Raw genomic sequence first — 56,289 nt, 5'->3', positions numbered from 1 at the left:
GTCACCATGGAGAACGGCCTGGTCAAGGTGATCTCGCCGATCGACGGCACGCCCGCCGACAAGGCCGGAGTCCAGGCCGGCGACTATATCACCGCACTCGATGGCGAGCAGGTCATGGGCCTGACCCTGTCCGAGGCCGTCGACAAGATGCGCGGCGCGCCCGGCGCGAAGATCGTCGTGTCCATTGCCCGGCGCGGCGAGCAGGCACAGTTCGACCTGGAGATCATCCGCGACATCATCAAGATCAAGTCGGTGAAGTCACGGGTCGAGGGTGACAGCGGCTATATCCGTATTTCGAGTTTCAACGAGCAGACCGAACCCGGCCTGAAGAAGGCGCTGGGCGAGATCAAGAAGGAACTGGGTCCCAAGCTCAACGGCCTGGTGCTCGACCTGCGCAACAATCCCGGCGGCTTGCTCGACCAGGCCGTCGCCGTCGGCGATGCCTTCCTCGACCACGGCGAGGTGGTGCAGACCCGCGGCCGCGATGCGCAGGACGTGCAGCGCTATCACGCCCATCGCGGCGACAGCCTGAATGGCCTGCCGATGATCGTTCTGATCAATGGCGGCTCGGCGTCCGCGTCGGAGATTGTCGCCGGCGCGCTGCAGGACTATCACCGCGCCATCATCGTCGGCACCAAGTCGTTCGGCAAAGGCTCGGTCCAGACCATCATCCCGCTGGGCCAGGGGAACGGCGCCATGCGGCTGACCACGGCGCGCTATTTCACCCCGTCGGGCCGGTCGATCCAGGCCGAGGGCATCGAACCTGACATCCTGATCGAGCAGGCCAGGATCGAGAAGGTCGCCACGTCGGCGCGGAGCGGCCCGACCCGCACCGAGGCCTCGCTGCGCGGTCACCTGGAAAACCCGAACGGCAAAAAGGACGACAAGAAGGACGGGGCCAAGAAGGACGAGAAGAAGGCCCCGCCCAAGCCTGTGGCGCCAGTGGTCGAGGAGGAAGAGGAGGCACCGCTGCCGCCCATGGACATCAAGGACAAGGACGGCAAGAAAAGCGACGCCGACGAGGCCGAGGACGACTATCAGCTGGCCTATGCGCTGGACCTGATCAAGGGCCTGGCGCTGACCCAGAAGAAGCCTGCAGCCGCTGCCGAGTAATCCCATGGCCGCGCCCACAGCCTATCGTCCCAATGTGGGCGTGATCCTGGTCAACCGGGACGGCCTGGTGTTCGTGGCCGCGCGCCTCGACAACCCGGCGGATGCCTGGCAGATGCCGCAAGGCGGCATCGACAAGGACGAGGACCCGCGCGTGGCCGCGCTGCGCGAGCTGGAAGAGGAGATCGGCACCGGCAAGGCCGAGATCGTCGCCGAAAGCGAGGGCTGGCACGAATACGACCTGCCGCCCGAACTGGTCGGCAGGATGTGGGGCGGCAAGTACCGGGGCCAGAAGCAGAAATGGTTCGTGATGCGGTTCCTTGGCAAGGACAAGGACATCGACATCCACACCAAGCATCCCGAGTTCCGCGACTGGAAATGGGTGCCGTTCGAGCAGGTTCCCGACCTGATCGTACCGTTCAAGCGCGACCTCTATCAGGAACTGCTGGCAACCTTCGGAGAGGTTGTGAAGGGGATAGGAACCGGGGCTTAAGCGGGCGCCAGCCGGCCCAGCTTCTTCTGCTTGCGGCGCATCAGGTGCCAGGCGACAGGAAGGCTGACCTTCACCACCGGGCTGGCGGTGTTGAAGCCGACGGCGCGCAGCATCATCCGGACGCCCTTCTCCACATGCGCGCGGCTGTAGAGGCCATATGCGCCGGTTTCATAGGCAGCGGCGCAACGGTCCCGGTCATAGGGCTCGCGGCTCACCGGGGCGATATTGGCCGCATAATAGGCATAGCCGAATTCGTCGTCGCCGACCTCGGCGATGCGCTCGCCCAGAATCTTCAGCCGCGCCATGCGGGTAATGCTGTCACCGCGTGCGTCATAGGCATCGAGATAGCTGCGGAACAGCTTGTAGTGGCGCACCTCGTCGGCGGCGATGTTGCGGGCGATCTGCTTCAGCACCGGCTCGCTGGCCGTGTCGTGCATGGCGGAATAGAACGATGTGGTCCCGCTTTCGACGATACAGCGCGCGAACAGCTCACCGGGCCTGGAGCCGCGGGTCGACTGGGCGCTGTCGAGCGGCACCTGCTGGTAGCCGGCGCGGAAGGTCGCCAGCGCCGCGTCGAGGTCATAGTCCGGATCGGCGAGCGATGCCCAACGGGCAAGCGCCCTGCCGTGCTGGACTTCCTCATCGCCCCACAGGCGCACCGCATCGCACAGCGCAGTGTCGCCGTGGAACACGTTACAGAGATAGGTGACGTAATCGGGCGCGTTGGCCTCGACCAGCGAGGCGGCCTTGATGGTCGCGACCAGCTGCCGGTCCACCAGATCCGGGCGAAACGCACGCCAGTCGATATCGTCGAGCGTCCAATACCGGCTCATGCCACCCCGTTTCGCTGATGCTGGCGGAATTGCAGGCTATTCTACGGCGCTGAGCAATTCGTTCAAGCTGTCATGCACCTGCTGGGCGTTGGCGCGCTCCAGATCGGTCTTGGCCAGGGTGATATCCTCGGCAGCGTCGCGCACCTGCTGGGCCAGATCGGCGCGATCCACCTCGGCGAGGTTGGTCGCATGCTCGGCCAGCAGGGTCACCCGCTCCGCCGTGACGTCGACGAAGCCGCCGCGCACGAAGATACGGGTAGTGGGCGCGGCGCCCCAGGTTTCATAGACATCGACGACGGCCGGACGCACGGTGGAGATCACCGGCATGTGGCCGGGCATCACCGTGAAGTCGCCTTCACCGCCGGGCACCATCACTGCCTCGACGTCCGCCGACATCAGCAGGCGGTCGGGTGAGACCAGTTCGAATGCAATTCTGTCTGCCATGGTGCTCTCCGGCGCCTGTTATCAGGCCGCTTCCGCCGCCATGCGTTCGGCCTTGGCAACCGCTTCCTCGATGGCGCCGACCATGTAGAAGGCGGCCTCGGGAAGATGATCGTACTCGCCGGAAACCAGCGCCTTGAAACCCTTGATGGTGTCTTCGATGGACACCAGCTTGCCCGGCGAACCGGTGAAGATCTCGGCCACGTGGAACGGCTGGCTAAGGAAACGCTGGATCTTGCGGGCGCGGGTAACGGTCAGCTTGTCGTCTTCCGACAGCTCGTCCATGCCCAGGATGGCGATGATGTCCTGCAGGTTCTTGTAGCGCTGCAGGGTTTCCTGGACGCGGCGGGCGACCTGGTAATGCTCGTCGCCGACGACGCGCGGATCGAGAATGCGCGAGGTGGAATCGAGCGGATCCACGGCCGGGTAGATGCCCAGCTCGGCGATCGAGCGCGACAGCACGGTGGTCGCGTCAAGATGGGCGAACGAAGCGGCCGGCGCCGGATCGGTCAGATCGTCGGCGGGAACGTAAATGGCCTGCACCGAGGTGATCGAGCCCTTGTCGGTGGTGGTGATGCGCTCCTGCATGGAGCCCATGTCCGTCGCCAGGGTCGGCTGATAACCCACGGCCGACGGGATGCGGCCCAGCAGGGCCGACACTTCCGAACCCGCCTGGGTAAAGCGGAAGATGTTGTCGACGAAGAACAGCACGTCCTGGCCTTCGACATCGCGGAAATATTCGGCGATGGTCAGGCCCGACAGGGCAACACGGGCACGGGCGCCCGGCGGCTCGTTCATCTGGCCGAACACCAGGGCCACCTTGGAGCCTTCCGGCGTCGCATTGCCGTCGGCATCCTTGGCGATGACGCCGGCTTCGAGGAATTCGTGATAGAGATCGTTGCCTTCGCGGGTGCGCTCGCCGACGCCGGCGAACACCGACGTGCCGCCATGCGCCTTGGCGATGTTGTTGATCAGCTCCTGGATGAGCACGGTCTTGCCCACGCCGGCGCCGCCGAACAGGCCGATCTTGCCGCCCTTGGCGTAGGGTGCCAGAAGATCGACGACCTTGATGCCGGTCACGAGGATTTCGGTTTCGGTCGACTGGTTGACGAAGGCCGGCGCCTGGGCGTGGATCGGCGACCGCGTGACCGCGTTGATCGGGCCGCGCTCGTCCACCGGCTCGCCGATGACGTTCATGATGCGCCCCAGGGTCTGCGGACCGACGGGCACCGAGATCGGCGCGCCGGTGCTGGCAACGGCCTGGCCGCGGACCAGACCGTCCGTGGTGTCCATGGCGATGGTGCGGACCGTCGATTCACCCAGATGCTGGGCGACCTCGAGAACCACGCGATTGCCATGGTTGTCCGTCTCCAGCGCGCTCAGGATGGCGGGCAGTTCGCCCTCGAACTGAACGTCGACGACGGCGCCGATAACCTGGGTAATCTTGCCGGTGGTATTGATAGTCATGGTCTAGCTCCCATAGACGGGGTCTAAAGCGCTTCGGCGCCCGAGATGATTTCGATCAGTTCCGTCGTAATGACGGCCTGCCTGGTCCGGTTGTAGGTCAACGTCAATCCGTTGATCAGGTCCCCGGCGTTGCGTGTGGCGTTGTCCATGGCCGACATGCGCGCGCCCTGTTCGGACGCGGCATTCTCAAGCAAGGCACGGAGCACCTGGACGGCGAGATTGCGCGGCAGCAATTCGCGCAGAATGGTCTCTTCGTCCGGCTCGAACTCGTAGACGGCAAGGCCAAGTCCCTCGTTCAGCGACGCCGCGCCATCGGCGAGAACCGGAATTTGCGCGGGAATGAGCTGAACCTCGGTAACGATCTGCTCGATCACCGACTGGAAGCGGTTGTAGAACAGCGAGCAAACGTCGAATTCACCGGCATCGAACATGGCCAGGATGCGCTCGGCAACCGGCAGCGCCTGGGCGAAACCGATCTGGCGCAGCCCCGGGAATTCAAAGCCTTCGACGAACAACTTGCCGTAGTTGCGGCGCAGCTGGACCGCACCCTTGCGGCCGACGGGGAGGATCTTCACCGTCTTGCCCTGCCGCTTCAGTGCCTCGATCTTCACGATCGCCGCCCGAACGATGGACGAGTTGAAGGCGCCGCACAGGCCGCGCTCGGCGGTGGCGACCACGATCAGGTGCACTTCGTCGCGGCCGTTGCCGACGAGAAGCTGCGGCGCACCCGGCTGGTTCATCAGCGAACCGGCCAGCGAGGCAAGCACCTTTTCCATGCGCTGGGCATAGGGGCGTCCCGCTTCCACCGCTTCCTGGGCGCGGCGCAGCTTGGATGCCGCCACCATCTGCATGGCGCGTGTGATCTTCTGCGTCGACTTGACGCTGTTGATCCTGTTCCTCAGGTCCTTGAGGCTAGCCATTCATTCAGTCCCGCTGTTTGCGTGCCAGGCCTAAACGAACGTCTTGGCGTAGCTGTCGAGCAACCCGCGCAGCTTGCTCCGGACGTCGTCCGTGATCTCACGCTTTTCGCGAATCAGCGCCAGAATGTCGGCGTGCTCGCCGCGCAGTTCGCCAAGGAAGCCCTTCTCGAACCGGCCGATATCGGAAACGGCGATGCCGTCCAGATAACCGTTCACACCGGCGAAGATGACCGCCACCTGCTCCTCGACCGGCATCGGCTGGAACTGGCCCTGCTTCAGCAGTTCGGTCAGACGGGCGCCGCGGTTCAGCAGGCGCTGGGTAGAGGCGTCGAGATCCGAGCCGAACTGGGCGAAGGCGGCCATTTCGCGGTACTGGGCGAGTTCCAGCTTGATGGAACCGGCAACCTGCTTCATGGCCTTGATCTGCGCCGCCGAACCCACGCGGGACACCGACAGACCCACATTGATGGCCGGGCGGATGCCGCGATAGAACAGTTCGGTTTCCAGGAAGATCTGGCCATCGGTGATCGAGATCACGTTGGTCGGAATGTAGGCGGACACGTCGCCGGCCTGGGTCTCGATGATCGGCAGCGCGGTCAATGAGCCGTTGCCATTGGCATCGTTCATCTTGGCGGCGCGCTCGAGCAGGCGGGAGTGAAGATAGAACACGTCGCCCGGATAGGCTTCGCGGCCCGGCGGGCGGCGCAACAGCAGCGACATCTGGCGGTAGGACACGGCCTGCTTGGACAGATCGTCATAGATCATCAGGGCGTGCATGCCGTTGTCGCGGAAATACTCGCCCATGGCGCAGCCGGCATAGGGCGCCAGGAACTGCAGCGGGGCCGGCTCGGACGCCGTGGCGGCGACAACGATTGTGTATTCCAGCGCGCCTGCATCCTGCAGCGTCTTCACGATCTGGGCCACCGTCGACCGCTTCTGGCCGATGGCGACATAGACGCAGTAGAGCTTCTTGGACTCGTCGCCGCTGTCGTTGATCGCCTTCTGGTTCAGAATGGTGTCGATGGCGACGGCGGTCTTGCCGGTCTGACGATCGCCGATGATCAGCTCGCGCTGGCCACGCCCGATCGGCACCAGGCTGTCGATGGCCTTCAGGCCGGTCTGCATGGGCTCGTTCACCGACTTGCGCGGGATGATGCCCGGCGCCTTAACGTCGGCAAGGCGGCGCTCGGTGGTCTCGATCGGGCCCTTGCCGTCGATCGGATTGCCAAGCGCGTCGACCACGCGGCCCAGCAGGGCCTTGCCGACGGGGACGTCGACGATGTCGCCGGTCCGCTTGACGGTATCGCCTTCCTTGATGTCCTGGTCGGTGCCGAAAATCACGACGCCGACATTGTCGACTTCCAGGTTCAGCGCCATGCCCTTGATGCCGCCGGGAAATTCCACCAGCTCGCCGGCCTGCACGTTGTCGAGACCGTAGACGCGGGCGATGCCGTCACCAACCGACAGCACGCGGCCGATCTCGGAAACCTCGGCACCGGCGCCGAAATTGTTGATCTGTTCCTTGAGGATATCGGAGATTTCTGCGGCACGGATGTCCATCAGCCAATCCCTTTCATGGCAAGCTGCATATTGGAGAGCTTCGTACGAAGCGAATTATCGATCATGCGCGACCCGACGCGGACCACGAGGCCACCAAGCAGACCGGCGTCGACGCTGGTCTCGAGCTGGATCTTACGGCTCAACTGGGCGGACAGGGTCTCGCGCAGCTCTTCGGTCTGGCCCGCGGTCAGCGGATGCGCCGAGACAACCTGGGCGGTCACTTCGCCGCGGAAGTCGGCAAGCAGCGCGGCGAAGGCATCGATCATGCCTCGCACGGCGAACAGGCGGCGGTTCTTTGCCACCACGCCCAGGAAACGCTTGGTCAGGTCACTGGCGCCGGCTTTCTCAAGCACGGCGGCGATGGAACGGGTCTGCTCGTCGCGGGAAAGCAGCGGGCTGCGAACCATCTCCGCCAGGTCGGCACTCTCGCCGAGCATGCGCTTCAGGTCGGTCAGATCCTGCTGGACCGCATCCAGCGTCCCGGCATCCTTTGCCAGGTCGAACAGCGCGGCGGCATAACGCCCCGCCACACCCGATGTCATGGAACTATTGGCTGCCAAGTGGCGACTCTTCTTTGAGACGTTCTTCGGGGTCGGAATATCCGCGAGAGTGGCGGAATTCCTCAAGGTCTGGCTTGTTCACAGGCATTCGCACCCGCGAGACGGCCGGAGTGTTAACACAGCGGTATGCTCCATGCAACCGAGTCAGGGCGGCATTTTCGTAGAGCTGACCAGCGTTCAGAGAAAGCTGTAGGGGTCGATGTCCACCGCCACGCGAACGCTACTTTTTTCAGGCACTTGCGCCAGCCAGCCGCGTATCAGGCCCTGCAGGTCGACGCTCCTTCTGGCCCGCACCAGAAAGCGGTGGCGGAAGCGCCCGCGCAACCGTGCATAGGGAGCCGGCGCCGGTCCCATGACGGTGAAATCGGCGCCTCTGGGCGCCCTCGACGCCAGGGCACGGGCATGGGCCGCCACATCTGCTTCGTTGACCCCCGAAAGAATCAGCGCCGCCAGCCGGCCATAGGGCGGCCAGCCCGCCATCTCCCGCTCGGCCGCCTCGTTGCGGTAGAACGCCGGACCGTCGCCGCCGATCAGCGCCTGCATCACCGGATGTTCCGGCATATAGGTCTGCACCAGCACCCGGCCCGGCCGTTCGGCGCGGCCGGCGCGGCCGGCCACCTGCCAGAGCTGCTGGTAGGTGCGCTCGCCCGCCCGCAGGTCGCCGCCCGACAGGCCGAGATCCGCATCAATGATGCCGACCAGGGTCAGCATGGGAAAATGATGGCCCTTGGTGACGAGCTGGGTGCCGATGACGATGTCGATCTGGTGCTTCTCGATCCGCTCGACAAAGGCCTGCGCCTCGCTGGCGGTGCGCACCGTGTCGCTGGCCATGATGGCGATCCTCGCCTCGGGGAACAGCGCCTCCACCTCCTCGGCGAGCCGTTCCACGCCGGGGCCGTAGGGAACGATCGTGCCTTCGGCGCCGCATTTCGGGCATTGCCGGGGCATGGGCATGGTGAAGTCGCAGTGGTGGCACTGCAGCCGGTTGCCGAAACGGTGGACGACCAGCGGCGCCGAGCAGTTCTCGCGCATCACCCGGTTGCCGCAGGCCCTGCAGATGGCGGCGGGCGCATAGCCGCGCCGGTTGAGGAACAACAGGGACTGCTCGCCCGCCTCGAGGTTGGCACGCAGGTCCGCTTCCAGCCGGGGCGATATCCAGCGGCCGCGCGGCGTGTCCTCGCGCCGCATGTCCACCGGTTCGATGATCGGCAGCGTGGCGCCGCCGTGGCGCGTCGGCAGAAGAACCCGCTGATACTTGCCGCTCCAGCAATTGACCATGGTCTCCAGCGACGGCGTCGCCGACACCAGCACGATCGGGCACTTCATCAGCGACGCGCGCACGACCGCCATGTCGCGGGCATGATAGATGACCTGCTCTTCCTGCTTGTAGGCAGGGTCGTGCTCCTCGTCGACGACGATGAGGGACAGCGCCTTGAAGGGCAGGAACAGGGCCGAGCGGGCGCCGACCACGACCCGGGCCTCGCCCGAGGCCGCGCCCAGCCAGGTGGCCCGCCTAGCGCGGCCGGTCAGGTGCGAATGCCAGACCATGGGCCGTGCGCCGAATCGGGTCTCGAACCGGTCGAGCAACTGGTTGGTCAGCGCGATCTCGGGCACCAGCACCAGCACCTGCCCGTCGGCACCCTGGCGCAGCGCCTCGGCGATGGCCTCGAAATAGACCTCGGTCTTGCCCGAGCCGGTGACGCCCTCCAGCGCCAGCGCCGCGAATCCACCGCCGATCCTGGCCATGAGTGCCCCGGCCGCAGCGTGCTGTTCCGCCGACAGGACGGGGCCGGGGGTTTCGGGATCGGGCGGCGGCTCCATATACCCGGCATCCGGATCGCTCTCGATGGCCTCCAGCACGCCTTGTCCGGCCAGCCCGCGCACCACGCCGTCGCTGACGGCGGCGGCCTCGGCAATATCGGATATGGTGCGCGGCGGCCCGTCACGCAGCAGGTCCATAACCCGCTGGCGCGCGGCGGTGAGACGTTCAGGCTCGGCATCGGTCAGCGCATAGGTAAGGACCGGCCGCGGCGCCTGAAACAGGCCCGGCGTGGCGATCGCCATGCGCAGCACCGAGCCCAGCGGCGCCATGGTGTAGCGCGAGACCCATTCGATGAACCGCCTGGTGGATTCGGGCAGGGGCGGCAGCGCGATCCGGTCATGCACCGTGCGCAGCTTGGCCGGATCGGCAGCCGGCGCGTCCGCGTCGTCGTCCCACACCACCCCGATTCGGCGTTTGGTGCCCAGCGGCACCTCGACGAAATCGCCCGGCCGCAGGTTCGTCTCTGGCGGAGGCCGGTAGTCATATGCTAGGTCGAGCCCAAGGGGCAGCAATACGCGCACGGTCGCGGTGGCGCCCGATCGTCCCGCCGCCGGCGAACTGCTTTTGATGGTATGCTGCCTTGGCAGTGTCCCGCGCCTCTCTTAGAATCGCCCCAACGGGCCCAACAACCGAACCGAGGAATACCCTTCATGAAGTTTTTCGTCGACACCGCCGACATCGCGGAAATTCGCGACCTGGCGGAAAGCGGTCTGCTTGACGGTGTGACGACCAACCCGTCGCTGGTCGCCAAGGCCGGCCGCGACTTCAACGACATCCTGCGCGACATCTGCGCCGTGGTCGACGGCCCGGTAAGCGCCGAGGTCACCGCCACCGATGCGAAAGGCATGATCAGCGAAGGCGAGAAGCTCGCCCTTGTCGCCGACAACATCACGGTAAAGGTGCCGCTGACCATCGACGGGCTGAAAGCCTGCCGCCACCTGACGTCGAACGGCACCATGGTGAATGTCACGCTGTGCTTCTCGGCGGTCCAGGCGCTGATGGCCGCCAAGGCGGGCGCCACCTTCATCTCGCCCTTCGTCGGCCGGCTCGATGACATCTCGCAGGACGGCATGGCGCTGATCCAGGACATCCGCCAGATTTACGACAATTACGATTCGTTCAGCACCGAGATCCTGGTGGCGAGCGTGCGCAACCCGACGCATGTGCTGCGGGCGGCGCTGATCGGCGCCGACGTCTGCACGATCCCGCCGGCGACCTTGCGCCAGCTGGTCAAACATCCGCTGACCGACGCGGGCCTGCAGGCGTTTCTTGCCGACTGGGCCAAGACCGGCCAGAAGATCGGCTGACCATGGCCGGCGGCAAACTCACCAAGGACCAGGTTCTCGCCTGGCTCGACAAGCACCCGGATGTGCTCGCCGGCCTGCTGCCGGGCGGACCGGAAAACGACCAGGGCGTCGTCGACTTCCAGCGCCACCTGATCGATCGCCTGCGCGGCAGCCTGTCGCAGCGCACCGCCGACCGGGACGCGCTGGTCGAGACGTCGCGCGGCAATCTGGCCAGTCAGCACCAGGTGCACGAGGCCACGCTGGGCGTGATCCGCGCCGGCTGCTTCGACGAACTGGCCTGGTTCATCAGCCGCGAGTTGCACGGCTACCTCCATGTGGATGTGGCGGTGCTGTGCCTCGATCACCGTTCGGTCTGGCCCGAGCGAAAGATGGATTCCGTCCTGCTGCTGCCGGCCATGCTGCTGGAGAGCCAGTTCGCACCCGGCCAGACCGTCACGCTCGGCCCGCTACGCAACGAATCGGAAGAGTTTTTCGGCCCCGCCACCAGCCTGATCAAGTCCCAGGCCATGGTGAAGCTGGAACTGGGCGCCACGATGTTTGGCGTGCTGGCCCTGGGCGACCGCGACGCGGCGACCTTCGAACCGGGCCACGCCACCCAGCTCGTGCGATATATGGGCGATGTGCTGGCGCTGCGCCTGCAGCAGCTGTTGCCCCAGAGCCAGGCCCCGGAGGCGGCACGGTGGTCGCGGCCGGAGAACTGACCGTCAACCAATTGGTGGGGCGACTGCTCGCCTCCCTCGCCGCCGATGACACGGCTGCACCACTGGCCCGCGACTGGGTCCGGCACATGGCCAGCGAACGGCGACTCGCTGCCAACACCCTGACATCCTATCTGCGCGACATGCAGGATTTCTTCGCCTTCCTGCAGCGCCATCATGGCGGCGCGGTCAGCAAGACCATGCTGGAGAGCCTCGCGGTACCCGACTTCCGCGCCTGGCTGGCGACCCGGCGGAAAGACGGCCAGTCGTCGCGCTCGTCGGCCCGGGCGCTGTCGGCGGTGCGCAGCTTCTATCGTTTCCTCGGCCGCGCCGGCATCCTGACCAACGGCGCGGTGCAGGCGGTGTCGACTCCCAAAATTCCCCATTCGGTGCCGCGTCCGCTGTCGGTCGACGGGGCGCGGGCGGTTGTCGACGAGGTCGGCTCGCTGAGCGAGGAGCCATGGGTCGCCGACCGGGACACCGCCGTCATCACCCTGCTGTATGGCTGCGGCCTGCGCATCTCGGAGGCGCTGGGCCTGAAGCGGCGCGAGGCGCCCACGGGCCAGTCCATGGTGGTGCTGGGCAAGGGCGGCAAGCAGCGGCTCGTGCCCGTGCTGCCGGTGGTGCGCGATGCGGTCGCCGCCTATGTGGCCGCCTGCCCCTTCGCGCTGGAGCCGGATGGCCCGCTGTTCATCGGCGTCCGCGGCAAGCAGCTCAATCCCGGCATCATCCAGCAGCGCATCCGCATGCTGCGCGGCGCACTGGGTCTGCCCGATTCGGCCACGCCCCACGCCCTGCGCCATTCGTTCGCCACCCACCTGCTGGCGTCGGGCGGCGATTTGCGCACCATCCAGGAATTGCTGGGCCATGCCTCCCTGTCGACCACCCAGCACTACACCGAGGTGGATACGGCGCGATTGCTGTCCATATACGATTCGGCGCATCCCCGCGCCGGCTGAGGAACGGGCATGACACATATTCTGGCACCATCGAGCAGGCTTTGCATCGCCCCGTCGCGCCTCGGCGGGCGCGGGCTGTTTGCCGGAACGGACATCGCGGAAGGCGATCTGGTCACCTCGGCCAGCGTGCTGGTGCTTCCCCCGGAGCAGACGCGCAACGTGGACGAGGGCATGTTGCGCCACTACGTGTTCGACTGGACGCCCAATTCCGACATTGTCCAGTATGCGGTGGCGTTTGGCGAAATTTCATTCTGCAACCACAGCGCCCAGCCCAACTGCCACTTCGAGCTGGACTGCGAGCGCCTGTGCGTGTGCCTCTATGCGGCCCGCGACCTGAAGGCCGGCGAGGAACTGACCATCGACTACGCCTACGAGACCTTCCCGTTCGACATTGTCGAGGGCTGAGCCCCTGAATACAGAAACGCCGCCATTCCGGTATCCGGGATGACGGCGCCTGGTACGTGGTTGAACGCGTCCTAGAAGTTCAGCGTCCGGCCCGAGACGGCAAGCGCCGCTTCCTTCATGGATTCGGAAAGGGTCGGATGCGCGTGACAGGTCATGGCGATATCCTCGGCCGAGGCATCGAACTCCATGGCGAGCACCGCCTCGGCGATCAGGTTGCCGGCATCGGCGCCGATGATATGCACGCCCAGCACCCGGTCGGTCTTGGCATCGGCAAGGATCTTGACGAACCCTTCCGTGTGCAGGCCGACCTTGGCCTTGGCATTGGCCATGAACGGGAACTTGCCCGCCTTGTACTCGACGCCCGCCTTCTTCAGCTCTTCCTCGGTCTTGCCCACCGAGGCCACCTCGGGCGAGGTATAGATCACGTTGGGAATGGCGTCGTAGTTCACGTGGCCGACCTTGCCGGCGATCACATCGGCGACCGCGGCGCCTTCTTCCTCGGACTTGTGGGCCAGCATGGGGCCGGCGATCACGTCGCCGATGGCATAGATGCCGTCCACGTTGGTGCGCCAGTGATCGTCGGTGACAACCAGGCCCCGGTCGGTCGCCTTGACGCCCACCTTGTCCAGGCCCAGGCCTTCGGTGTAGGCCTTGCGCCCCACCGAAACGAGCACGTAGTCGGCTTCCAGCACCTCGGCGTCGCCGCCCTTGGCGGGTTCGACGCTGATCTTCAGGCCGGCCTTGGCCGATTCAACCTTGGTCACCTTGGTGCCGGTCTTCATGGTGAAGCCCTGCTTGCGCAGGATCTTGTCGAATTCCTTCGCCACTTCGTCGTCCACGCCAGGCACGATCCGGTCGAGGAACTCGACCACAGTGACCTTGGCGCCGAGGCGCGCCCAGACCGACCCGAGTTCCAGGCCGATCACGCCGCCGCCGATGACGACCAGATGCTTGGGCACTTCGGGCAGCGCAAGGGCGCCGGTCGAGGATACGATGCGCTTTTCGTCGATGGTGACGCCCGGAATCGACGCCGGCTCCGAGCCGGTGGCGATGATGATGCTCTTGCCGGTGACCGTCGAGGTCGAGCCGTCTTCGCCCTTCACCTCGATGGTATTCTTGTCCTTGAAGCTGCCCCAGCCCTTCACGTAATCGATCTTGTTCTTCTTGAACAGGAACTCGATGCCGCGGGTCAGGCCTTTTACCGTGTCGTCCTTGTAGGCCATCATGGCGGGCAGATCGAGCTCGAGCGAGCCAACCTTCACGCCGATCTTGCCATAGGAATGGCCGGCTTCCTCGAACACTTCCGAGGCGTGCAGCAGCGCCTTGGAGGGAATGCAGCCAACATTGGTGCAGGTTCCGCCCAGCGCGCCGCGACCCTCGATGCAGGCTACTTTCAGCCCGTTCTGCGCCGCACGGATCGCGGCGATGTAGCCGCCCGGGCCACCACCGATGACCACAACATCATAATCGCTCATCATTTCCCTCGTTTATCAGGTGCCCGCTGGCCGGCGCTACAGATCGAGCAGCATCCGGTGCGGGTCTTCGAGACATTCCTTGACGCGGACCAGGAAGGTAACCGCCTCGCGTCCATCGACAATACGGTGATCATACGACAGGGCAAGGTACATCATGGGCCGCGCCACGATCTGGCCATCCACCACCACGGGCCGGTCCTGGACCTTGTGCATGCCAAGAATGCCGGACTGTGGCGGGTTGAGGATCGGCGTCGACATCAAGGAACCAAATACGCCGCCATTGGAGATCGTGAAGGTCCCGCCCTGCAGATCAGCCAAGGCAAGTTTGCCGTCCCTGGCCTTCACCGCCATCTCGCCGATGGCCTTTTCGATGCCGGCGAGGCCGAGCGCGTCCACGTCGCGGATCACCGGCACGACCAGGCCATGCGGCGCCGACACGGCGATGCCGATGTCGTAGTGGTCCTTGTAGATGATGGTGTCGCCGTCCACTTCGGCGTTGACCGACGGAATTTCGTGCAGCGCCATCACGCAGGCCCTGGCGAAGAACGACATGAAGCCCAGGCGTACGCCGTGCTTCTTCTCGAACAGGTCGCGGTATTCGTTGCGCATGGCGATCAGCGCGGTCATGTCGACCTCGTTGAACGTGGTCAGCATGGCGGCGGTGTTCTGCGCCTCCTTCAGCCGGGTCGCGATGGTCTTGCGCAGGCGGGACATCTGCACCCGCTCCTCGCGCTCGCCCGGCTCCCGCGGCGGCGCGGCCGGCTTCGCGGCCTGGGACGCGGGCGCGGCGGGCGCCGCGTCTGCCTTGGGCGCTTCCATGGCCTTCAGCACGTCGGCTTTGGTGATGCGGCCGCCCCGGCCGGTGCCATCGATGGTGCTGGGATCGAGCTTGGCTTCTTCGACAAGGCGCGCGGCGGACGGGGCCATCGAGGCGGCCTCGCGCGCCAATTCCTCGGACTCGGGCGCAGCGGCCGGTGGCTCCGGCGCGGGTGACGCCTTGGCCGCGGGCTTGGCCACCGACTTGGCCTCGGGCTTGGCCGCAGGTTTGGCCTCGGCCTTCGGGGCAGGCTTCGTGCCGTCGCCGGCGCCGATCGAGCCGATGACCGAGCCGACAGCGACGGTGTCGCCTTCCTTGACCTGCAGGTCGCCGAGCACGCCGGATGTGGGCGCATTGACCTCGACGGCGACCTTGTCGGTCTCAAGCTCCACGAGCGGCTCGTCTTGCTCCACGGCGTCGCCGGGCTTCTTGTACCATTTGGCGACGGTCGCCTCGGTGATGGACTCACCCAGAGCGGGGACGACGATGTCGGTGGGCATTCGGCCTGTCCTTTCCAGTCTAACCAATCAGGGCGTCATGAACGATCCGCGCCTGCTGTTCCTTGTGGCGGGACAACAGCCCGGTCGCCGGAGACGCGGCCGCCGGTCTCCCCACATAGACGGGCCGCTTCACGAAATGATCCAGATCCTCGAGCGTTTTTTCGATAAACGGCTCGACGAACGTCCACGCGCCCATGTTCTGAGGTTCCTCCTGGCACCAGATGACCTTGGCGTGCGGGAAACGCTCGAGTTCCTCCTGAAGCGAATCGCCCGGGAACGGATAGAGCTGCTCGATGCGCATCAGATAGACGTCGGAAAGCTTGCGCGCCTCGCGCTCTTCCAGCAGGTCGTAATAGACCTTGCCCGAACAGATCACGACGCGGGTGATCTGATCGTCGGGCTTCAGCTTGCCGTAGCCTTCCTTCTCGGTCTGCGCATGATCCCACATGATGCGGTGGAACGAGGTGCCGCGCGCCATGTCCGACAGATGCGATACGCACAGCTTGTGCCGCAGCAGGCTCTTGGGCGTCATCAGCACCAGCGGCTTGCGGAACTCGCGGTGCATCTGGCGCCGCAGGATATGGAAATAATTGGCCGGCGTGGTGCAGTTGGCGACCTGCCAATTGTCCTCGGCGCACATCTGCAGGTAGCGCTCGAGGCGCGCGGACGAATGCTCGGGCCCCTGACCCTCGAAGCCATGCGGCAGCAGCAGTACCAGGCCGCTCATGCGCAGCCACTTCAGCTCGCCGGCGGCGACGAACTGGTCGATGATCACCTGGGCGCCGTTGGCGAAATCGCCGAACTGGGCCTCCCACAATACCAGCGTGTTCGGCTCGGCCAGGGTAAAGCCGTATTCGAACCCCATCACCGCCGCCTCGGACAGCATGGAATCGATGACCTCGAACTTGGCGTCATCGCGCACATGATCGAGCGGCGTGTAGCGGTCGCCGGTCACCTGGTCGGTGAACACCGCGTGGCGCTGGGAAAAGGTGCCCCGGCCGGAATCCTGGCCCGAAAGGCGCACGCCGAATCCTTCATCGAGCAGCGAGCCGAATGCCAGCGCCTCGGCCGTGGCCCAGTCGATGCCGGTGCCGCTTTCCAGCGTCTCACGCTTGCGGTCCAGCTGCCGCTGCAGCGTCCTGTGGACGTTGAAATCCTCGGGCGCGGTGGTCAGCACCTCGATCAGCCGGCGCAGCGTGTCCTCGTCCTCGGCGGTACGGCCGCGCCGCACGGTGCCGCGGGCACGCTTCAGGCCGGCCCAGCGGCCTTCCAGCCAATCGGCCTTGTTGGGCTTGAACGATTCCGCCACCTCGAACTCGGTTTCCAGCGTGGCGCGGAATTCATCGCGCATATGCTTGAACTCGTCGGCACTGACCAGTCCCTGCTCGGCCAGACGGCTGGCATAAAGCTGCGTCACCGTCGGCTGATCCTTGATGCGCTGATACATCAACGGCTGGGTGAACATGGGCTCGTCGGTTTCGTTGTGGCCGAACCGGCGATAGCAGAACATGTCGATGACCACGTCCTTCTTGAACCGCTGGCGAAATTCGACGGCCAGCTTGGCCACATGCACCACGGCTTCCGGATCGTCGCCATTGACGTGGAAGATCGGCGCCTGGATGCCTTTGGCGATGTCGGACGGATAAGGCGACGAGCGCGAATACATCGGCGAGGTGGTGAAGCCGATCTGATTGTTGACGATGAAATGGATCACGCCGCCGATGCGGTAGCCCTTCAACTGGCTCAGGCCCAGGCATTCCGGCACCAGGCCCTGTCCTGCAAAGGCTGCGTCGCCGTGCAGCAGCAGGCCGACAACCTCGCTGCGTTCCTTGTCGCCGCGCTGGTCCTGCTTGGCGCGCACCTTGCCCATGACCACCGGGTCCACGGCCTCGAGATGGGATGGATTGGCCGACAACGACAAATGCACATTGTTGCCGTCGAACTCGCGGTCTGACGAACTGCCCAGATGATATTTCACGTCGCCCGAGCCTTCTACCTCGTCAGGCGTCGATGAACCGCCGTGGAACTCGTTGAAGATCGCCCGGAACGGCTTCGACATCACGTTGGCCAGCACGTTGAGCCGGCCGCGATGCGGCATGCCGATGGCGATCTCCTGCACGCCCAGCGCGCCGGCTTTCTTGATGATGGCCTCGAGCGCCGGAATCGTGGCTTCGGCGCCGTCCAGGCCAAACCGCTTCGTGCCCGTATACTTGACGTTGAGGAACTGCTCGAAGGTTTCCGCCTCGATCACTTTCTGCAGGATCGCCTGCTTGCCCATGTCGGTAAACGACACGTACTGGTCGTGTCCTTCGATGCGCTCCTGTATCCAGACGCGCTCCTGCAGCTCGGAAATGTGCATATACTCGACGCCGATGGGGCCGCAATAGGCCCGCTCGAGTATCTCGACGATCTCCCGCACCGTGGCGGTCTTCAGACCCAGCGCATCGATGAAGATGGGCCGGTCCAGATCCTTTTCGCTGAAGCCATAGGCCTCGGGATCGAGCTCAGGATGATCGGGCGAGACCGCCAGTCCGAGCGGGTCGAGCTTGGCGTGCAGGTGACCGCGCACCCGGTAGGATCGGATCAGTGCAAGTGCACGGATCGAGTCCATGGCGGCAGCGTGAAGCTGTTCCTGGCTGACGCCCTTGCCCTTGTCCTTGGGCTTGGCGGCGGTTGGAGCAGGCGCGCCGGGATCGAGCGCGGCCGTCAGGTCGCCATTGTTCAGCGGCGGCCAGTCCGTGCGCTGCCAGGTCGGGCCGCCATGGGCGCCGGCCGTCCGGGCGGCGCCGTCGCGGAGCGCTTCGAACCAGCCGCGCCACTCGGGATCGACGGAGTTCGGATCGCGCTCGTAGCGCTGGTACAGGCTTTCCAGAAACGAGGCGTTGGCCCCGTTCAGGATGGCGGACAGTCCGGGATCCAGATCCATGCTCGTGCCTGGCGCCGGCTTTTCACCAGCGCCCCTTTTCAAACTCAGGCCGCCGGACCGCCTCCGGATCAGCCCTTCAGAACTTCCATCAAGGTCGTCCCCAGTGCCGCCGGGGATTCGGACACGTGAATGCCCGCCGACCGCATGGCGTCGATCTTGTCTTCGGCACCGCCACGTCCACCGGAAATGATGGCGCCCGCGTGGCCCATGCGGCGGCCTGGAGGCGCGGTGCGTCCGGCAATGAAGCCTACCACGGGTTTCTTGGTCTTGGACGACTTGAGGAAGTCGGCCGCTTCTTCCTCGGCCGAGCCGCCGATCTCACCGATCATGATGATCGATTCGGTCTGCGGGTCATCAAGGAACAGTTCCAGCACATCGATGAAGTTGGTGCCGTTGATCGGATCGCCGCCGATGCCCACGCACGAGCTCTGGCCCAGGCCGACTGCCGTGGTCTGCGCGACCGCTTCATAGGTCAGCGTGCCTGACCGGGAGACGACGCCCACCGAGCCCGGCTTGTGGATGTGGCCCGGCATGATGCCGATCTTGCACTGGTTGGGGGTGATGACGCCCGGGCAGTTCGGGCCGACCAGGCGCGTGCCGCTGTTCTTCAGCGCACGCTTTACCTTGATCATGTCCTGCACCGGGATGCCCTCGGTAATGCAGACCGCGAGGCGGATGCCGGCGTCGATGGCTTCCAGGATGGCGTCGGCCGCGAAGGGCGGCGGCACGTAGATCACCGAGGCGTCGGCGCCGGTCCGCTCGACCGCTTCAGCGACCGTGTCGAACACGGGCAGGTCGAGGTGAAGCGTGCCGCCCTTGCCGGGGGTGACGCCGCCGACCATCTTGGTCCCGTAGGCAATGGCCTGTTCAGAGTGGAAGGTGCCCTGCGAGCCGGTGAAGCCCTGGCAGATGACCTTGGTGTTGCTGTCGACCAGAATGGCCATGATTACTGCTCCTCCCGCACGGCTTTCGCCACTTTGGCCGCCGCATCGGCCAGATCCTCGGCCGACGTGATGGCGAGGCCCGATTCGGCCAGGATCTGCTTGCCCAGATCCACGTTGGTGCCGGCGAGGCGCACGACCAGCGGCACGTCGAGGCTGACTTCCTTGGCCGCCGACACAATGCCCTCGGCAATGATGTCGCAGCGCATGATGCCGCCGAAGATATTGACCAGGATGGCTTCCACGTTCGGATCGGACAGGATGATCTTGAACGCTTCGGTGACGCGCTCCTTGGTGGCGCCGCCGCCCACGTCGAGGAAGTTGGCGGGCGCTTCGCCATAGAGCTTGATGATGTCCATGGTCGCCATGGCCAGACCGGCGCCGTTGACCATGCAGCCGATGTTGCCGTCGAGCTTGATGTAGTTCAGCTCGTGCTTGGCCGCTTCCAGCTCCATCGGATCCTCTTCATCGGGATCGCGCAGGGCGGCCACGTTCTTGTGACGGAACAGGGCGTTGTCGTCGAAGTTCATCTTCGCGTCGAGCGGGATGACCGTGTCCGTGGCGGTCACGACCAGCGGATTGATCTCGAGCATGCTGGCATCGAGATCGACGAAGGCCTTGTACAGCTGCTGCAGCAGCTTGCCGGCTTCGCCGATCTGCTTGCCCTGGAGGCCCAGGCCGAAAGCAACCTGGCGGGCGTGGAACGGCATCAGGCCGGTGACCGGATCGATATAGATGGTCTGGATCTTCTCGGGGGTGGCATGGGCCACTTCCTCGATGTCCATGCCGCCTTCGGTCGAGGCCATGATGGCGACGCGCGAGGTGCCGCGGTCGACCAGCAGCGCCAGATACAGCTCGCGGCGGATGTCGCAGCCGTCCTCGATATAGACGCGCTTGACTTCCTTGCCCTCGGGGCCGGTCTGGTGGGTCACCAGGGTCATGCCGATGAGGTTCTGGGCGGCTTCCTTGACCGCGTCGGTGGACTTCACCACCTTGACGCCGCCGCCTTTGCCGCGGCCGCCGGCGTGAATCTGGGCCTTCACCACCCAGACCGGGCCGCCGAGTTCCTTGGCGCGCGCTTCGGCTTCTTCGGGTGTGTAGGCGACGCCGCCGGCAAGTACCGGTACGCCATATTCCTTCAGGAGGGCTTTAGCCTGGTATTCGTGGATATTCATGCTGCTCTCTGCGTTTCCTCGCGACCCGGTTACGGACCCGGCGGTGCGTTATAGCATTGTGCGAATGAGTGACAACCGCGATCAGGCCAAGGCCGTATCGATTTGCTTGCAGGCCGCGACAAGCCCCTTCACGGAGTCGACCGATTTGTCGAAACCGGTCTTTTCCTCGCCCTGCAGCGAGATTTCGACGATGCGCTCGACGCCGCCCGAGCCGATGATCACGGGCACGCCGACATAGAGGTCGTCGACGCCGTACTGGCCGGTCAGGTGTGCCGCGCAGGGCAGCAGGCGCTTCTTGTCCTTGATGAAGCTTTCGGCCATGGCGACCGCAGCGGTTGCCGGCGCGTAGAACGCCGAGCCGGTCTTCAGCAGGCCGACGATCTCGGCGCCGCCGTCACGGGTGCGCTGGACGATCTGGTCGATCTTTTCCTGACTGGTCCAGCCCATCTTGATGAGATCGGGCACCGGGATGCCGGCGACAGTCGAATAGCGCACCAGCGGCACCATGGTGTCGCCGTGGCCGCCGAGCACGAAGGTGGTGATGTCTTCCACCGAGACCTTGAACTCTTCCGCCAGGAAATAGGTGAATCGCGCCGAGTCCAGCACGCCGGCCATGCCGACCACCATGTTGTGGGGCAGGCCGCTGAATTCACGCAGCGCCCAGACCATGGCATCGAGCGGGTTGGTGATGCAGACGACGAAGGCGTTCGGGCAGTTGTTCTTGATGCCCTCGCCCACGGCCCGCATGACCTTCAGGTTGATGCCGAGCAGATCGTCGCGGCTCATGCCCGGCTTGCGTGGCACGCCGGCGGTCACGATGACCACGTCGGAGCCCGCGAGATCCTTGTAGTCCTGGGTGCCGGTCAGGTGGCTGTCGAAGCCCTCGATGGGGCTGGACTGGTTGAGATCGAGCGCCTTGCCCTGGGGCAGGCCTTCGGCGATGTCGAAGATAACGACGTCGCCCAGTTCCTTGAGGCCGATAAGGTGGGCGAGCGTGCCGCCGATCTGGCCGCCGCCGATCAGCGCAATCTTCTTGCGAGCCATGAAGGTCTCCGGTGTGGTGAGCGGGAGTGGTCGGGGATCGGGTGTAACGCGAATTATCATACGCCGCAAGACCCAGGTTTAGACATATCTGTATAATATGCAGACCTGTTAGTCTAGTTCGACGTTCCGGCTGGCGGCGCTTCGAAATATTCATGGCTCTGCATCTCCAGCAGACGCGAAACCGTGCGTTCGAACTCGAAGCTGCCGTCGCCGGATACATAAAGCTCTTCCGGCCGCGCCGCCGCCGAGCAGACCAGTTTGACCCGTTGATCGTAGAGCGTGTCGATCAGGGTAACGAAGCGCTTCGCCTCGTTGCGCTTGTCCGGCCCCATGCAGGGAATGTCCGACAGCACCAGGGTGTGGAACCGGCTGGCAATGGCGAGATAGTCCGCCGCCCCGAGCGGCCGGGCGCACAGGTCCGGAAAGCTGAACCGCGCCACGCCCTTGGCGGCATCGGGCACGGTGAGCGTGCGCCCCTGCATGACATCGAGCGTCACCGGCTCGCCATGCTTCACGTCGGTCAGCGCCTCGAAGCTCTCGTCCAGTTCCCGGTCCGACTGGGGGCCGAGCGGCACATGATAGACCGGCATGTCGTGAATGCGCTTCATGCGGTAGTCGGTGGGCGACGCCAGGTGCAGTACGTCGAGCTCGGTCTTGAGCATCTCGATGGACGGCAGAAAGAGCTGTCGGTTCAGGCCGTTCTTGTAGAGTTCTCCGGGCGCCCGGTTGGATGTGATGACGATGACGACGCCCAGATCGAACAGGGCGCGAAACAGCCGGCCCAAAATCATGGCGTCGGCCACGTCGGTCACCTGGAACTCGTCGAAGCATAGCAGCATTGCTTCGCGCGCAACCTTGGCGGCGACCGGCGCGATCGGGTCGTCGGCCTCGAAGCCTTCGGCGCGGCGCTCGGCGGCCGACAGCTTGCGCCAGCGATGGACGGATTCGTGGACTTCCAGCATGAAGCCGTGGAAATGGACCCGGCGCTTGGGCGCGAAGCTGGTCGAGGCAAAGAACAGGTCCATCAGCATGGACTTGCCGCGGCCCACACCGCCGAACATGTAGAGGCCTTGCGGCGCGTCCTGCTTTTCGCGGCGGAACAGGCTGCGCCAGCCGCCGTTGCGCCCCGGCTCGTAGGTCTTCAGCCGGCTGTGCAGGATCTCCAGCTTCTCGACCGCCAGCTCTTGCGCCGGGTCGTGGGTCAGCGATCCGTCACGCACGAGCGCCCGGTAACCGTCGAGCGGGCTGGCAAACTTCAGCGTTGCGGGGACGTGTGGTTTCATCAGGCCCATATAACGAAACGGCGGCACCACCGGAGCCGCCGTCCGCTATCTACAGGCGCGGCCGAAGCCGCGCAACCGGTCGTGGCGCAGATCAGGCGCGCCGCTCGACCATCAGCTTCTTGATCTCGGCGATCGCCTTGGCCGGGTTCAGCCCCTTCGGGCAGGCATGGGCGCAGTTCATGATGGTGTGGCAGCGATACAGCCGGAACGGGTCCTCGAGGTCATCGAGGCGCTCGCCGGTATGCTCGTCGCGGCTGTCGGCAATCCAGCGATAGGCCTGCAGCAGGATGGCCGGGCCAAGGTAGCGGTCCTGGTTCCACCAATAGGACGGGCACGACGTGGAGCAGCAGGCGCACAGGATGCACTCGTAGAGACCGTCCAGCTGGCGCCGGTCATCCTCGGTCTGCAACCGCTCGCGGTCGGGCGCCGGGCTTTCGGTCTTCATCCACGGCTCGATCGAGGCGTACTGGGCATAGAAGTTGGTCAGGTCGGGCACCAGGTCCTTGACCACTTCCAAATGCGGCAGCGGCGTGACCTTCACGTCGCCCTTCACCTCGTCCATGCCGGTGGTGCAGGCAAGGCCGTTCTTGCCGTTGATGTTCATGGCGCACGACCCGCAGATGCCCTCGCGGCACGACCGCCGGAAGGTAAGGGTCGAGTCCATCTCGTTCTTGATCTTGATCAGGGCGTCCAGAACCATCGGGCCGCACGTGTCCAGATCCACCTCATAGGTGTCCGTGCGCGGGTTCTGCCCGTCATCCGGGTTCCAGCGGTACACCTCGAACTTGCGCACCCGCTTGGCGCCTTCAGGCGCCTTGTAGGTCTTGCCGTTCTTGCTGACCTTGGAGTTCTTCGGCAGGGTGAATTCAACCATCCCGGCGTTCCTTATCCTGGGCCTTAGCCTTAGTAGACGCGAGCCTTGGGCTCGATGTAGTTCACGTCCTCGGTGAGCGTGTAGGTGTGCACCGGCCGGTAATCGATCGTGACCTTGCCGCTGTCATCGAGCCACGACAGGGTGTGCTTCATCCAGTTGGCGTCATCCCGGTCCGGGAAGTCCTCGCGGGCATGGGCGCCGCGGCTTTCCTTGCGGTTCTCGGCCGAATACATGGTGACCATGGCCTGGCGGATCAGGTTGTCGAGCTCGATGGTCTCGATCAGGTCGCTGTTCCAGACCAGCGAGCGGTCGGTGACCCGGATGTCGGCCATCTGGTCCCACACCTGCTTGATCAGATCCTTGCCTTCGGTCAGCACCTCGCCGGTGCGGAACACCGCGCAATTGTTCTGCATGGTGCGCTGCATGTTGGCGCGGACCTGCGCGGTCGGCGTGCCGCCCTTGGCGTTGCGGTAATGATCGAGCAGCGAAATGGAGTTTTCGCCGGCGTCCTTGCCCAGATCCTTGTGCTTGGCGCCCGGCTTGACGACTTCGGCAGCCCGGTGCGCCGCGGCGCGGCCGAACACCACCAGATCGATCAGCGAGTTCGAGCCCAGACGGTTGGCGCCGTGGACCGACACGCAGGCGGCCTCGCCCACGGCCATCAGGCCCGGCACGACCGTATCCGGCTCGCCGTTCTTCAAGGTCACGACCTCGCCGTGATAGTTGGTCTGCAACCCGCCCATATTGTAGTGCACGGTCGGCAGCACCGGGATCGGCTGCTTGGTGACATCGACGCCCGAGAAGATACGCGCCGATTCGGAAATACCAGGCAGGCGCTCATGCAGCACGGCAGGGTCCAGATGATCCAGGTGCAGGTAGATGTGATCCTTGCCCGGCCCGACGCCGCGGCCTTCGCGAATCTCGATGGTCATGGAACGGCTGACCACGTCGCGTGACGCCAGGTCCTTTGCCGACGGCGCATAGCGCTCCATGAAGCGCTCGCCTTCCGAATTCACCAGATAGCCGCCCTCGCCGCGGGCGCCTTCGGTAATCAGGCAGCCGGCGCCGTAGATTCCGGTCGGGTGGAACTGCACGAATTCCATGTCCTGCAGCGGCAGGCCCGCGCGCAACGCCATGCCGCCGCCGTCGCCGGTGCAGGTATGCGCCGAGGTGGCCGAGAAATAGGCGCGGCCGTAACCGCCGGTCGCCAGCACCACCATGTGAGCACGGAAGCGATGCAATTCGCCGGTCGCCATGTCGAGGGCGATGACGCCGCGGCACACGCCGTCGTCCATGATCAGGTCGAGGGCGAAATATTCGATGAAGAACTCGGCGTCATGCTTCAGCGATTGCTGGTACAGCGTGTGCAGCATGGCATGGCCGGTACGGTCGGCCGCCGCGCAAGTGCGCTGTGCCGCCGGCCCCTGGCCGAAATTGGTGGTCATGCCGCCAAAGGCGCGCTGGTAGATCTTGCCTTCCTCGGTGCGCGAGAACGGCACGCCGAAATGCTCCAGCTCGATCACCGCGGCCGGCGCCTCACGCACCATGTATTCGATGGCATCCTGGTCACCCAGCCAGTCCGACCCCTTGACGGTGTCGTACATGTGCCAGCGCCAGTTGTCCTCGCCCATATTGCCCAGGGAGGCGGCGATGCCGCCCTGCGCCGCGACAGTATGCGAGCGGGTCGGAAAGACCTTGGTCAGGCACGCAGTGCGAAGGCCCTGTTCGGCCATGCCCATGGTGGCCCGCAGGCCGGAGCCGCCGGCGCCGACGACGACGACGTCATATTCATGGTCAATGAGCGGATAAGCCTGGCTCATGAGGGATCAGCCTCCAAACGCGATCTTGAGGACGGCGAACACCGAGACGGCGCCGCCGGCGAAACAGACGAACGTGTTCAGCAGGCTGGTCGCCAGCTTGGCGCCCTCGCTGTGCACGTAGTCTTCGAGAATGACCTGGATACCCAGCTTCAGATGATAGAAACCGGCGATCACCAGCAGCAGCATCAGGATGGCGTTCCACGGGCGGGCCAGGAAATCCAGCACATCGTCGCGGCCGGCGCCGGTCAGGCAGACCAGCTGGGCGACCAGCCAGATCATGAGCGGGATGAGCGCCACGGCGGTCACCCGCTGTACCCAGAAATGCTGGGTGCCTTCCTTGGCCGAACCGAGGCCGCGAACCTTGCCGAGCGGTGTGCGCAGGCTCATCGGTAAGCTCCCATCATGCTCAGGCCGATGCCCCAGGCGGCGACCGTCAGCAGCACCGACAGCACGATCACCGTCCAGCCGGAGGTCGTGGCCGTCTTCACCTCGAAGCCGTGACCCATGTCCCAGACCAGGTGGCGGATACCGTTAAGCAGGTGAAACATCAGCGCCTGGGTGACGCCGAACAGCAGAACCATGCCGACGATCGAGGTGCTGAAGCTCTGCACGCAGGCAAAGGCCTCGTAACCCGTCGCGGCAGCCAGCAGCCACCATGCCAGCCACAGCGCACCAGCGCCAAGCGCCACGCCGGACATGCGATGCAGGATCGAACCCGCCATGGTGACGGTCCAGCGATAGACCCCCAGATGTGGCGAGAGAGGGCGTTTTACTTGCGCCATGAGCAGTTCCCCGTAGACGATCCCCGTTTGGAATGGCGGGCCATCTTAGTCGTGCGACTAGTCAGGTCAACGCCAGACTCCCATTAATGGCCGCTTATACTCCGTTCACCGGGGCTGGTCAGCGCATAACGGCTATGCACTGCTGCATCCGCCCTATCCTGTTGCGAGTCATTTGCGTTTTTCGCGATTGGGGCTATCGTTGCAGGCGGAGGGCACGTCCCGTGATTACCCAGTCAGGCATCCTGATCCGGCAAGGCATCCGCGGCGACGCCGAGGGTATCGCCCAGGTCCATGTGGAAAGCTGGCGCGATGCCTATGACGGCATCCTGCCTCCGCGCGTCCTGTCGGCCCAGACCTATGCAAGACGCCTCGCTCTCTGGCGCCAGACGCTGGCGCGCGACACCGACCGGCTGGTGCTGGTCGCCGAGGCCGGCAGCCAGATCGTCGGCTTCGCCACCAGCGGCCGCAACCGCAATGCCGCCATTCCCTTCACGGCCGAGATCTACACGCTCTACGTGCTGCCCGACTGGCAGGGCGAGGGCATCGGCCAGGCGCTGTTCCGGCAATCCGCCCGCCAGATCTCCGCCGACGGACACGGCAACCTGATCACCTGGGTCCTTGCCGACAATCCGGCGGTGGGGTTCTACGAGTGGCTGGGCGGAATCCCCGTCGCCGAACGGGACGAGCGCTTCGGCATGGCCGTGCTCCGGCAGCGCGCCTATGGATGGTGGATCTAGAAGCGGCCAGGCCGCCGGAAGCGACGCAATCAGCTACCCGCGCGGCATCAGCGCCCAATAGTCCAGGTCGAGGACAACGGCGGCGTGATCCTTGCCGTCCTCGCCCTTGTCGGGGAAGTCGGTGGCGGGCTGGTTCTTGACGCCCACGGTGCGCAGGCGCAGCGCGCCCACATCGGTGCGGCCGGGAATCTCGGCTTTCTCGAGCACCTCGGACCAGGCGAAGATGGTGTCGCCCGCGAAGCTGGGCGCCACGTGGCGGCCGCCGTTCAGCGCCGCGATGAAGCAGGCGTTGCCCAGGCCGTTGAAGCTGATGGCGCGGGCCAGCGAGATGATATGCCCGCCATAGATCAGCCGCTTGCCGAACCGGCTTTGCGCCTGCATGACCTGATTGAAGTGGACGCGCGCCGTGTTCTGGTAAAGGCGCGTCGCCAGCATGTGCTCGGCCTCCTCCATGGTGATGCCGTCCACGTGGTCGATCTTCTCGCCCGTCTCGTAATCGTCCCAAAGGTGCGCCGCGCCGGCCAGCACCGTGTCATAGGCGGAGAAATCCAGTTCGTCCGGCAACACAAGGTCGCGGGCCGCGACGGCGGCCGGCAGGTCCGGAATGACTTCCTTCGGCGCGGGCGCCGAGACGTCACCCTTGTTGACCATGACCCAGCGGACGTAATCGAGCACGACCTCGTCGGCCTGGTTGGTGCCGGTCGAGCGCACATAGACCACGCCCGCCTTGCCATTGGACAGCTCGCGCAGTCCGATGACCTGCGAAACGGCGGTCAGCGTGTCGCCTGGATAGACCGGCTGCAGGAAACGGCCGTCCGCGTATCCCAGATTGGCGACCGCGTTGAGCGAGATGTCCGGCACCGTCTTGCCGAACACGAAATGGAAGGTCAGGAAGTCGTCGAGCGGCGCGGCGGCAAGGCCCACATCCATGGCGAACGGATCCGAGCAATTGACCGCGAAGCGCGAGCCGTAAAGCGCCGTGTACAGCGCCACATCGCCCTCGGTCACCGTCCGCGGCGTGGCGTGGACCAGTTCCTGGCCCAGCTTGAAATCCTCGAAGAAATTGCCGCGCGCTGTCTTGGTCATCTCAGGCGCCCTGCAGATGGTTGATGGCCTCGGCCAGCGCCACCAGGCGCCTGGCGTTCTCCACATGCAGGTTCTCGACCAGCTTGCCATCGACAACGACAACGCCCTTGCCTTCCTTCTCGGCGGCGGCGAACGCCTCGATGATGCGGCGCGACAGGTCGACTTCGGCAGCGTCGGGGGCGAAGACCGCGTTGCACGGATCGACCTGGCTGGGATGGATCAGGGTCTTGCCGTCGAAGCCGAATTCAAGGCCCTGGACGCAGGCGTTGCGGAAGCCGTCGGTATCCTGCAGGTCGAGATAGACGCCGTCGAGAATGGCCAGTCCTTCAGCGCGCGCCGCCAGGATGCACAGCGACAGGCTGGTCAGCATGGGCAGGCGCATCGGCGTGTGATGGGCATGGACGTCCTTCACCAGATCGGACGTACCCATGACCAGCGCGCCGAGGCGCGTGGATGCCGAGGCGATCTCCTCGACCCGCAAGACGCCGCGCGGCGTCTCGATCATGCACCAGATGGCGGTGGTGGCGAGGGCGCCCGAGGCGTCCATCAGGCTTTCCACCTTGTTGACCATGTCGGCCGATTCGACCTTGGGCACCAGGATCGCATCCGGCTGCACCGACACGGCGGCCTGCAGATCCTCGACGCCCCAGGGCGTATCGAGGCTGTTGATGCGGATGATCATTTCGCGGCCGCCATAGCCGCCGCCCTGCACCGAGTTGCACACGGTCTCGCGGGCCGCGCTCTTGGCGTCGGGCGCCACGGCGTCCTCGAGGTCGAGGATGATCGCGTCGGCAGAAATCGTCTTGGCCTTTTCCTGCGCCCGGGCGTTGGACCCCGGCATGTAGAGCACGCTGCGGCGTGGGCGGAAGGTGGCGGCCATTGCTATCCCCTAGTGTGGTGTGTTTCGCGCCAACCTAGAGGCGGTTCGTGGCGGCGGTAAAGTTCAATTTCCGCGCAGGTGGTCCCATTCCCAGGCACCAACTCCCGTCACTGCGGGAAGCGAGGCGACGCCGCAACCCGGAAACGGTCCCGGGGTTGCGTCGCCGCGCGCGCCATGGCCCGTGCGGCCGGGTTACGACGCCTTCTTCAGATGGCGGCGGCCCAGCAATTCGGCGATCTGCACGGCGTTGAGGGCCGCACCCTTGCGGAGATTGTCGGACACGCACCACAGGTTAAGACCGTGCTCGACGGTCGGGTCCTTGCGGATGCGGCTGATGAAGGTGGCGTAATCGCCGACGCACTCGACCGGGGTCATGTAGCCCTCGTCCTCGCGCTGGTCGACGACCATGATGCCGGGCGATTCGCGCAGGATGTCGCGGGCGCGCTTCTCGTCCAGCGGACGCTCGAACTCGATGTTGATGGCTTCCGAATGGCCGACGAACACCGGCACGCGCACGCAGGTGGCGGTCAGCTTGATGTCGGGGTCGAGAATCTTGTTGGTCTCGGCCGCCATCTTCCATTCTTCCTTGGTCGAGCCGTCGTCCATGAAGACATCGATGTGCGGAATCACGTTGAACGCGATCTGCTTGGTGAACCTGTCCTTCTTGATCGGGTCGTTGACAAAGATGGCGCGGGTCTGGGTGAACAGCTCGTCCATGGCCTCGTTGCCTGCGCCCGACACCGACTGGTAGGTCGAGACGACGACGCGCTTGATCTTCGCCACGTCGTGCAGCGGCTTCAGGGCAACGACCAGCTGTGCTGTCGAGCAGTTCGGGTTGGCGATGATGTTGCGCCTGGTATAGCCGTCAATGGCGTCGGCGTTCACTTCCGGCACGATCAGCGGCACATCCGGATCCATCCGGAAGTACGAGCTGTTGTCGATGACGGTGCAGCCGGCGGCGGCGACCTTCGGGCCCCATTCCTTCGATACGGTCGAGCCGGCCGAGAACAGCGCGATGTCGGTGCCGTTGAAGTCGTAGTTCTCAAGCGACTGGCATTTGAGAATCTTCGTGTCGCCGAACGAGACTTCCTTGCCCTGCGAGCGGCGCGAGGCGATGGCAACCACTTCGGTAACCGGAAACTGGCGCTCGGCCAGAATCTGGAGTATCTCGCGGCCAACCACGCCGGTCGCGCCGACTACGGCAACCTTGTACCCCATGTTCTTCTCCAACGCCTATGCGGCGCGCTTGTCCAGGGCGGCCAGGATGGCATCGCCCATGCCGGTGGTGGACGTCTTGGTCATTCCCGGCTGCATGATGTCGCCGGTCCGGTAGCCGGCGGCCAGCACGTCCTGCACGGCCTTCTCGACCAGGTCCGCATCGGCGCCCAGATCGAAGGAATAGCGCAGCGCCATGGCGAAACTGAGGATCGTGGCGATAGGATTCGCCAGGTTCTGGCCGGCAATGTCCGGCGCGCTGCCGTGCACCGGCTCGTACATGGCGCGCCGCTTGCCGTTCGCGTCGGCGGCGCCCAGCGACGCCGAGGGCAGCATGCCCAGCGAACCGGTCAGCATGGCGGCGATGTCCGACAGCACGTCGCCGAACAGATTGTCGGTGACGATGACGTCGAACTGCTTGGGATTGCGCACCAGCTGCATGGCGCAATTGTCGGCATACATGTGCGAAATCGGAATGTCGGCGTATTCGTTGTCGTGCACCCACTGCGCTTCCTCGCGCCACAGGATGCCGGATTCCATCACATTGGCCTTTTCCGAACTGGTCACCTTGCCGTTCGGGCGCGCCCGGGCAATGTCGAAGGCGACCCGGACCACGCGGCGGATTTCCTCGGTGTCGTAGACCTGGGTGTTGACGCCGCGGCGCTGGCCGTTGGGCAGGTTGGTGATGCCGCGCGGCTCGCCGAAATAGACGCCGCCGGTCAACTCACGCACGATCAGGATGTCGAGGCCGGCAACCACATCGCGCTTGAGGGACGAGGCATCCGCGAGGGCGTCGAAGCAGACGGCGGGACGCAGATTGGCGAACAGTTCCAGATCCTTGCGCAGGCGCAGCAGGCCGCGCTCGGGCTTGATCGAAAAGTCGATGTCGTCCCATTTGGGGCCGCCGACCGCGCCCAGCAGCACCGCGTCGGCCTTGAACGCCTTGTCCATCACCGCGTCGGTGACGGGCACGCCGTGGGCGTCGATGCTGCAGCCGCCGACCAGATCCTCGTCGAGATCGAAGGACAGGGACCGGTTTTTCTCCAGCCAGGCGATGATACGGCGTACCTGCGCCATGGCTTCGGCGCCGATGCCGTCGCCCGGCAGGATCAGAAGGCTGCGATTGATGGCCATGTTACGTGCTCTCCTTAGACGGCGGCGTTGTACAGCCAGGGCTGCGAGGCGCTCTGCTTCGCTTCGAAGCTGTCGATGCTGGCTTTCTTCTCCAGCGTCAGGCCGATGTCGTCGAGGCCGTTGAGCAGGCAATGCTTGCGGAACGGATCGATCTCGAACTTGATCTTGCCGCCGTCCGGGCCGGTAATTTCCTGGGCGTCCAGGTCCACCGACACGATGGCGTTGGCGCCGCGCTCGGCATCGTCCATCAGCTTGTCCACGTCCGCCTGGGGCAGCACGATGGGCAGGATGCCGTTCTTGAAACAATTATTGTAGAAGATGTCGGCGAAGCTGGGCGCGATGACGCAGGTGATGCCGAAATCGAGGATCGCCCAGGGCGCATGCTCGCGCGACGAACCGCAGCCGAAATTCGCGCCGGTCACCAGGATCTTGGCGTCGCGATAGGCCGGCTGGTTCAGCACGAATTCGGGAATCTCGCTGCCGTCCTGCTTGAAGCGCATCTCGTCGAACAGGCCGCGGCCAAGACCGTCGCGGGAGATGACCTTCAGGAACTGCTTCGGGATGATCATGTCGGTGTCGACATTGATCATGGGCAGCGGGGCCGCCACGCCGGTCAGCTTGGTGAACTTTTCCATCGGTCTCTCCTCAATACCGAAGAGGGCCGGGTGACCGGCCCCCTTTAGGTGGTCTCATTCGCATCCGGCCGGAGCCGAATCATCAGGCTATTTCGTAACCTTGATGATGCCGAACTCGCCCTTGGTGCCGTCGAAATCGTCGGCGATGCCGAGGACATGCAGCTTTTCCATGCGGGGCTTTTCCTCGGCCGACGCATGCTCCTTCGCCAGTTCGATCGCGCGGCGAATGGTTGCAGCCCAGAGTTCGTCACTGATCAGCGCCATGGTGTTCTTCTCCCCTTTATCACCGGTGCAAAAATTTACCCGAAGTCGCGCACATCAACCAGATGGCCAGCGATGGCGGCGGCAGCGGCCATGGCAGGGCTCATCAGATGCGTACGTCCGCCGCGACCCTGGCGGCCCTCGAAATTGCGGTTCGAGGTCGAGGCGCAGCGCTCGCCCGGCTCAAGCCGGTCGGCGTTCATGGCCAGGCACATGGAACAGCCCGGCTCGCGCCATTCGAAACCCGCCTCGACGAAGATCTTGTCGAGCCCTTCGGCCTCGGCCTGTTCCTTCACCAGTCCGGAGCCCGGCACGACCATGGCGCTGGTCACGTTGCCGGCCACCTTGCGGCCCTTGGCGATGACGGCGGCGGCGCGCAGATCCTCGATCCGGCCATTGGTGCACGAGCCGATGAACACCCGGTCTACCGGCACGTCGCTCAGCCTGGTCCGCGGCGTGAGGCCCATATAGTCCAGCGCGCGTTGGGTCGCCTGCCGGCGGCTCTCATCGGTGAAATCCTCCGGCGCGGGGACGCTGCCGGTGATCGGCAGCACGTCCTGCGGGCTGGTGCCCCAGGTCACCTGCGGTACGATCTCATTGCCGTCGATGGTCAGTTCGACATCGAACATGGCCCCCGGATCGGTTTTCAGATCGCTCCAGGCCGCGACGGCCTGTTCCCAGGCCGCGCCCTTCGGCGACTGTGGCCGGCCCTTGAAATAGTCGAAGGTCTTCTGGTCGGCGGCGATCAGGCCGGCGCGGGCGCCCGCTTCGATGGTCATGTTGCAGACCGTCATGCGGCCTTCCATGGACAGCGCCTCGATCACCGGGCCGGCAAACTCGACCACGTAGCCGGTGCCGCCCGCAGTGCCAAGCCTGCCGATGATGGCCAGCACCACGTCCTTGGCGGTGACGCCGACCGGCAAGCTGCCGGTGACGGTGACCCGCATGTTCTTCGAGCGCTTCTGGATCAGCGTCTGGGTGGCCAGCACGTGCTCGACTTCCGACGTGCCGATGCCGAACGCCAGCGCGCCGAACGCGCCATGCGTCGCCGTGTGCGAATCACCGCAGACGATGGTGGTGCCCGGCAGGGTGAACCCCTGTTCCGGCCCGATCACATGAACGATGCCCTGACGGACGTCGTCCATGCCCAGATAGGTCACGCCGAACTCGCGGGCGTTGTTCTCGAGCGTCTGGACCTGCGTCGCTGATTCGGGATCGGCGATGCCGTTGGCGCGGCCGAGCGTGGGCACGTTGTGGTCCGGCACCGCAAGCGTGGCGTCAGGACGATGCACCGTGCGGCCGGCCATGCGCAGGCCCTCGAAGGCCTGCGGGCTCGTCACCTCGTGAACCAGGTGGCGATCGATATAGAGGACACAGGTGCCGTCCTCTGCCTGATGCACCAGATGGCTGTCCCAGATCTTGTCGTAGAGCGTCTTAGGTCCGCTCATCAGCAGGTCTCCTGTAGGCTATTCCTGGGGAGCTGCAGCCGTCTTCTTGGTACGGGTGAAGTCCTTCTTCTCGACGATACGCGCCGATTTACCCGTGCGGCCGCGCAGATAGTACAGCTTCGCGCGGCGAACCTGGCCGCGGCGCACCAGCTCGATGCTGTCGAGGCGGGGCGAGTACAGCGGGAACACGCGTTCCACGCCTTCGCCGTAGGAAAGCTTGCGCACCGTGAACGACGAATGCAGGCCGTCGTTCTTACGGCCGATGCAGACGCCTTCGAAGGCCTGCACACGCTCGCGGTTGCCTTCGACCACGCGCACGTTGACGCGGACCGTGTCGCCGGGGCCGAACTTCGGAATGGTCTTGCCTTCCGTCAGCTTGGCAACCTGTTCCTGGTCGATCTGTTCAATAATGTTCATTGCACCTGTCCTTAGCCGCTCTTGTTGTTCTTCTCGGCCACGTACCGCGCCCACAGATCGGGCCGGCGTGACCGCGTTATATCCTCAGCCCTGCTTTTCCGCCAAGACGCAATTTCAGCGTGATGGCCGGATTGCAAGACCGCGGGGATCTTTCGTCCTTCCCAGCTCTGCGGTCTGGTGTACTGGGGGTATTCCAGCAACCCGTCCGCAAAACTCTCCTCGTTCAATACCGCCTCGTCGCCGACGACGCCGGGGAGCAAGCGCACCACCGCGTCGATCATGACGATGGCCGCCGGCTCGCCGCCGGACAGCACGAAATCGCCGAGGCTCACCTCTTCAACCTGCCGCGCCTCGAGCACCCGCTCGTCGACACCTTCAAACCTGCCGCACACCAGCGTCACGCCGCCCGCTTCGGCCCATCGCCGCGCCATGGCCTGGTCGAAGACCTTGCCGCGCGGCGACAGATAGGCCAGCGGCCTGCCCGCCTGTGCCGGGTCCGCCAGCGCCGCGTCGATCGCGGCAGCCAGCACATCCGGCCGCATCACCATGCCGGGACCACCGCCGGCCGGCGTATCGTCCACGGTCCGATGCTTCCCCAGCCCGTGTTCGCGGATGTCGCGCACATCGAGCGACCACGTACCCCGGTCAAGAGCCTTGCCCGCCAGCGAAACGCCCAGCGGGCCGGGAAACATCTCGGGAAAGAGCGTCAGCACCGTCGCCGCGAACGCAGGCACTATGCCGAATCTCCTTCCGCTTCCTCGTCTTCGTCATCCAGACGGACCACGATTCGGCCGCCCTTCAGGTCCACCACCGGCACCATCTCCCGCCGGAACGGGACCAGCACCGACTTTCCCGTCTCGTCCAGGCGGACATCCAGCATGTCGCCCGCCCCGAACGCGTGGACAGCGATTACCGTCCCCAGCTTCGTCCCGGCCTCGTCTTCGGCCGTCAGGCCGATGAGGTCCACGTGGAAGAAGCTGTCTTCCTCCTCTGGCTCACCCAGCGCCGCGCGGCTCACGCACAGCCTGGTGCCCTTCAGCGCCTCGGCGGCTTCCCGGTCCTCGACACCGTCGAGCCGGACAACCGCGCCGTCCTTCACCGCCCTGAGCCCCTTGACCCGGAAGACCCTGCCGCCCGGATCGCCGGTCAGCGGTCCGTAGGCGGCGATGGTCTCGGGTGCCTCGGTAAAGGTCTTCACCTTCACCTCGCCGCGCACCCCATGCGCGCCGGCGATGGCTCCCAGGACAACCAGACCCTCGGCCTGGCCGGCCAAGACTTACTCCGACGCTTCGGCGGCGGCTTCAGCCGGGGCCTCGGCCGGGGCTTCCGCTGCCTTGGCGGCGGCGGCTTCGGCGGCTTCAGCGGCGGCGGCGAGCGCGCGGATGCGCTCCTGCGCCTTCGCCTTCGGCTTGCCCTGGATCGGGTTGTTGCGCTGCGCCGGCTTGGCGATCAGATCGGCGGCAGCCAGGAACTTGGCAACGCGGTCGGTCGGCTGGGCGCCCTGCTTCAGCCAGTACTGCATGCGTTCGGTGTCGAACTTCAGGCGCTGCTCGCTGTCCTTGGGGACCAGCGGATTGAAGCTGCCGATGCGCTCGATGAAACCGCCGTCACGCGCGGCGCGGCTGTCGGCCACGACGATGCGGTAATAGGGACGCTTCTTCGCGCCGCCGCGCGCCAGTCTGATCTTCAGTGCCATGAGGCTTTCCTTCGCTACTTGTTCTTGATCTTGTGATTCGTCATGCGGTTATCGGGGCAGCATGCCGTCGAAACCCGGCGGCAGCTGGGGCATGCCTTTGCCGCCCTTGCCCATTTTCTTCATCATCTCGGCCATCTGCTGATGCTGTTTCAGCAGCTTGTTGACCTCCTGCACCGAGGTGCCGGATCCTGCCGCGATGCGCTTCTTGCGCGACGCGGCGATGATTTTCGTGTGCTCGCGCTCCTTCGGCGTCATCGAGTTGATGATCGCGTCCTGGCGCACCAGCATGCTCTCGTCGATATTCGCGCCGGCCAGCGCCTTCTTCAGCTTGCCGACACCCGGCAGCAGGCCGAGGATGCCCGTCATGCCGCCCATCTTGCGCATCTGCTCCAGCTGCTTCTGGTAGTCGACGAGCGTGAACTGGCCCTTCTTCAGGCGCTTCATCAGCGCCTCGGCGTCCTGCTCGCTGACCATCTCCTGGGCTTTTTCGACCAGGGAGACAACGTCGCCCATGCCCAGGATGCGCGAGGCGACCCGCGACGGGTGGAAATTGTCGATCTCGTCCAGCTTCTCGCCGGTACCCACCAGCTTGATCGGTCGGCCGGTGACGGCGCGCATGCTCAGGGCGGCGCCGCCGCGGCCATCGCCGTCCATCCGGGTCAGCACGATGCCGGTGACGCTCAGGCGGTCATTGAACTGCTTGGCGACGTTGACCGCGTCCTGACCGGTCAGCGCATCGGCGACCAGCAGGATTTCAACCGGCATGGTCGAGAACTTGACCGAATCCAGCTCGGCCATCAGGCCTTCGTCCACATGCAGGCGGCCGGCGGTGTCGAGCATGACCACGTCGTAGCCACCGAGGCGCGCCGCCTCCATGGCCCGCTTGGCGATGTCCAGCGGCATCTGGCCCGGGATGATCGGCAGGGTCGGCACATTGATCTGGGTGCCGAGAATCTTCAGCTGCTCCTGGGCGGCCGGACGCCGGGTATCCAGCGAGGCCATCAGCACGCGCTTGCGGTCGCGGGTGGCCAGCCGCTTGGCGATCTTGGCGGTCGAGGTCGTCTTGCCCGAGCCCTGCAGGCCAACCATCATGATGGCGGCCGGCGGCGCAGCCGCCAGGCTCAGGTCCTCGCTCTCGCCGCCCAGCATGGCGACCAGCTCGTCATTGACGATCTTGACGACCATCTGGCCGGGCGTGACCGAGCGCAACACTTCCTGGCCAACGGCCCGGGCGCGCACCTTCTCGACGAAATCCTTGACCACCGACAACGCCACGTCAGCCTCGAGCAGCGCCACGCGCACCTCGCGCATGGCCGCGCCCACGTCGGATTCATTCAGAACCCCGCGGCCCCGCAGCTTGTCGAAGATGTCGCCTAAACGGCCTGACAGCGTCTCGAACATTTTTCCAAACACCAACGCCACCCGCGGGCGAATCTTCGCTGACGGGTGGGTATCCTTGGACACGAAAACACAGCGCTTTCGTAGAGCGGCGGGAAATTAGGCGCGGCGGGCCGCAGAGTCAAGGGCCGAGGGCAACCGGCACCGCCGCCCGTGAACGGTTGCGCCGCGTCCGTCGCCGGGTGCTCACGGCCGCAAGCGCCCGATACACATCGTTTCCCAATGTCTCGACCTGCACGCCGCCATGCTAGGGTGGGCGACTGTTCCAGCCCGCGAGCGCCGTTCATGCAGCATCTGAACACCCTGGCCGACATCATACGGCATCCGTCGAACGCGGCGCGGCCGGTGCGCAGCGTGCTCCGGTATGTCGCATGGAACCTGGCGCGGCGGCTGATCGACACGCAGTTCGTGACCGAACTGCCCGGCGGCGCGCGCATCCTCTATTCCAACCGGGAGAACTACGCGACGCTGATCTACAACAACGTCCTGTTCGATTTCGAAACCATGCTGTTCGTCCTTCACTATCTCGCCGCGGACGACCTGTTCGTGGATGTGGGCGCGAATATCGGCATGTATTCGATCCTGGCGAGCGCAACCGCCGGCGCCCGGTCCATTGCGATCGAACCCGTGCCCGTCACCTTCGCCGACCTGACCAGCAATATCCGTCTCAACGGGATCGACGACCGGGTGGAGGCGCGAAACCTGGGAGTCGGCGACAAACCGGGCGTTTTGCGGTTCAGCGCCGACAAGGGCGGCATGAACCACGTCCTGACGGCGGACACTGCCGGCGACGGACTCGCATTGCCGGTGGTTACCATCGACAGCCTGATGGCAGGCCGGGACTGCACCATGATGAAGATGGATATCGAAGGCTACGAACTGCCGGCGCTTCGCGGCGCCACCGCGACCCTGGAAAACCCGTCCCTGAAGGCGCTGATCGTCGAGATGAACGAGTCCGGGCTGCGCTACGGCAATCCGGACCGCGATGTCCATGCCTTCATCCTCGGGTTCGGCTTCAGGCCCTGCCAGTACGATCCTGCAACCCGCACGCTCACCCCGATCGAAGGTCTGTCCCGCCACGGACTGAACGCCCTCTATGTCCGCGATCCGTCCGCCTCGTCGACGCTCGCCGCGGGACGGCGCATCACGGTCGCCGGCAAGCCGTGGTGAACCGGTCCGGGCCACGCGGGCGTTGCCGCGCGCCCCCCGACGGCCATATGCTCGACCCATGACCAAGTACGCTCCGCCGCCCGCATCACCGGCCAGCCACCGCGACGAAAAGTTCCGCGCCCTCGCCGCGATGGGCGCCGGCGACTTCGCCCATATCAACGGCTCGCTGGAAGAGCATTTCACCGGCGTGCACGATATGCTGGTGGAATGGGGTGCGCGCCCGGTGCTGTGCGACGCCGGGCTGTTCCACGCCGCCTACGGCACCGCCCATTTCGCCGACGCGATGCTGACCCTGGACAAGCGCGCGCTGGTCGCGGACATCATCGGCGCCGAGGCCGAGGCGATCGTCTATCGCTACTGCTCGTGCGACCGGGCAACCGTATGGCCCCGGATCGGCACGGCGGCGCCGCTGCCGTTCGACGACCGGTTCACCGGCGAGACCATCCTGATGCCGCTGGAGGAACTCAAGGAATTCTGCGAACTGACCGCCGCGAACGAGCTGCAGATTGCCGCAGGCGATCCCGGATTCCGCGAGCAGCACCGGGAAGGCTTCACCAGCCTGTTCAGCCGCATGCGGCCCTGGCTCAGCGAGCCCGGCAACCGCTTCGCCCGCTCGCTCTTCGATATCGGCCAATAGCGCCCATCGACCGTTATCTGCGGCGGTAACCGGGCGGTTGCGCGGCGGCAGGTTCTTCCGTTGCGGCGGGCAGCGGCTTTTCCCTATGCTGCCGCCATGAATCCGGGAACACAGGACAAGCCATTCCTTCCCTACGGGCCATGGGTGACGCTGGCGCTCACCGGCGCGGTGCTTGTGATATCGGGTATGATGTCACAGATGCTGATGCTGGCGGTGGGCGCCGAATTGGACCCCAGCACGGCCAACGACCCGATGCTGGCCTATGGCATCATCGCCAACCTGCTGGGCATCGCCGCCATCATGAAGCTGGCCGATTGGCGCGCCCCGGGACGGGCGACATCCTATCTGGCTATTCAACCATTCGACCGCGACATGCTGTGGCGCTGGATCGCCATCGCCGGCGCGCTGTTCGCCACCGAATGGATCGTCGAGGCCGTGGTCCGGCCCGCCTTCGACATCCCGCCGCCGCAGACCTGGCTGGACGGCGTCCCGTTCGGCGCGCTGCTCGTGCTGACGGTGATCATCACCGGACCCGTGCTCGAGGAGCTGCTGTTCAGGGGCTTCCTGCTCGAGGGATTGCTTCCCACCCGGCTCGGCCAGGCCGGGGCGCTGACCCTGTCGGCGCTTGCCTGGACGTTGCTGCACTTCCAGTACGACCTGCTCTCGTTGCTGTTCGTGTTCGCCCTCGGCATCATTTTCGGACTGGCGCGGCTGGCGACCGGTTCGCTGCTGCCGGCAATCCTGCTGCATGTCGCCTGGAACGCCCTGTGGATGCTGCTGACCTACGTCTAGCACCGCCGCCGAAATGGTCATCTTCGCCGCCGCGCGCATCCGCAAGTGGTCCACGGCGGGCTTGAGCGCTCCTGTGGACTGCGCCGAATCCGGCGCTTCCGCCGGCCGGCGCCATGAACCGGAAACGGCGGCGACCAGCATTTCGCTTGAGTCGCAAAGGGCGCGGCCCATATAACCGCGCCATGAACGCACTGGGCACGGTACGCAACTTCGTGAAGATGCACGGGCTGGGCAACGATTTCGTTGTCTTCGACGCCCGCATGGCGCCGCTTGCCCTGACGCCGGAGCAGGCTCGCTTCGTCGCCGACCGGCACCGGGGCATCGGCTGCGACCAGATCATCACCATCCTGCCATCCGAGAAGGCCGACGCCTTCATGCGGATCCAGAACGCCGACGGTTCGGAAGTGTCGGCCTGCGGCAACGCCACCCGCTGCGTCGCCAGCCTGCTGATGGGCGAGAGCGGCCGCGACCGGGCGACCATTGAAACCAGGGCCGACCTGCTGCGCTGCGAACTGGAAGCGGTGCAGGAAGAGCTGGTGTCCGTCGACATGGGCGAGCCGCGCTTCGGCTGGCGCGAGATTCCGCTGGCGCGCGAGGCCGACACCCTGTCGCTGGTGTTCGCCAAGGGCCCTCTGGAAGACCCGGCCTGCGTCAATGTGGGCAATCCCCATGTAGTGTTCTTCGTCGACAACGCGACGAAGATCGACCTGGCCACCTGGGGACCGCGCATCGAAACCGATCCCATGTTCCCCGAACGAATCAATGTCGGCATCGCCCAGGTAATCTCGACCGACGAGATTCGCCTGCGGGTGTGGGAGCGGGGCGTGGGCATCACCCAGGCCTGTGGCACCGCCGCCTGCGCCGCCGCCGTCGCCGCTATGCGGCGCGGCCTGACCGACCGGGAAATCATGGTGCAGCTCGACGGTGGGCCGCTGGAGATCACCTGGACCGCCGAAAACCGCATCATCATGCGCGGCCCCGTCGCCACCAGCTTCAGCGGGCAGGTGATGCTGTGAACGCCCCTGACATCATCACCTTCGGCTGCCGGCTGAACACGCTGGAATCGGAAGTGATCCGCCGCAACGCCATGGAGGCGGGCCTCGGCGACGCGGTCATCGTCAACACCTGCGCCGTCACCAACGAGGCGGTGCGCCAGGCCCGCCAGGCGATCCGCCGCGCCCGCCGCGACCGGCCCGAGGCGCGCATCATCGTGACGGGCTGTGCCGCCCAGACCGATCCCGCCGCTTTCGCCGCCATGCCCGAGGTGGACCGGGTGCTGGGCAACGAGGAAAAGCTGCAGCCCCAGGGTTTCGATTTCGGCGTTGGCGCTTCCGAACGGGTACAGGTCAACGACATCATGTCGGTGCGCGAGACCGCCGGCCATCTGGTCAACGGCATCGACGGCCGCACCCGCGCCTTCGTGCAGGTCCAGAACGGCTGTGACCACCGCTGCACCTTCTGCATCATCCCCTACGGCCGCGGCAATTCGCGCAGCGTGCCCATGGGCGCGGTGGTCGATCAGGTGAAGCTGCTGGTGGACGGCGGCTACCGCGAAGTGGTGGTGACCGGCGTCGACATCACCTCCTACGGCGCCGATCTGCCCGGCGCGCCCGGCCTTGGCACGCTGTGCGCCAAGATCCTGAAGGCCGTACCCGATTTGCCGCGGCTGCGGCTGTCGTCGATCGATTCGGTCGAGGTCGATCCGGTGCTGATGGACCTGATCGCCGGCGAGCCCCGGCTGATGCCTCACCTGCATCTGAGCCTGCAGGCGGGCGACGACATGATCCTGAAGCGTATGAAGCGCCGCCATACCCGGCAGCAATCCATCGACTTCTGCCACGACGTTCGCGCCCGTCGTCCCGACGTCGTGTTCGGCGCCGACCTCATTGCCGGTTTCCCGACCGAGACCGAGGCCATGTTCGCCAACACCCTGGCCTGCGTCGACGAGGCGGCCATCACCTTCCTGCACGTCTTCCCCTATTCGTCCCGTCCCGGCACGCCGGCCGCGCGCATGCCGCAGCTGCGCGGCGACGTGATCCGCGAGCGCGCCGCCATCCTGCGCCTGCGCGGCGAACAGCGGCGGGACGCGTTCTTCGCCCGACAGCAGGGCCGTGAGGCCGATGTGCTGGTGGAAAAGATCGAAGGCGGCGACAGCATCGGCCACACCCAGCATTTCGCGCCGATCGTCATCGCAGGCGCGGCCGAAGGCATCGTCCGCGCCCACATCACCGGACGCGATCACCATTCCCTGACCGGACGGCTGGCCGCTTGAGCGAACCCGAGAAAAAAGGCTGGTTCACCCGTCTCAAGGACGGTCTGAAGAAAAGCACCACCTCCGTTTCCGACGGCATCACCGGCCTGTTCACCAGCGGCGTGCTCAGCGGCAAGCGCAAGCTGGACGCCGCCACCCTCGATGAGCTCGAGGATGTGCTGATCATGGCGGATTTCGGCGTGGCAACCGCCGCGCGGGTGACCCGCGAGCTGGCCCAGACCCGCCTGGACAAGGAGGTCACCGACGAGGAAGTCCGCCGGACCCTGGCCAGCGTGGTGGCACAGACCCTGATTCCGGTTGCCCGTCCCCTGGCGATCGACCCGGCCAACCGGCCTCATGTGATCCTGGTCGTCGGCGTCAACGGCAGCGGCAAGACCACCACCATCGGCAAGCTTGCGCGCCAGTTCCGCAGCCAGGGCAAAAGCGTGATGCTGGCCGCAGGCGACACGTTCCGCGCCGCCGCCATCGAGCAGCTCGCGGTATGGGGCGAGCGCAACAATGTGCCGGTGATCGCCAAGCCCGTCGGCTCGGACGCCGCCGCCGTGGCCTTCGAGGGTCTCGAGCAGGCCCGCGCCCAGAATATCGACGTGCTGATGATCGACACCGCCGGGCGGCTGCAGAACAAGCAGGGCCTGATGGAAGAACTGGCCAAGGTCATCCGGGTGATTCGCAAGGCCGATCCCGCCTCGCCGCATGATACCCTGCTGGTGCTCGACGCCACCACCGGCCAGAACGCCGTGCAGCAGGTCGAGGTGTTCCGCAGCGTGGCCCAGATCACCGGACTGATCATGACCAAACTGGACGGCACCGCCCGCGGCGGTGTCCTCGTCGCCTGCGCTGAAAGGTTCGGGCTGCCGATCCATGCCATCGGCGTCGGCGAGAGCATCGAGGATCTGCAGCCCTTCGACGCCCGCGAGTTCGCAGACGCCATCGCCGGAGTGGCCGCATGAGTAAAGACCGTGTCATGGGTACCGGGCTGAAGCTGTTGCTCGACATGGGCCCGCTGGTGGTGTTCTTCGCCGCCTACTTCAAGGGCAACATCTACATCGCCACCGGCACCTTCATGGCCGCGACCGTGGCCGCCATCATCGTCTACTGGCTGAAGGTCCGGCACGTGCCCATGAGCCAGATCATCACCCTGGTGATCGTGCTGGTATTCGGCGGGCTGACTCTCGCGCTCGACGATCCACGCTTCATCAAGATGAAGCCCACCATGATCTATGTGATGTTCTCGGCGATCCTGTTTGGCGGGCTGGCGACCGGCCGCTCGCTGCTCAAGGTGGTTTTCGAGGCCGCATTCCCACCGCTGACCGAAACCGGCTGGCGCATCCTGACCGTGCGCTGGGCCATCTTCTTTGCCGTCCTGGCGGTCCTGAACGAGGCCATCTGGCGCAATTTCTCGGAAGAGTTCTGGGTCAGCTTCAAGCTGTTCGGCTTCCTGCCGCTGACGATGGTATTCGCCATGGCGCAGTTGAGCGTGATGAACCGCCACGCGATCACCAAGGAACCTGAAGAAACCCCCTCGGCGTAACGCCAGCATTCCGGGACGTTGCGAGCGCTACCGGCTTACGGTCTCACCGGCCGGGTTGGTGAACGGGCTGAACGGACCTTTGCCGTCGACCTCGCGGAACTGGTTGAGTCCCCAGACCACGCTGGGGAACGCCAATTCATCCCACGGAATTTCGTCCCACGAGAACAGCGCCACTTCGAGACTTTCGATTCCGGGTGAGAACACCGGCTCGGCAAGGTGCGCCTTGTAGATCAGCTGCACCTGGCTGATGCGTGGCACGTTGTAGACCGCCAGCAACTGCTCGATGACGATATGCGCGGTTGCCTCCTCGTACGCCTCGCGCCGTGCGCCGTCCTCGGTGGTCTCGTGCTCTTCGAGGAAACCGGCGGGCAGCGTCCAGAAGCCTTTCCTCGGATGAATCGCCCGGCGGCACAGCAGGAACTTGCCGCCATAAGTGACGACGGCGCCGACGACGACCTTGGGATTGTCGTAGTGGATCAGGCCGCAATCGTCGCAGACCAGACGTTCACGGTTGTCCCCGTCAGGGACCCGGCGCTTGAAATTCTCATGCTGGGCAGGATGGTGTGCCATTCCGACAGTCTGGCACGGGCTCAGCCGCCCTTCAACGCCGCCAGAGCCTCCCTGGCCGCGGCATTGGCAGGATCGATCCGCTGCGCCTGTCCATAGGCGCTGATGGCGTCGTCCGTCCGGCCCAGCACCGCATAGGCCTTGCCCAGCCGCAGCCAACCGTCCAGGTCGTCCGGGTTCTGCTTCAGTCGGTCGGCGAGCCGCTGGACCATCCCCTCGATCATGGCGCCGCGATCGCCCTCGGACATGTCCCGGGCGGCCTCCACTTGCGCTGCGCTGGGGCCGGGCGCAGATGGCGCGGCGTCCGTGTCCGGCGCGGATATGCCCATGCGGCGCGCGGCGCGGTTCAGCCCGCGCGCCAGCAGGCCGGCATATTCCGCGTCCGGCGGTGTTTCGGCGGCAAGCGCCGCCCAGCGGTCGAACGCGGCACGGTCGTCGTGATCCTGGAACGAGGCCAGGCCCAGATAATAGCGCGCCACCGGATTCGCCGGATCGAGCACCAGGGCCTTGCCGAATGCATCGCGCGCACCGGCGTTGACCATGCCGGCGTCGCGGGCAACGCGGGCCAGGCCCAGCGACAGCCAGTGGCCGACCACGCCCGGCTCCAGCCGCACCGCGCCCTCATAGGCTTCGGTAGCCAGGTCGAAGCGGCCCACCGAGCTGGCCAGTTGGCCCTGCATCAGCCAGCCGCGCAGCTCGTCGGGGCGTTCGCGCATGGCGGCGGCCATGCGCACGGCCAGTTCGTCGGCGGTCGCTTCCCCAGCGGGCACATCGGCCTCGCGCACCGCCGGCCGGTCGGGCAGGTCCGGATGGCCCTGCGCGCCGTAGATCAGCGCCGCCAGCGCCACGACGCCCCCCGCGACACCCAGCGCGGCAAGCTTGCGGCTGCCCGGCGACAAATCCGGGCGGGAATCCGGCTCGGCCTGGTCGGCGGCCCGCAGCAGGCGCCGTTCCACCTCGATCCGCGCCGCCTCGGCCTCGGCCGGGCCGATGGCGCCCGCATCCCGCTCGGCCGAAAGCTCGGCGAGCTGGGCGCGGTAGATCGCCACGTCGTGACCGGCGCGCCCGACAGACGCCCCTCGCCGCTGGAGCACCGGCAGGGCGAGGACAGCGGCGGCCAGTGCTGCCAGCAGCGCGAACAGGGCATAGAGCATCAGGGCGCCTCGTCGAGCAGCGCCCGCAGCCGGGCTTGCTCGTCAGGATCGAGCGCCTCAGCCTGCCGGACCGGGCGCTGGCGGCGGATAAATGCCCAGGCGCCCAGGCCGCCCGCGATAATGAACAGCAGCGGAGCAAGCCACAGGATGGCGGTGCGGATATTGAACGGCGGCTTCATCAGGATCCAGTCGCCATAGCGATCGACCATATACTTGCGCACCTGGGCGTCGCTCTCGCCTTCAGCGACCCGTTCCCTGACGATCTCCCGCAGATCCCGGGCCAGATCGGCGTTGGAATCACTGATCGACTGGTTCTGGCAGACCAGGCAGCGCAAGTCCTCCATCAGCTGGCGGGCGCGAGTCTCCTGCGCCGGATCGGGCAGCATCTTCTCGTCGGCGCCCACTGCCAGCGCCGGGCCGGCCCACAGCAGCAGCGCGATGACGGCGAGCACCCTCATTTCAGCCCCTGCAGGGCCGGGAGCAGCGATTTCGTCACGACCGCCTCGTTGAGCGCGCCCTGAAAGCGCCAGACCACCTTGCCCGTCCGGTCGACGATGAAGGTCTCGGGCACGCCCGAGATGCCCCAGTCGATACCCACCCGGCCGTTGGCGTCGAAGCCGGTGCGGGAGAACGGATTGCCGTCGGCCGCCAGCCAGGCCCGCAGGTCGGCGGGCTTGTCCTTCCAGGCGATGCCGTACACCGGCACGCCGGTGCGAGTCTCCAGCCCCGCCAGAATCGGGTGTTCGGCCCGGCACGGTGCGCACCAGCTGGCGAAGAAATTGACGACGGCGACCTTCCCCTGCAGGTCGGCCGCCGACAGTCCGTCGCCGCCCTCGACGGCGGCGGGCAGATCGAAGGCGGGCACCGGCTTGCCCTCGATGGCGAAGGGCGTCTCCGTGGGATCGAAGTTCATGTAGAACGCCACGCCGAAGGCCACCGCGATGGTCAGGAATATGGCGAGCGGCAGGACGTGCTGCGGCTTCATTCCGCCGGCACTCCTTCAGCCGCCACCTGGGCCGGAACCTTCGCCGCGCGCGGCGCGCCCACCCGAAGGCGGCGGTCGGACAGCGAGACCAGACCGCCCAGCACCATGATCAGCGCACCCGCCCAGATCCACGACACCAGCGGCTTGTGGTAGAGCCGCACGCCCCAGCGGCCGTCGCTCTGTGCCTGGCCGATAACCGCATAGAGGTCGCCGGTGAACAGCGGATCGATCGCGGCTTCCGTGGTCTCTTGCGGCGGATCGGCGAAACGGCGGGTCTCGGGATAGAGCCGCACGATGAACTTGTCGTTCCTGTAGACCGAGAATGTGCCGCGGATCGCCGCGTAATTGGGGCCGCGCACCGGCCCGACCGCGTCGAGCACGAAGCGATAGCCGCCAACCCTTACGCTGTCGCCCGGCTCGATCACCGTGATCTCCTCGCGCTGCCAGGCGCTGGAGACGGCAATGCCGAAGATCATCACGGCGATGCCGAGATGGGCGAGAATCATGCCCCAGGCGCCGCGCGGCAATCCGGCGGCGCGGCGCAGCGCCTGGCCCGGGGCGCGGAACAGGCCCACCCGACCGGCCAGTTCGGTCAGCACCGCCGCCGTGAGCCAGACCCCGTAGGCAACGCCGATGCTGGCCCAGAACGGTCCCTTGGTGGCGATGGCCACCGCCAGCCCGGCAATCACCGCGAGCACCAGGGCCGGGCGCAGCCGCTTCAGCGCCTCGCGCAGATTGCCGCGTTTCCAGGCGAGCAGCGGGCCCAGCCCCATGAACGGGATCAGCAACGCCATCAGCGCCGGGAAGACAATGTTGAAGAACGGCGCGGCCACCGACACCTGATAGCCCGCCTCCTTGGCCAGCAGCGGATAGAGGGTGCCGAACAGGATCGCGAAGGCCGCCACCGCCAGGACCAGATTGTTCATGATCAGGCTGGTCTCGCGCGAGATGGGCGAGAACATGCCGGTTGCCTTCATGGACGGCGCGCGCACCGCGTAAAGCGTCAGCGAGCCGCCGACCACGACGATCAGGAAGGCCAGGATGAACACGCCGCGTGCCGGGTCGCTGGCAAAGGAATGCACCGAGGTCAGCACGCCCGAGCGCACCAGGAACGTGCCCAGCAGGCTGAGCGAGAATGCGAGGATCGCCAGCAGGATGGTCCAGCTTTTCAGCGTGTCGCGCTTTTCGACGACGATGGCGCTATGCAGCAGCGCGGTGGCGGCGAGCCAGGGCATGAACGAGGCATTCTCCACCGGGTCCCAGAACCACCAGCCGCCCCAGCCCAGCTCGTAATAGGCCCACCACGAACCGAGTGCGATGCCTGCGGTCAGGAACGACCAGGCGGCCAGCGTCCACGGCCGCACCCAGCGCGCCCAGGCGGGATCGACCCTGCCCTCGATCAGGGCCGCTATGGCAAAGGAGAAGGCGATCGAAAGGCCCACATAGCCCAGATAGAGCATGGGCGGATGGAACGCGAGACCGGGATCCTGCAGCAGCGGATTGAGCCCGTTGCCGTTGAGCGGCACCGGGTCGAGCCGCGCGTAGGGATTCGACGTGAACAGCGAGAAGGCGAGAAAGCCGACGGCGATCAGTGCCTGGATGGCCAGCACCCTGGCCCGGAACGCCTCGGGCAAACTCCGGCCGAAGGCGGCGACGCCGGCGCCGAACAGCGCCAGGATCAGGATCCACAGCAGGATCGAGCCCTCGTGATTCCCCCACACGCCGCTGATCTTGTAGAGCAGCGGCTTGTCGGTGTGGGAATTGAGCGCCACGTTCGCGACCGAGAAATCCGACACCACATAAGCCCAGGTCAGCGCCGCGAATGACAGGGTCACCAGGCCCAGTTGCAGGAAGGCCGCTGGCCGTGCGACGGCGATCAGCGCGGCGTATCCGCGCTGGGCGCCGATGAGCGGCACCGTGCCCTGTACCAGCGCGGCCAACAGCGCCAGGATCAACGCGAAATGGCCAAGCTCGACGATCATGGAGACTCGCCCCGCTGCCATTCGCCCGAGCGCTTCAGCGCGTCGGTGACCTCGGGCGGCATGTAGTTCTCGTCATGCTTGGCAAGCACGCGGGTGGCGACAAAGGTACCGTCGGCGCCCAGCCTGCCCTCGGCGACAGCGCCCTGTCCTTCGGCGAACAGGTCGGGAAGAAGGCCGTGCTCGGTCTGGTCGTACACCACCGGCACGTCGGACGCGCCGTCGGTCACCACGAAGCGCAGGACCATTTCGTTGTCCTTGTGCACGCTGCCGGGTTTCACCAGACCGCCCAGGTGAAACGCCGTCGACGGCGGCGCCGACATCTGACGCAGGTCGCCCGGGCTGTAGAAGAACCGCACATTGTCGCCAATGGCGAAGAACGCCAGCGCCCCGGCGAACGCCAGGATGCCGAGCCCGGCGCCGACATAGATCATGCGCTGGGTCTTACGCTTCATCGCGGCTCCGCATTTCCTCGAGTCTGGCCTCCAGCACGACCTGCAACCGCAGCGCCCGCCGCAGCCGCAGCGCGCTGGCAGCCGCGACAACCGGCAGGATCACCGCCGCCGCCGCGTAGGCCGACCAGATATAGGAGGCGTATTCCCAGTTCATCCTAGGCCTCGGCCTGCATCATCTGCAGCGCGCGCACCCGCCGCTCGGCAACCTCGGCGCGGATGCGCAGCAGCAGGACCGAGATGAAATAGGCCTTGAACGCGCCCAGCATGATGAACAGCGGCCACAGCATGGCCGAATCGATGGTCGGGCCGCCCCGGCGGAAAACGCTCGCCGGCTGATGCAGGGTGTTCCACCACTGCACCGAGAAATGAATGATCGGGATGTTGATCAGGCCCACCAGCGCCAGGATGGCCGCCGCCCGCGCCGCCTTCTCCGGGTCCTCGAACACCTGCCACAGCGCCATGTAGCCCAGATAGAGGAAGAACAGGATCAGGAACGAGGTCAGCCGCGCATCGCCCCATTCCCACCATGTCCCCCACATGGGCGCGCCCCACAGCGCGCCGGTAACCAGCGCCAGCAGGGTGAAGCCGGCGCCGATGGGCGCGCAGTTCTTCGCCGCGATGTCGGCCAACGGATGTTTCCAGATGAAGCCCATGCCGCTGAAGCTCGCCATCAGCACATAGGTGGCGAGCGCCATCCAGGCTGACGGCACATGGATATACATGATGCGGACGGTATCCTTCTGCCGCGCGTCAGGCGGCGAGCCGACGAGCGCGAGATACAATCCCAGGGCGAACAGGACGACGGTCAGCGCCAGCGCCCAGGGAAGGATCCTGGCGCTGAGGCGGGAAAAACGCGTCGGGTTCGCGAAGCGGTGCCAGCCGGACATGGGGAGTGATGTAGCGGTCCGCCCGATAAGGCGCAAGCGGAGTTGGACCGCCCGGGCGAACGGAAGCCGGCGAGGGCATCCTCCGGGAACAGCGAAAGGCTCCCCGGGCCGAACCCGGAGAGCCTTGCTGATGGTGCGCGGTTTACTTGCGGGCGTAGCTTTCGATGGTCACCCGGCGGTCGCCGATGGGACTGCACACCAGCTGAAGCTGGCGAACATTGCGCTCGTTGCCGGGCAGATCGATCCGGCGGAAGTCGCCCTCGCGCAGGCGGCCGCGATCGCCAATCTCCAGGTCACGGGTCTTGCCGTTGCCAAAGGTGACATAGACGCGGCTACACCGCGCATCGCCATTCACCGCCCGCAACGCCAGCGTGTCGACGCTGCGGCCCTTCCAGCCGGCGGATATGGCTTCCCGGTCGCGCCGGCCCTCGAAACTGTCGGCGCCGAGACGCACCCAGCCGTTCATGCGGTCGTCGCGGCGATCATCACGGCGGTCGTCGTGGCGGGCGTCATGCCTGCCGTCATGGCGGCCGTGCCCCCGGTCGGCAGTGACGCCGATACCGAACAGCTGCGCCCAGGCAGGATTCTTCCGCCAGATGTCGCTGTAGCCGCCCAGGTCTGCCGCGATGTCGATCCGGGCGTCGCGGCGGCCTTCAGAACGACAGCGGAAATCGAGCTTGCGAATCTGGCGCTCCTTGCCGGGAAGATCAACCGACGTGGCGCCGCCTTCACGGATCCGCCCCTCGAAGATCTGGCGCGTCTTGCCGTTGTTGAACGTGGCCGTGACGGTCCTGCAGATCACGTCGTTGCCCGATGCAGCCAGTCTCAGCCGCTCGACCGGTCCGCCGAAATTGCCGTATTGCCGTTCGTGATCGCCGCCTCTGTCAAAGTCGACGCTGCCGATGTCGCGCCATGCCGTCTGCGCCGCCGACGGCGACGCCGACAGGGCAACGAAAGTCAATGCCGCGAGGGCTCCCACTTTGATCATGTGTCCATCCAATCTTTGATTTGCGTTCGCTGGCCGCCATGGCCGGATTGCCCCGCGGGACCTTGGTTCAGAAGACAGACTGCCTCCGTGCTGCCCTAACGTCGTCATGGACGGGGCGGTTCCACGGCAGGGTGCCTCGCCATGGCGCGGTCTGCAGGATCGGCAGGGAGAGCGCCTTACTCCAGCGCCAGCCGAAGTGCCGCGGCCGAGGCGAGCGGCGCCAGTACCAGCGCCATCAGGCTGACCGCGCCCAACAGCATCAGCGGCTCGGTGGCCGAGGCCGGATCGGCGGTTGCGGCGACGCCGAATATCAGGGTCGGGATGTACAGCGGCAGCACCAGCAACGGCACCAGCACGCCGCCGCGCCTTATGCCGGCCGTCAGCGCCGCGCCGATGGCGCCGATCAGGCTGAGCGCGGGCGTGCCGATCAAGGCGGCGGCGACCAGCACCGGATATGCCGCGGCCGGCAGATTGAGCAGCAGGCCAACCAGCGGTGCGGCGATCACCAGCGGCAGGCCGACCACCAGCCAGTGGGCCAGCACCTTGGCCAGCACGGTGAAGAACAGCGGCTGCGGCGACAGGGCGAGAACATCGAGGCTGCCATCCTCGAAATCGGCCTGAAACAGCCGGTCGAGCGACAGCAGCGTCGCCAGCAGGGCCGACACCCAGATGACGCCCGGCGCCAGGCCGCGCAGCACCATCGGCTCGGCGCCGGCGGCAAAGGGAAACAGCGCGGCCACCACCACGAAGAACGCCACGGCAAGCAGCGAGCCGCCGCCCTGCCGGCGGGCGATCAGCAGGTCGCGGCGGACGATGGCGAGGAACGGGCTCACCGCGCGTGCACCCGCTGCCGCCCTGCCAACTCGAGCGTGTCCGCGCCAGGAAGGTTCATGTCGGTATGGGTGGCGATCACCGCCATGCCGCCGCCGTCACGGTGCTCGGCCAGCAGCGCCTCGAGTCGCCCGGTCGAGTCGGCATCGAGCGCTACCGTCGGTTCGTCGAGCAGCCACAGCGGGCGCGGCACCGCCACCAGACGGGCCAGCGCGAGGCGGCGGCGCTGGCCGGCCGACAGGAACCGCGCCGGCAGGTCGCGCAGATTGGCAAGGCCGAGACGCCCAAGCGCGGCGTCCACATCGGCCGTCTGGCCCAGCACAGCGGCCTGGGACAGGAGATTCTCGGCGGCGGTCAGCACAGGCTTCAGCGTGTCCAAGTGCCCCACATAGTGCAGCCTCGAGCAATGGGCCGGCGGATCGAGGCGGATTTCCTCGCCATTCCAGCCGACAGCGCCGTCGGCCGGGGCGATGAAACCGGCCAGGATTCGCAGCAGACTCGACTTTCCGGCGCCATTGGGACCGCGCAGATACAGCACCCCGCCGGGACGAAGGCCGCACGACAGACCTGTGAAAACTTCATGTTCTCCGCGCCGGCATGCGAGGTTGTCGACGGTCAGGCCGATGGTTCCGGCATTTGGCATTGGTGGGCTGCGGCTCCGCTGATCTCGCGCCGGACCTTAGCCCCCTTGCCCGGCGCGCGTCCAACTTTGCGGTTGGCAAGGGGGTGGAATTGGGGCAAAACCGGCACCATCAGCCGGAAACAACTTAAATCAGGAGCATCGTGACGTGAGCGTTGGGCACGACACCTTGAAGACGCGCGGTCAACTGACTGTTGGCGCCAGGACTTATGACTATTTCAGCATCGATGCGGCGGGCAAGGCTCTCGGCATCGACTTCAGCCGCCTTCCCTATTCCTTGAAGGTGCTGCTGGAAAATCTGCTCCGTTACGAGGATGGGGTCTCGGTCACCGTCGACGACATCAAGGCGATGGGCGACTGGCTGAACAACCAGACCTCGGAGCGCGAGATCGCGTACCGCCCCGCCCGCGTGCTGATGCAGGACTTCACCGGCGTTCCCGCCGTGGTCGATCTGGCCGCCATGCGCGCCGCCATGCTCGAGCTGGGCGGCGATCCCAAGAAGATCAACCCGCTCGCGCCGGTCGATCTGGTCATCGACCATTCGGTGTCGGTGGATCATTTCGGCGCCGGCCGCTCGTTCCAGGACAATGTGGACCTGGAGATGGAGCGCAACAAGGAGCGCTACGAGTTCCTGCGCTGGGGCCAGACCGCATTCGACAATTTCCGCGTGGTGCCGCCCGGCACCGGCATCTGCCACCAGGTAAACCTGGAATATCTGGCCCAGACCGTCTGGACCAACAAGGTGGACGGCGCCGAGATCGCCTATCCCGACACGCTCGTGGGCACCGACAGCCACACCACCATGGTGAATGGCCTGGCCGTGCTGGGCTGGGGCGTCGGCGGCATCGAGGCGGAGGCGGCCATGCTGGGCCAGCCCGTGTCCATGCTGATCCCCGAGGTCGTCGGCTTCAAGCTGACCGGCAAGCCCCGGGAAGGCACCACCGCCACCGATCTGGTGCTGACCGTCACCCAGATGCTGCGCAAGAAGGGCGTCGTCGGCAAGTTCGTGGAATTCTACGGCCCCGGCCTCGACCAGCTCTCGCTGGCCGACCAGGCGACCGTCGCCAACATGGCGCCGGAATATGGCGCCACCTGCGGCTTCTTCCCGATCTCCCGCGAAACGCTGAACTACCTGACCTTCACCGGCCGCGACCCCGAGCGCGTCGCGCTGGTCGAGGCCTACGCCAAGGCCCAGGGCATGTGGCGTGACGATGCGTCGCCCGAACCGGTGTTCACGGATACGCTGGAGTTGGACATTTCGACCGTCGTGCCGAGCCTTGCCGGCCCGAAGCGTCCGCAGGACCGCGTATTGCTCAGCGACGCGGCGACCGCCTTCGAGAAGGAACTGGCGACCAGTTTCGGCAAGGCCGACAGCAAGACTCTGAGGGTCGCCGTCGAAGGCACCAACTACGATATCGGCCATGGCGACGTGGTGATCGCCGCCATCACCTCGTGCACCAACACCTCGAATCCCAGCGTGATGATCGGCGCCGGCCTGCTGGCCCGCAACGCCATCGCCAAGGGCCTCAAGGTGAAGCCGTGGGTGAAGACCTCGCTCGCGCCGGGATCTCAGGTCGTGACCGAATATCTCGACCGCGCCGGCGTCAGCCAGTCGCTCGACATGCTGGGCTTCAACCTGGTCGGCTATGGCTGCACCACCTGCATCGGCAATTCGGGCCCGCTGCCCGAGCCGATCTCGAAGGCGATCAACACCAACGATCTGGTCGGCGTATCGGTGCTGTCGGGCAACCGCAACTTCGAGGGCCGTGTCAGCCAGGATGTGCGCGCCAACTATCTGGCGTCGCCGCCGCTGGTGGTGGCCTATGCCATCGCCGGCAGCATCCGCACCGACATCACCAAGGAACCGCTGGGCTATGACCAGATCGGCACGCCCATCTATCTGAAGGACATCTGGCCGTCCAATGCCGACATTGCCGCCGCCATGCGCGAGTCGGTAACGCCGCAGATGTTCAAGGAACGCTATGCCGACGTGTTCACCGGCACCAAGGCGTGGCAGGAGATCGAGGTGGCGACCGGCCTGACCTATGACTGGCAGCCCGACAGCACCTATGTGCGCCAGCCCACCTTCTTCCAGGGCCTGGCCGGCGACGCCGCGCCGGTGACGGATATCGTCAATGCCCGTCCGCTGGCCCTGTTGGGCGATTCCATCACCACCGACCACATCTCGCCTGCCGGATCGATCAAGAAGAACGGCCCCGCCGGCAAGTATCTGATGGATCACGGCGTCAATCCCGCCGACTTCAACTCCTACGGCTCGCGCCGCGGCAACCACGAAGTGATGATGCGCGGCACCTTCGCCAACATCCGTATCCGCAACGAGATGGCGCCGGGCACCGAAGGCGGCGTGACCACCTACATCCCGACCGGCGAAGTGATGAGCATCTACGACGCCTCCATGAAGTACCAGGAACAGGGCGTGCCGCTGGTCGTCGTCGCCGGCAAGGAATACGGCACCGGCTCGTCGCGCGACTGGGCCGCCAAGGGCACGCGGCTGCTGGGCATCAAGGCGGTCATCGCCGAGAGCTTCGAGCGTATCCACCGGTCGAACCTGGTGGGCATGGGCATCGTGCCGCTGGTGTTCAACGAGGGCGAGAGCCGCAAGACGCTCGGCCTGACCGGCCAGGAAGTGATCTCGCTGACCGGCCTCGCCGACGGCATCACCCCGCGCATGCCGGTGACCGCCACCATCCAGTACGCCGACGGCACCACGAGGGTCACCACCCTGGTCTGCCGCATCGATACGCTGGATGAAGTGTCCTACTACAAGCAGGGCGGCATCCTGCAATATGTGCTGAAGAATCTGGCCAAGGCCGCATAGGATTTCGCACAGAATTTGTCGTGAACGGGAGGCTTCAGCCTCCCGTTTTCATTTTAGAAGGGAAATTACGCGGATATCGTCCGGAAGTTGGCATTCTGCTTGTTTGATTGCCAGTAAGGCGTACATAGAGCGCACTCCCACCATAATCTGCCGGAAACTCCTCGGGAGCCGGTGCTATTCAACGCCAGGCTTCCTGGAATTTAAGGATATTGATCGATGAAGTTCAAACCGCTTCAGGATCGCGTCGTCGTTCGCCGCGTCCAGGAAGAAGAGAAGACCCCCGGCGGCATCATCATTCCGGACACGGCCAAGGAAAAGCCGTCCGAGGGTGAAGTGATCGCAGTGGGCCCCGGCGCGCGCAACGACAAGGGCGACATCGTCCCGGTCGAGGTGAAGGCCGGCGACCGCGTGCTGTTCGGCAAGTGGTCCGGCACCGAGGTCAAGATCGACGGCCAGGAGCTGTTGATCATGAAGGAGTCGGACATCATGGGCATCATCGAAGCCCCCACGGCCGCGAAAGCCGCCGCCTAATCAATTCTGGGAGATAAAACCATGGCTGCCAAGGAAGTCAAATTCGGCGCGGATGCGCGCCAGAGCATGTTGCGCGGCGTCGATATCCTCGCCAACGCGGTGAAGGTTACGCTGGGTCCCAAGGGCCGCAACGTCGTCATCGACAAGAGCTACGGCGCACCGCACATCACCAAGGACGGCGTCACCGTCGCCAAGGAAATCGAGCTCTCGGACAAGTTCGAGAACATGGGCGCCCAGATGGTGCGCGAAGTTGCCAGCAAGACCAACGACATCGCCGGTGACGGCACCACCACTGCCGCCGTGCTGGCCCAGGCCATCGTGCGCGAAGGCTCGAAGGCCGTCGCCGCCGGCTACAACCCGATGGACCTGAAGCGCGGCATCGACCTCGCCGTCACCGCCGTTGCCAATGAGCTGAAGTCCCGTTCGAAGAAGGTCTCGTCCAACTCGGAAATCGAGCAGGTCGGCACCATTTCCGCCAATGGCGACAGGGAAGTCGGCGAGATGCTGGCCCGCGCCATGGAAAAGGTCGGCAACGAGGGTGTCATCTCGGTCGAGGAAGCCAAGGGGATGGAAACCGAACTGGAAACCGTCGAAGGCATGCAGTTCGACCGTGGCTACCTGTCGCCGTACTTCATCACCAACGCCGAGAAGATGCTGGTCGATCTGGAAGAGCCCTACATCCTGCTGCACGAGAAGAAGCTGGCCAATCTGCAGGCCATGCTGCCGATCCTGGAGCGTATTGTGCAGTCGGGCCGTCCGCTGCTGGTCATTTCCGAGGACGTCGAGGGTGAAACCCTGGCAACCTTGGTGGTCAACAAGCTGCGCGGCGGCCTGAAGGTCGCGGCCGTGAAGGCGCCGGGCTTCGGTGATCGCCGCAAGGCCATGCTCGAGGACATCGCCATCCTGACCAAC

At 65.7% G+C, this 56,289-nt stretch carries 58 protein-coding genes (1 of these 58 only partly in view); 17 read left to right on the top strand and 41 right to left on the bottom strand.

Annotated features, from left to right (window positions below):
- Positions 1–1,113, top strand: partial view of a S41 family peptidase gene (locus WJU21_RS11355; RefSeq protein WP_346323551.1) — the 3' portion only. 309 nt of this gene lie to the left of the window's left edge; 1,113 of the gene's 1,422 nt are visible here — the last part of the coding sequence; its start codon lies off the left edge, out of view; it ends in the stop codon at positions 1,111–1,113.
- A 4-nt stretch (positions 1,114–1,117) separates the two neighbouring features.
- Positions 1,118–1,603, top strand: a complete 486-nt coding sequence (locus WJU21_RS11350; RefSeq protein ID WP_346323550.1) for an RNA pyrophosphohydrolase — start codon at positions 1,118–1,120, stop codon at positions 1,601–1,603.
- On the opposite strand, the gene WJU21_RS11345 is transcribed toward WJU21_RS11350, so the two are convergent.
- From WJU21_RS11345 to WJU21_RS11315, 7 genes are all read right to left on the bottom strand, one after another.
- Positions 1,600–2,436: a ferritin-like domain-containing protein gene (locus WJU21_RS11345; RefSeq protein WP_346323549.1), complete on the bottom strand. Its 837-nt coding sequence runs from the start codon at positions 2,434–2,436 to the stop codon at positions 1,600–1,602. The two genes, WJU21_RS11350 and WJU21_RS11345, sit on opposite strands and share 4 nt — an antisense overlap.
- Before the next feature lie 36 nt (positions 2,437–2,472).
- Positions 2,473–2,880, bottom strand: a complete 408-nt coding sequence (locus tag WJU21_RS11340; protein ID WP_346323548.1) for a F0F1 ATP synthase subunit epsilon — start codon at positions 2,878–2,880, stop codon at positions 2,473–2,475.
- A gap of 21 nt (positions 2,881–2,901) precedes the next feature.
- Complete coding sequence (gene atpD / locus WJU21_RS11335) at positions 2,902–4,344, bottom strand: F0F1 ATP synthase subunit beta (protein WP_346323547.1); 1,443 nt, start codon at positions 4,342–4,344, stop codon at positions 2,902–2,904.
- 23 nt (positions 4,345–4,367) lie between these two features.
- Positions 4,368–5,264 (bottom strand): F0F1 ATP synthase subunit gamma, encoded by an 897-nt coding sequence (locus WJU21_RS11330; RefSeq protein ID WP_346323546.1) that lies wholly within the window; start codon positions 5,262–5,264, stop codon positions 4,368–4,370.
- A 30-nt stretch (positions 5,265–5,294) separates the two neighbouring features.
- Positions 5,295–6,824 carry a F0F1 ATP synthase subunit alpha gene (gene atpA / locus WJU21_RS11325; RefSeq protein ID WP_346323545.1) on the bottom strand — a complete coding sequence of 510 codons (1,530 nt, stop codon included), beginning with the start codon at positions 6,822–6,824 and terminating at the stop codon, positions 5,295–5,297.
- The gene (locus WJU21_RS11320) at positions 6,824–7,384 is read right to left on the bottom strand and encodes a F0F1 ATP synthase subunit delta (protein WP_346323544.1); all 561 of its coding nucleotides are present in this window, start codon (positions 7,382–7,384) and stop codon (positions 6,824–6,826) included. Before WJU21_RS11320 ends, atpA begins: the two co-directional genes overlap by 1 nt.
- Positions 7,385–7,561: 177 nt before the next feature.
- Positions 7,562–9,727: a primosomal protein N' gene (locus tag WJU21_RS11315; protein WP_346323543.1), complete on the bottom strand. Its 2,166-nt coding sequence runs from the start codon at positions 9,725–9,727 to the stop codon at positions 7,562–7,564.
- Positions 9,728–9,856: 129 nt separating this feature from the next.
- Here WJU21_RS11315 and fsa point away from each other — a divergent pair, with 129 nt between their 5' ends.
- The 4 genes from fsa to WJU21_RS11295 are packed head-to-tail and all read left to right on the top strand — an operon-like array spanning position 9,857 to position 12,575.
- Positions 9,857–10,513, top strand: coding sequence for a fructose-6-phosphate aldolase (gene fsa, locus WJU21_RS11310; RefSeq protein ID WP_346323542.1), 657 nt, complete (start codon positions 9,857–9,859; stop codon positions 10,511–10,513).
- A 2-nt stretch (positions 10,514–10,515) separates the two neighbouring features.
- Positions 10,516–11,214 carry a DUF484 family protein gene (locus tag WJU21_RS11305; RefSeq protein ID WP_346323541.1) on the top strand — a complete coding sequence of 233 codons (699 nt, stop codon included), beginning with the start codon at positions 10,516–10,518 and terminating at the stop codon, positions 11,212–11,214.
- On the top strand, positions 11,193–12,170 hold the full coding sequence (locus WJU21_RS11300; protein WP_346323540.1) for a tyrosine recombinase XerC: 978 nt from the start codon (positions 11,193–11,195) through the stop codon (positions 12,168–12,170). Before WJU21_RS11305 ends, WJU21_RS11300 begins: the two co-directional genes overlap by 22 nt.
- Before the next feature lie 9 nt (positions 12,171–12,179).
- Positions 12,180–12,575 (top strand): SET domain-containing protein-lysine N-methyltransferase, encoded by a 396-nt coding sequence (locus WJU21_RS11295; protein WP_346323539.1) that lies wholly within the window; start codon positions 12,180–12,182, stop codon positions 12,573–12,575.
- A gap of 71 nt (positions 12,576–12,646) precedes the next feature.
- Here WJU21_RS11295 and lpdA read toward each other — a convergent pair whose 3' ends face one another.
- From lpdA to sdhC, 11 genes are all read right to left on the bottom strand, one after another.
- On the bottom strand, positions 12,647–14,050 hold the full coding sequence (lpdA, locus tag WJU21_RS11290; RefSeq protein ID WP_346323538.1) for a dihydrolipoyl dehydrogenase: 1,404 nt from the start codon (positions 14,048–14,050) through the stop codon (positions 12,647–12,649).
- Positions 14,051–14,086: 36 nt separating this feature from the next.
- Entirely contained in the window at positions 14,087–15,367 is a 1,281-nt protein-coding gene (gene odhB / locus WJU21_RS11285) for a 2-oxoglutarate dehydrogenase complex dihydrolipoyllysine-residue succinyltransferase (RefSeq protein WP_346323537.1), read from the bottom strand.
- 19 nt (positions 15,368–15,386) lie between these two features.
- Entirely contained in the window at positions 15,387–18,293 is a 2,907-nt protein-coding gene (locus WJU21_RS11280; RefSeq protein WP_346323536.1) for a 2-oxoglutarate dehydrogenase E1 component, read from the bottom strand.
- 68 nt (positions 18,294–18,361) lie between these two features.
- A complete protein-coding gene (gene sucD, locus WJU21_RS11275; protein WP_346323535.1) occupies positions 18,362–19,237 on the bottom strand; it encodes a succinate--CoA ligase subunit alpha in 876 nt (291 codons plus the stop codon).
- Positions 19,238–19,239: 2 nt separating this feature from the next.
- Positions 19,240–20,409 carry an ADP-forming succinate--CoA ligase subunit beta gene (gene sucC / locus WJU21_RS11270; protein ID WP_346323534.1) on the bottom strand — a complete coding sequence of 390 codons (1,170 nt, stop codon included), beginning with the start codon at positions 20,407–20,409 and terminating at the stop codon, positions 19,240–19,242.
- A gap of 81 nt (positions 20,410–20,490) precedes the next feature.
- Complete coding sequence (gene mdh / locus WJU21_RS11265; protein ID WP_346323533.1) at positions 20,491–21,453, bottom strand: malate dehydrogenase; 963 nt, start codon at positions 21,451–21,453, stop codon at positions 20,491–20,493.
- A 113-nt stretch (positions 21,454–21,566) separates the two neighbouring features.
- On the bottom strand, positions 21,567–22,736 hold the full coding sequence (zapE, locus tag WJU21_RS11260; RefSeq protein WP_346323532.1) for a cell division protein ZapE: 1,170 nt from the start codon (positions 22,734–22,736) through the stop codon (positions 21,567–21,569).
- A gap of 91 nt (positions 22,737–22,827) precedes the next feature.
- Positions 22,828–23,610, bottom strand: a complete 783-nt coding sequence (locus WJU21_RS11255; RefSeq protein WP_346323531.1) for a succinate dehydrogenase iron-sulfur subunit — start codon at positions 23,608–23,610, stop codon at positions 22,828–22,830.
- 29 nt (positions 23,611–23,639) lie between these two features.
- Positions 23,640–25,430: a succinate dehydrogenase flavoprotein subunit gene (gene sdhA / locus WJU21_RS11250; protein WP_346323530.1), complete on the bottom strand. Its 1,791-nt coding sequence runs from the start codon at positions 25,428–25,430 to the stop codon at positions 23,640–23,642.
- Between the two features lie 6 nt (positions 25,431–25,436).
- Positions 25,437–25,817, bottom strand: a complete 381-nt coding sequence (gene sdhD, locus WJU21_RS11245) for a succinate dehydrogenase, hydrophobic membrane anchor protein (RefSeq protein ID WP_346323529.1) — start codon at positions 25,815–25,817, stop codon at positions 25,437–25,439.
- Entirely contained in the window at positions 25,814–26,212 is a 399-nt protein-coding gene (gene sdhC, locus WJU21_RS11240; RefSeq protein WP_346323528.1) for a succinate dehydrogenase, cytochrome b556 subunit, read from the bottom strand. Before sdhC ends, sdhD begins: the two co-directional genes overlap by 4 nt.
- 221 nt (positions 26,213–26,433) lie before the next feature.
- Between sdhC and WJU21_RS11235 the strand changes: the two genes are divergently transcribed.
- Positions 26,434–26,949: a GNAT family N-acetyltransferase gene (locus WJU21_RS11235; protein WP_346323527.1), complete on the top strand. Its 516-nt coding sequence runs from the start codon at positions 26,434–26,436 to the stop codon at positions 26,947–26,949.
- 33 nt (positions 26,950–26,982) lie between these two features.
- Here the strand turns inward: WJU21_RS11235 and WJU21_RS11230 are convergent, their stop codons facing one another.
- From WJU21_RS11230 to ffh, 12 genes are all read right to left on the bottom strand, one after another.
- The gene (locus tag WJU21_RS11230) at positions 26,983–28,035 is read right to left on the bottom strand and encodes a MaoC family dehydratase (protein ID WP_346323526.1); all 1,053 of its coding nucleotides are present in this window, start codon (positions 28,033–28,035) and stop codon (positions 26,983–26,985) included.
- 1 nt (position 28,036) lies between these two features.
- Positions 28,037–28,915, bottom strand: a complete 879-nt coding sequence (locus WJU21_RS11225; RefSeq protein WP_346323525.1) for a CoA ester lyase — start codon at positions 28,913–28,915, stop codon at positions 28,037–28,039.
- A gap of 192 nt (positions 28,916–29,107) precedes the next feature.
- Entirely contained in the window at positions 29,108–30,133 is a 1,026-nt protein-coding gene (locus WJU21_RS11220; RefSeq protein ID WP_346323524.1) for an aspartate-semialdehyde dehydrogenase, read from the bottom strand.
- Between the two features lie 15 nt (positions 30,134–30,148).
- Positions 30,149–31,264, bottom strand: coding sequence for a 3-isopropylmalate dehydrogenase (leuB, locus tag WJU21_RS11215; protein ID WP_346323523.1), 1,116 nt, complete (start codon positions 31,262–31,264; stop codon positions 30,149–30,151).
- A gap of 14 nt (positions 31,265–31,278) precedes the next feature.
- Positions 31,279–31,899 (bottom strand): 3-isopropylmalate dehydratase small subunit, encoded by a 621-nt coding sequence (gene leuD / locus WJU21_RS11210; protein ID WP_346323522.1) that lies wholly within the window; start codon positions 31,897–31,899, stop codon positions 31,279–31,281.
- Between the two features lie 87 nt (positions 31,900–31,986).
- Complete coding sequence (locus tag WJU21_RS11205; protein ID WP_346323521.1) at positions 31,987–32,163, bottom strand: hypothetical protein; 177 nt, start codon at positions 32,161–32,163, stop codon at positions 31,987–31,989.
- Positions 32,164–32,198: 35 nt separating this feature from the next.
- On the bottom strand, positions 32,199–33,608 hold the full coding sequence (gene leuC / locus WJU21_RS11200; RefSeq protein WP_346323520.1) for a 3-isopropylmalate dehydratase large subunit: 1,410 nt from the start codon (positions 33,606–33,608) through the stop codon (positions 32,199–32,201).
- Positions 33,609–33,626: 18 nt separating this feature from the next.
- On the bottom strand, positions 33,627–34,025 hold the full coding sequence (gene rplS / locus WJU21_RS11195; RefSeq protein ID WP_346323519.1) for a 50S ribosomal protein L19: 399 nt from the start codon (positions 34,023–34,025) through the stop codon (positions 33,627–33,629).
- A gap of 11 nt (positions 34,026–34,036) precedes the next feature.
- Positions 34,037–34,762 (bottom strand): tRNA (guanosine(37)-N1)-methyltransferase TrmD, encoded by a 726-nt coding sequence (trmD, locus tag WJU21_RS11190; protein WP_346324055.1) that lies wholly within the window; start codon positions 34,760–34,762, stop codon positions 34,037–34,039.
- On the bottom strand, positions 34,759–35,298 hold the full coding sequence (rimM, locus tag WJU21_RS11185; protein ID WP_346323518.1) for a ribosome maturation factor RimM: 540 nt from the start codon (positions 35,296–35,298) through the stop codon (positions 34,759–34,761). The genes trmD and rimM overlap by 4 nt, the downstream gene beginning before the upstream one ends.
- 3 nt (positions 35,299–35,301) lie before the next feature.
- Positions 35,302–35,721: a 30S ribosomal protein S16 gene (gene rpsP, locus WJU21_RS11180; RefSeq protein ID WP_346323517.1), complete on the bottom strand. Its 420-nt coding sequence runs from the start codon at positions 35,719–35,721 to the stop codon at positions 35,302–35,304.
- A gap of 48 nt (positions 35,722–35,769) precedes the next feature.
- Positions 35,770–37,122, bottom strand: coding sequence for a signal recognition particle protein (gene ffh, locus WJU21_RS11175; protein WP_346324054.1), 1,353 nt, complete (start codon positions 37,120–37,122; stop codon positions 35,770–35,772).
- Positions 37,123–37,404: 282 nt separating this feature from the next.
- On the opposite strand from ffh, the gene WJU21_RS11170 reads away from it, so the two are divergent.
- The 7 genes from WJU21_RS11170 to WJU21_RS11140 all read left to right on the top strand — a co-directional run bounded on the left by WJU21_RS11170 (position 37,405) and on the right by WJU21_RS11140 (position 43,521).
- The gene (locus WJU21_RS11170) at positions 37,405–38,289 is read left to right on the top strand and encodes an FkbM family methyltransferase (RefSeq protein WP_346323516.1); all 885 of its coding nucleotides are present in this window, start codon (positions 37,405–37,407) and stop codon (positions 38,287–38,289) included.
- 58 nt (positions 38,290–38,347) lie between these two features.
- A complete protein-coding gene (locus WJU21_RS11165; protein ID WP_346323515.1) occupies positions 38,348–38,926 on the top strand; it encodes a DUF6817 domain-containing protein in 579 nt (192 codons plus the stop codon).
- Positions 38,927–39,022: 96 nt separating this feature from the next.
- Positions 39,023–39,718 (top strand): CPBP family intramembrane glutamic endopeptidase, encoded by a 696-nt coding sequence (locus WJU21_RS11160; RefSeq protein ID WP_346323514.1) that lies wholly within the window; start codon positions 39,023–39,025, stop codon positions 39,716–39,718.
- Positions 39,719–39,900: 182 nt separating this feature from the next.
- A complete protein-coding gene (gene dapF, locus WJU21_RS11155; RefSeq protein ID WP_346323513.1) occupies positions 39,901–40,734 on the top strand; it encodes a diaminopimelate epimerase in 834 nt (277 codons plus the stop codon).
- Entirely contained in the window at positions 40,731–41,990 is a 1,260-nt protein-coding gene (mtaB, locus tag WJU21_RS11150) for a tRNA (N(6)-L-threonylcarbamoyladenosine(37)-C(2))-methylthiotransferase MtaB (protein WP_346323512.1), read from the top strand. Before dapF ends, mtaB begins: the two co-directional genes overlap by 4 nt.
- Positions 41,987–42,940 carry a signal recognition particle-docking protein FtsY gene (gene ftsY, locus WJU21_RS11145; RefSeq protein WP_346323511.1) on the top strand — a complete coding sequence of 318 codons (954 nt, stop codon included), beginning with the start codon at positions 41,987–41,989 and terminating at the stop codon, positions 42,938–42,940. The genes mtaB and ftsY overlap by 4 nt, the downstream gene beginning before the upstream one ends.
- Positions 42,937–43,521, top strand: coding sequence for a septation protein A (locus WJU21_RS11140; RefSeq protein WP_346323510.1), 585 nt, complete (start codon positions 42,937–42,939; stop codon positions 43,519–43,521). The genes ftsY and WJU21_RS11140 overlap by 4 nt, the downstream gene beginning before the upstream one ends.
- A gap of 27 nt (positions 43,522–43,548) precedes the next feature.
- Here the strand turns inward: WJU21_RS11140 and WJU21_RS11135 are convergent, their stop codons facing one another.
- The 11 genes from WJU21_RS11135 to ccmA all read right to left on the bottom strand — a co-directional run bounded on the left by WJU21_RS11135 (position 43,549) and on the right by ccmA (position 52,010).
- Positions 43,549–44,091 carry an NUDIX hydrolase gene (locus WJU21_RS11135; RefSeq protein WP_346323509.1) on the bottom strand — a complete coding sequence of 181 codons (543 nt, stop codon included), beginning with the start codon at positions 44,089–44,091 and terminating at the stop codon, positions 43,549–43,551.
- A 20-nt stretch (positions 44,092–44,111) separates the two neighbouring features.
- Complete coding sequence (gene ccmI, locus WJU21_RS11130; protein WP_346323508.1) at positions 44,112–45,242, bottom strand: c-type cytochrome biogenesis protein CcmI; 1,131 nt, start codon at positions 45,240–45,242, stop codon at positions 44,112–44,114.
- Positions 45,242–45,700, bottom strand: coding sequence for a cytochrome c-type biogenesis protein (locus WJU21_RS11125; RefSeq protein WP_346323507.1), 459 nt, complete (start codon positions 45,698–45,700; stop codon positions 45,242–45,244). The genes ccmI and WJU21_RS11125 overlap by 1 nt, the downstream gene beginning before the upstream one ends.
- On the bottom strand, positions 45,697–46,227 hold the full coding sequence (locus WJU21_RS11120; protein ID WP_346323506.1) for a DsbE family thiol:disulfide interchange protein: 531 nt from the start codon (positions 46,225–46,227) through the stop codon (positions 45,697–45,699). Before WJU21_RS11120 ends, WJU21_RS11125 begins: the two co-directional genes overlap by 4 nt.
- Complete coding sequence (locus WJU21_RS11115) at positions 46,224–48,209, bottom strand: heme lyase CcmF/NrfE family subunit (protein ID WP_346323505.1); 1,986 nt, start codon at positions 48,207–48,209, stop codon at positions 46,224–46,226. Before WJU21_RS11115 ends, WJU21_RS11120 begins: the two co-directional genes overlap by 4 nt.
- Complete coding sequence (gene ccmE, locus WJU21_RS11110) at positions 48,206–48,661, bottom strand: cytochrome c maturation protein CcmE (RefSeq protein ID WP_346323504.1); 456 nt, start codon at positions 48,659–48,661, stop codon at positions 48,206–48,208. Before ccmE ends, WJU21_RS11115 begins: the two co-directional genes overlap by 4 nt.
- Positions 48,651–48,815: a heme exporter protein CcmD gene (ccmD, locus tag WJU21_RS11105; RefSeq protein WP_346323503.1), complete on the bottom strand. Its 165-nt coding sequence runs from the start codon at positions 48,813–48,815 to the stop codon at positions 48,651–48,653. Before ccmD ends, ccmE begins: the two co-directional genes overlap by 11 nt.
- 1 nt (position 48,816) lies before the next feature.
- Complete coding sequence (locus WJU21_RS11100; RefSeq protein ID WP_346323502.1) at positions 48,817–49,548, bottom strand: heme ABC transporter permease; 732 nt, start codon at positions 49,546–49,548, stop codon at positions 48,817–48,819.
- A gap of 142 nt (positions 49,549–49,690) precedes the next feature.
- Positions 49,691–50,536 carry a hypothetical protein gene (locus WJU21_RS11095; RefSeq protein ID WP_346323501.1) on the bottom strand — a complete coding sequence of 282 codons (846 nt, stop codon included), beginning with the start codon at positions 50,534–50,536 and terminating at the stop codon, positions 49,691–49,693.
- A 176-nt stretch (positions 50,537–50,712) separates the two neighbouring features.
- Complete coding sequence (gene ccmB / locus WJU21_RS11090; protein WP_346323500.1) at positions 50,713–51,369, bottom strand: heme exporter protein CcmB; 657 nt, start codon at positions 51,367–51,369, stop codon at positions 50,713–50,715.
- Entirely contained in the window at positions 51,366–52,010 is a 645-nt protein-coding gene (ccmA, locus tag WJU21_RS11085; protein WP_346323499.1) for a heme ABC exporter ATP-binding protein CcmA, read from the bottom strand. The genes ccmB and ccmA overlap by 4 nt, the downstream gene beginning before the upstream one ends.
- A 145-nt stretch (positions 52,011–52,155) precedes the next feature.
- Between ccmA and acnA the strand changes: the two genes are divergently transcribed.
- The 3 genes from acnA to groEL form a co-directional block, all read left to right on the top strand.
- Positions 52,156–54,846, top strand: a complete 2,691-nt coding sequence (acnA, locus tag WJU21_RS11080; RefSeq protein ID WP_346323498.1) for an aconitate hydratase AcnA — start codon at positions 52,156–52,158, stop codon at positions 54,844–54,846.
- 216 nt (positions 54,847–55,062) lie between these two features.
- Complete coding sequence (groES, locus tag WJU21_RS11075) at positions 55,063–55,377, top strand: co-chaperone GroES (RefSeq protein WP_346323497.1); 315 nt, start codon at positions 55,063–55,065, stop codon at positions 55,375–55,377.
- Positions 55,378–55,398: 21 nt separating this feature from the next.
- The coding region (gene groEL, locus WJU21_RS11070) for a chaperonin GroEL (protein ID WP_346323496.1) at positions 55,399–56,289 on the top strand (891 nt) is incomplete at its 3' end.

The organism is Emcibacter sp. SYSU 3D8 (genome assembly GCF_039655875.1).
Lineage (GTDB): Bacteria > Pseudomonadota > Alphaproteobacteria > SMXS01 > SMXS01 > RI-34.
This window is presented reverse-complemented; position numbering and strand designations above follow the sequence as displayed.

Bases quoted from the DNA above. Each gene is read 5' to 3' on its own strand.
- WJU21_RS11350 (WP_346323550.1), top strand. From the start codon at position 1,118: ATGGCCGCGCCCACAGCCTATCGTCCCAATGTGGGCGTGATCCTGGTC.
- WJU21_RS11345 (WP_346323549.1), bottom strand. From the start codon at position 2,436: ATGAGCCGGTATTGGACGCTCGACGATATCGACTGGCGTGCGTTTCGC.
- WJU21_RS11340 (WP_346323548.1), bottom strand. From the start codon at position 2,880: ATGGCAGACAGAATTGCATTCGAACTGGTCTCACCCGACCGCCTGCTG.
- atpD (WP_346323547.1), bottom strand. From the start codon at position 4,344: ATGACTATCAATACCACCGGCAAGATTACCCAGGTTATCGGCGCCGTC.
- WJU21_RS11330 (WP_346323546.1), bottom strand. From the start codon at position 5,264: ATGGCTAGCCTCAAGGACCTGAGGAACAGGATCAACAGCGTCAAGTCG.
- atpA (WP_346323545.1), bottom strand. From the start codon at position 6,824: ATGGACATCCGTGCCGCAGAAATCTCCGATATCCTCAAGGAACAGATC.
- fsa (WP_346323542.1), top strand. From the start codon at position 9,857: ATGAAGTTTTTCGTCGACACCGCCGACATCGCGGAAATTCGCGACCTG.
- WJU21_RS11305 (WP_346323541.1), top strand. From the start codon at position 10,516: ATGGCCGGCGGCAAACTCACCAAGGACCAGGTTCTCGCCTGGCTCGAC.
- WJU21_RS11295 (WP_346323539.1), top strand. From the start codon at position 12,180: ATGACACATATTCTGGCACCATCGAGCAGGCTTTGCATCGCCCCGTCG.
- lpdA (WP_346323538.1), bottom strand. From the start codon at position 14,050: ATGAGCGATTATGATGTTGTGGTCATCGGTGGTGGCCCGGGCGGCTAC.
- odhB (WP_346323537.1), bottom strand. From the start codon at position 15,367: ATGCCCACCGACATCGTCGTCCCCGCTCTGGGTGAGTCCATCACCGAG.
- WJU21_RS11280 (WP_346323536.1), bottom strand. From the start codon at position 18,293: ATGGATCTGGATCCCGGACTGTCCGCCATCCTGAACGGGGCCAACGCC.
- sucD (WP_346323535.1), bottom strand. From the start codon at position 19,237: ATGGCCATTCTGGTCGACAGCAACACCAAGGTCATCTGCCAGGGCTTC.
- sucC (WP_346323534.1), bottom strand. From the start codon at position 20,409: ATGAATATCCACGAATACCAGGCTAAAGCCCTCCTGAAGGAATATGGC.
- mdh (WP_346323533.1), bottom strand. From the start codon at position 21,453: ATGGCTCGCAAGAAGATTGCGCTGATCGGCGGCGGCCAGATCGGCGGC.
- zapE (WP_346323532.1), bottom strand. From the start codon at position 22,736: ATGAAACCACACGTCCCCGCAACGCTGAAGTTTGCCAGCCCGCTCGAC.
- WJU21_RS11255 (WP_346323531.1), bottom strand. From the start codon at position 23,610: ATGGTTGAATTCACCCTGCCGAAGAACTCCAAGGTCAGCAAGAACGGC.
- sdhA (WP_346323530.1), bottom strand. From the start codon at position 25,430: ATGAGCCAGGCTTATCCGCTCATTGACCATGAATATGACGTCGTCGTC.
- sdhD (WP_346323529.1), bottom strand. From the start codon at position 25,817: ATGAGCCTGCGCACACCGCTCGGCAAGGTTCGCGGCCTCGGTTCGGCC.
- sdhC (WP_346323528.1), bottom strand. From the start codon at position 26,212: ATGGCGCAAGTAAAACGCCCTCTCTCGCCACATCTGGGGGTCTATCGC.
- WJU21_RS11230 (WP_346323526.1), bottom strand. From the start codon at position 28,035: ATGACCAAGACAGCGCGCGGCAATTTCTTCGAGGATTTCAAGCTGGGC.
- WJU21_RS11225 (WP_346323525.1), bottom strand. From the start codon at position 28,915: ATGGCCGCCACCTTCCGCCCACGCCGCAGCGTGCTCTACATGCCGGGG.
- WJU21_RS11220 (WP_346323524.1), bottom strand. From the start codon at position 30,133: ATGGGGTACAAGGTTGCCGTAGTCGGCGCGACCGGCGTGGTTGGCCGC.
- leuB (WP_346323523.1), bottom strand. From the start codon at position 31,264: ATGGCCATCAATCGCAGCCTTCTGATCCTGCCGGGCGACGGCATCGGC.
- leuD (WP_346323522.1), bottom strand. From the start codon at position 31,899: ATGGAAAAGTTCACCAAGCTGACCGGCGTGGCGGCCCCGCTGCCCATG.
- WJU21_RS11205 (WP_346323521.1), bottom strand. From the start codon at position 32,163: ATGGCGCTGATCAGTGACGAACTCTGGGCTGCAACCATTCGCCGCGCG.
- leuC (WP_346323520.1), bottom strand. From the start codon at position 33,608: ATGAGCGGACCTAAGACGCTCTACGACAAGATCTGGGACAGCCATCTG.
- rplS (WP_346323519.1), bottom strand. From the start codon at position 34,025: ATGAACATTATTGAACAGATCGACCAGGAACAGGTTGCCAAGCTGACG.
- rpsP (WP_346323517.1), bottom strand. From the start codon at position 35,721: ATGGCACTGAAGATCAGACTGGCGCGCGGCGGCGCGAAGAAGCGTCCC.
- ffh (WP_346324054.1), bottom strand. From the start codon at position 37,122: ATGTTCGAGACGCTGTCAGGCCGTTTAGGCGACATCTTCGACAAGCTG.
- WJU21_RS11170 (WP_346323516.1), top strand. From the start codon at position 37,405: ATGCAGCATCTGAACACCCTGGCCGACATCATACGGCATCCGTCGAAC.
- WJU21_RS11165 (WP_346323515.1), top strand. From the start codon at position 38,348: ATGACCAAGTACGCTCCGCCGCCCGCATCACCGGCCAGCCACCGCGAC.
- WJU21_RS11160 (WP_346323514.1), top strand. From the start codon at position 39,023: ATGAATCCGGGAACACAGGACAAGCCATTCCTTCCCTACGGGCCATGG.
- dapF (WP_346323513.1), top strand. From the start codon at position 39,901: ATGAACGCACTGGGCACGGTACGCAACTTCGTGAAGATGCACGGGCTG.
- WJU21_RS11140 (WP_346323510.1), top strand. From the start codon at position 42,937: ATGAGTAAAGACCGTGTCATGGGTACCGGGCTGAAGCTGTTGCTCGAC.
- WJU21_RS11135 (WP_346323509.1), bottom strand. From the start codon at position 44,091: ATGGCACACCATCCTGCCCAGCATGAGAATTTCAAGCGCCGGGTCCCT.
- ccmI (WP_346323508.1), bottom strand. From the start codon at position 45,242: ATGCTCTATGCCCTGTTCGCGCTGCTGGCAGCACTGGCCGCCGCTGTC.
- WJU21_RS11125 (WP_346323507.1), bottom strand. From the start codon at position 45,700: ATGAGGGTGCTCGCCGTCATCGCGCTGCTGCTGTGGGCCGGCCCGGCG.
- WJU21_RS11120 (WP_346323506.1), bottom strand. From the start codon at position 46,227: ATGAAGCCGCAGCACGTCCTGCCGCTCGCCATATTCCTGACCATCGCG.
- WJU21_RS11115 (WP_346323505.1), bottom strand. From the start codon at position 48,209: ATGATCGTCGAGCTTGGCCATTTCGCGTTGATCCTGGCGCTGTTGGCC.
- ccmE (WP_346323504.1), bottom strand. From the start codon at position 48,661: ATGAAGCGTAAGACCCAGCGCATGATCTATGTCGGCGCCGGGCTCGGC.
- ccmD (WP_346323503.1), bottom strand. From the start codon at position 48,815: ATGAACTGGGAATACGCCTCCTATATCTGGTCGGCCTACGCGGCGGCG.
- WJU21_RS11100 (WP_346323502.1), bottom strand. From the start codon at position 49,548: ATGTCCGGCTGGCACCGCTTCGCGAACCCGACGCGTTTTTCCCGCCTC.
- WJU21_RS11095 (WP_346323501.1), bottom strand. From the start codon at position 50,536: ATGATCAAAGTGGGAGCCCTCGCGGCATTGACTTTCGTTGCCCTGTCG.
- ccmA (WP_346323499.1), bottom strand. From the start codon at position 52,010: ATGCCAAATGCCGGAACCATCGGCCTGACCGTCGACAACCTCGCATGC.
- groES (WP_346323497.1), top strand. From the start codon at position 55,063: ATGAAGTTCAAACCGCTTCAGGATCGCGTCGTCGTTCGCCGCGTCCAG.